49 protein-coding genes (1 of these 49 running past the window's edge) are annotated in these 57,671 nt (G+C 36.0%); 20 read left to right on the forward strand and 29 right to left on the reverse strand.

Features of this window, described 5'->3' with window-relative positions:
* The 6 genes from ACFX4N_RS23525 to ACFX4N_RS23550 all read left to right on the forward strand — a co-directional run.
* Positions 1-234, forward strand: a 234-nt coding sequence (locus ACFX4N_RS23525) for a hypothetical protein (RefSeq protein WP_377262593.1), incomplete at its 5' end; no start/stop codon positions are given.
* Positions 235-468: 234 nt separating this feature from the next.
* On the forward strand, positions 469-1,266 hold the full coding sequence (locus tag ACFX4N_RS23530) for a hypothetical protein (protein WP_377262596.1): 798 nt from the start codon (positions 469-471) through the stop codon (positions 1,264-1,266).
* A gap of 51 nt (positions 1,267-1,317) precedes the next feature.
* Positions 1,318-1,491: a hypothetical protein gene (locus ACFX4N_RS23535; protein ID WP_377262599.1), complete on the forward strand. Its 174-nt coding sequence runs from the start codon at positions 1,318-1,320 to the stop codon at positions 1,489-1,491.
* A gap of 46 nt (positions 1,492-1,537) precedes the next feature.
* Positions 1,538-1,792 carry a hypothetical protein gene (locus ACFX4N_RS23540; RefSeq protein WP_377262602.1) on the forward strand — a complete coding sequence of 85 codons (255 nt, stop codon included), beginning with the start codon at positions 1,538-1,540 and terminating at the stop codon, positions 1,790-1,792.
* Positions 1,793-1,976: 184 nt separating this feature from the next.
* Positions 1,977-3,140 (forward strand): Ig-like domain-containing protein, encoded by a 1,164-nt coding sequence (locus ACFX4N_RS23545; protein ID WP_377262605.1) that lies wholly within the window; start codon positions 1,977-1,979, stop codon positions 3,138-3,140.
* A gap of 191 nt (positions 3,141-3,331) precedes the next feature.
* Positions 3,332-4,240 (forward strand): DUF6615 family protein, encoded by a 909-nt coding sequence (locus ACFX4N_RS23550; protein ID WP_377263203.1) that lies wholly within the window; start codon positions 3,332-3,334, stop codon positions 4,238-4,240.
* A 285-nt stretch (positions 4,241-4,525) separates the two neighbouring features.
* Here ACFX4N_RS23550 and ACFX4N_RS23555 read toward each other — a convergent pair whose 3' ends face one another.
* Entirely contained in the window at positions 4,526-5,266 is a 741-nt protein-coding gene (locus tag ACFX4N_RS23555; RefSeq protein WP_377262608.1) for a hypothetical protein, read from the reverse strand.
* 812 nt (positions 5,267-6,078) lie between these two features.
* Here ACFX4N_RS23555 and ACFX4N_RS23560 point away from each other — a divergent pair.
* The 3 genes from ACFX4N_RS23560 (at position 6,079) to ACFX4N_RS23570 (ending at position 7,293) form a co-directional block, all read left to right on the forward strand.
* A complete protein-coding gene (locus ACFX4N_RS23560) occupies positions 6,079-6,348 on the forward strand; it encodes a hypothetical protein (RefSeq protein WP_377262611.1) in 270 nt (89 codons plus the stop codon).
* 232 nt (positions 6,349-6,580) lie between these two features.
* On the forward strand, positions 6,581-6,877 hold the full coding sequence (locus ACFX4N_RS23565) for a hypothetical protein (protein ID WP_377262614.1): 297 nt from the start codon (positions 6,581-6,583) through the stop codon (positions 6,875-6,877).
* A gap of 143 nt (positions 6,878-7,020) precedes the next feature.
* Positions 7,021-7,293, forward strand: coding sequence for a hypothetical protein (locus ACFX4N_RS23570; protein ID WP_377262617.1), 273 nt, complete (start codon positions 7,021-7,023; stop codon positions 7,291-7,293).
* Between the two features lie 51 nt (positions 7,294-7,344).
* Here the strand turns inward: ACFX4N_RS23570 and ACFX4N_RS23575 are convergent, their stop codons facing one another.
* On the reverse strand, positions 7,345-7,563 hold the full coding sequence (locus tag ACFX4N_RS23575; protein ID WP_377262620.1) for a hypothetical protein: 219 nt from the start codon (positions 7,561-7,563) through the stop codon (positions 7,345-7,347).
* 62 nt (positions 7,564-7,625) lie between these two features.
* Complete coding sequence (locus tag ACFX4N_RS23580) at positions 7,626-8,045, reverse strand: hypothetical protein (RefSeq protein WP_377262623.1); 420 nt, start codon at positions 8,043-8,045, stop codon at positions 7,626-7,628.
* 319 nt (positions 8,046-8,364) lie between these two features.
* On the opposite strand from ACFX4N_RS23580, the gene ACFX4N_RS23585 reads away from it, so the two are divergent.
* From ACFX4N_RS23585 to ACFX4N_RS23595, 3 genes are all read left to right on the forward strand, one after another.
* Entirely contained in the window at positions 8,365-10,146 is a 1,782-nt protein-coding gene (locus ACFX4N_RS23585; RefSeq protein ID WP_377262626.1) for a zinc-ribbon domain-containing protein, read from the forward strand.
* A 162-nt stretch (positions 10,147-10,308) separates the two neighbouring features.
* Entirely contained in the window at positions 10,309-10,611 is a 303-nt protein-coding gene (locus ACFX4N_RS23590; protein ID WP_377262629.1) for a hypothetical protein, read from the forward strand.
* An 86-nt stretch (positions 10,612-10,697) separates the two neighbouring features.
* Positions 10,698-11,033 (forward strand): hypothetical protein, encoded by a 336-nt coding sequence (locus ACFX4N_RS23595; RefSeq protein ID WP_377262632.1) that lies wholly within the window; start codon positions 10,698-10,700, stop codon positions 11,031-11,033.
* A 470-nt stretch (positions 11,034-11,503) separates the two neighbouring features.
* Here ACFX4N_RS23595 and ACFX4N_RS23600 read toward each other — a convergent pair whose 3' ends face one another.
* Entirely contained in the window at positions 11,504-11,956 is a 453-nt protein-coding gene (locus ACFX4N_RS23600; RefSeq protein WP_377262635.1) for a hypothetical protein, read from the reverse strand.
* Positions 11,957-12,078: 122 nt separating this feature from the next.
* On the opposite strand from ACFX4N_RS23600, the gene ACFX4N_RS23605 reads away from it, so the two are divergent.
* The 3 genes from ACFX4N_RS23605 (at position 12,079) to ACFX4N_RS23615 (ending at position 13,438) form a co-directional block, all read left to right on the forward strand.
* Positions 12,079-12,285 (forward strand): hypothetical protein, encoded by a 207-nt coding sequence (locus ACFX4N_RS23605; RefSeq protein ID WP_377262638.1) that lies wholly within the window; start codon positions 12,079-12,081, stop codon positions 12,283-12,285.
* A gap of 63 nt (positions 12,286-12,348) precedes the next feature.
* Positions 12,349-13,110: a class I SAM-dependent methyltransferase gene (locus ACFX4N_RS23610; RefSeq protein ID WP_377262641.1), complete on the forward strand. Its 762-nt coding sequence runs from the start codon at positions 12,349-12,351 to the stop codon at positions 13,108-13,110.
* Positions 13,111-13,132: 22 nt separating this feature from the next.
* Complete coding sequence (locus tag ACFX4N_RS23615; protein WP_377262644.1) at positions 13,133-13,438, forward strand: hypothetical protein; 306 nt, start codon at positions 13,133-13,135, stop codon at positions 13,436-13,438.
* Positions 13,439-13,931: 493 nt separating this feature from the next.
* Here the strand turns inward: ACFX4N_RS23615 and ACFX4N_RS23620 are convergent, their stop codons facing one another.
* On the reverse strand, positions 13,932-14,231 hold the full coding sequence (locus tag ACFX4N_RS23620; RefSeq protein WP_377262647.1) for a hypothetical protein: 300 nt from the start codon (positions 14,229-14,231) through the stop codon (positions 13,932-13,934).
* A 72-nt stretch (positions 14,232-14,303) separates the two neighbouring features.
* Between ACFX4N_RS23620 and ACFX4N_RS23625 the strand changes: the two genes are divergently transcribed.
* The 5 genes from ACFX4N_RS23625 to ACFX4N_RS23645 all read left to right on the forward strand — a co-directional run bounded on the left by ACFX4N_RS23625 (position 14,304) and on the right by ACFX4N_RS23645 (position 18,437).
* Positions 14,304-15,443 carry a lipase family protein gene (locus ACFX4N_RS23625; protein WP_377262650.1) on the forward strand — a complete coding sequence of 380 codons (1,140 nt, stop codon included), beginning with the start codon at positions 14,304-14,306 and terminating at the stop codon, positions 15,441-15,443.
* Positions 15,443-15,754 (forward strand): WXG100 family type VII secretion target, encoded by a 312-nt coding sequence (locus tag ACFX4N_RS23630; protein ID WP_377262653.1) that lies wholly within the window; start codon positions 15,443-15,445, stop codon positions 15,752-15,754. Before ACFX4N_RS23625 ends, ACFX4N_RS23630 begins: the two co-directional genes overlap by 1 nt.
* An 800-nt stretch (positions 15,755-16,554) precedes the next feature.
* Positions 16,555-16,734, forward strand: coding sequence for a DUF8096 family protein (locus tag ACFX4N_RS23635; RefSeq protein ID WP_377262656.1), 180 nt, complete (start codon positions 16,555-16,557; stop codon positions 16,732-16,734).
* A gap of 127 nt (positions 16,735-16,861) precedes the next feature.
* A complete protein-coding gene (locus tag ACFX4N_RS23640) occupies positions 16,862-17,704 on the forward strand; it encodes a DUF5677 domain-containing protein (protein WP_377263205.1) in 843 nt (280 codons plus the stop codon).
* A 328-nt stretch (positions 17,705-18,032) separates the two neighbouring features.
* A complete protein-coding gene (locus tag ACFX4N_RS23645; RefSeq protein ID WP_377262659.1) occupies positions 18,033-18,437 on the forward strand; it encodes a hypothetical protein in 405 nt (134 codons plus the stop codon).
* Between the two features lie 272 nt (positions 18,438-18,709).
* Here ACFX4N_RS23645 and ACFX4N_RS23650 read toward each other — a convergent pair whose 3' ends face one another.
* The 24 genes from ACFX4N_RS23650 to ACFX4N_RS23765 all read right to left on the reverse strand — a co-directional run.
* Positions 18,710-19,954, reverse strand: coding sequence for a hypothetical protein (locus tag ACFX4N_RS23650; protein WP_377262662.1), 1,245 nt, complete (start codon positions 19,952-19,954; stop codon positions 18,710-18,712).
* Positions 19,955-19,965: 11 nt separating this feature from the next.
* Positions 19,966-20,739, reverse strand: coding sequence for a hypothetical protein (locus ACFX4N_RS23655; RefSeq protein ID WP_377262665.1), 774 nt, complete (start codon positions 20,737-20,739; stop codon positions 19,966-19,968).
* Positions 20,740-20,753: 14 nt separating this feature from the next.
* Positions 20,754-22,805 carry a hypothetical protein gene (locus ACFX4N_RS23660; protein WP_377262668.1) on the reverse strand — a complete coding sequence of 684 codons (2,052 nt, stop codon included), beginning with the start codon at positions 22,803-22,805 and terminating at the stop codon, positions 20,754-20,756.
* Positions 22,806-22,808: 3 nt separating this feature from the next.
* Positions 22,809-24,590 (reverse strand): hypothetical protein, encoded by a 1,782-nt coding sequence (locus tag ACFX4N_RS23665; protein WP_377262671.1) that lies wholly within the window; start codon positions 24,588-24,590, stop codon positions 22,809-22,811.
* Between the two features lie 13 nt (positions 24,591-24,603).
* On the reverse strand, positions 24,604-25,824 hold the full coding sequence (locus tag ACFX4N_RS23670; RefSeq protein WP_377262674.1) for a hypothetical protein: 1,221 nt from the start codon (positions 25,822-25,824) through the stop codon (positions 24,604-24,606).
* 15 nt (positions 25,825-25,839) lie between these two features.
* Positions 25,840-26,787, reverse strand: coding sequence for a hypothetical protein (locus ACFX4N_RS23675; protein WP_377262677.1), 948 nt, complete (start codon positions 26,785-26,787; stop codon positions 25,840-25,842).
* 15 nt (positions 26,788-26,802) lie between these two features.
* Entirely contained in the window at positions 26,803-27,552 is a 750-nt protein-coding gene (locus tag ACFX4N_RS23680) for a hypothetical protein (RefSeq protein ID WP_377262680.1), read from the reverse strand.
* 2 nt (positions 27,553-27,554) lie between these two features.
* The gene (locus ACFX4N_RS23685) at positions 27,555-27,938 is read right to left on the reverse strand and encodes a hypothetical protein (protein ID WP_377262683.1); all 384 of its coding nucleotides are present in this window, start codon (positions 27,936-27,938) and stop codon (positions 27,555-27,557) included.
* Positions 27,939-28,004: 66 nt separating this feature from the next.
* Positions 28,005-28,253 (reverse strand): hypothetical protein, encoded by a 249-nt coding sequence (locus tag ACFX4N_RS23690; RefSeq protein WP_377262686.1) that lies wholly within the window; start codon positions 28,251-28,253, stop codon positions 28,005-28,007.
* Complete coding sequence (locus ACFX4N_RS23695; protein ID WP_377262689.1) at positions 28,253-28,870, reverse strand: DUF4376 domain-containing protein; 618 nt, start codon at positions 28,868-28,870, stop codon at positions 28,253-28,255. The genes ACFX4N_RS23690 and ACFX4N_RS23695 overlap by 1 nt, the downstream gene beginning before the upstream one ends.
* Before the next feature lie 16 nt (positions 28,871-28,886).
* Positions 28,887-29,438 carry a DUF4376 domain-containing protein gene (locus ACFX4N_RS23700; RefSeq protein WP_377262692.1) on the reverse strand — a complete coding sequence of 184 codons (552 nt, stop codon included), beginning with the start codon at positions 29,436-29,438 and terminating at the stop codon, positions 28,887-28,889.
* Positions 29,416-29,901 (reverse strand): hypothetical protein, encoded by a 486-nt coding sequence (locus tag ACFX4N_RS23705; RefSeq protein ID WP_377262695.1) that lies wholly within the window; start codon positions 29,899-29,901, stop codon positions 29,416-29,418. The genes ACFX4N_RS23700 and ACFX4N_RS23705 overlap by 23 nt, the downstream gene beginning before the upstream one ends.
* 20 nt (positions 29,902-29,921) lie before the next feature.
* Positions 29,922-32,558: a hypothetical protein gene (locus tag ACFX4N_RS23710; protein WP_377262698.1), complete on the reverse strand. Its 2,637-nt coding sequence runs from the start codon at positions 32,556-32,558 to the stop codon at positions 29,922-29,924.
* A gap of 67 nt (positions 32,559-32,625) precedes the next feature.
* Positions 32,626-39,561 carry a galactose-binding domain-containing protein gene (locus ACFX4N_RS23715; RefSeq protein WP_377262701.1) on the reverse strand — a complete coding sequence of 2,312 codons (6,936 nt, stop codon included), beginning with the start codon at positions 39,559-39,561 and terminating at the stop codon, positions 32,626-32,628.
* 103 nt (positions 39,562-39,664) lie between these two features.
* Positions 39,665-42,091 (reverse strand): hypothetical protein, encoded by a 2,427-nt coding sequence (locus tag ACFX4N_RS23720; protein WP_377262703.1) that lies wholly within the window; start codon positions 42,089-42,091, stop codon positions 39,665-39,667.
* Positions 42,092-42,176: 85 nt separating this feature from the next.
* Entirely contained in the window at positions 42,177-45,695 is a 3,519-nt protein-coding gene (locus ACFX4N_RS23725) for a hypothetical protein (protein WP_377262706.1), read from the reverse strand.
* Between the two features lie 90 nt (positions 45,696-45,785).
* The gene (locus ACFX4N_RS23730) at positions 45,786-45,983 is read right to left on the reverse strand and encodes a hypothetical protein (protein WP_377262709.1); all 198 of its coding nucleotides are present in this window, start codon (positions 45,981-45,983) and stop codon (positions 45,786-45,788) included.
* Positions 45,984-45,992: 9 nt separating this feature from the next.
* On the reverse strand, positions 45,993-50,507 hold the full coding sequence (locus ACFX4N_RS23735) for a hypothetical protein (protein WP_377262712.1): 4,515 nt from the start codon (positions 50,505-50,507) through the stop codon (positions 45,993-45,995).
* Positions 50,488-52,983, reverse strand: a complete 2,496-nt coding sequence (locus ACFX4N_RS23740) for a hypothetical protein (RefSeq protein ID WP_377262715.1) — start codon at positions 52,981-52,983, stop codon at positions 50,488-50,490. The genes ACFX4N_RS23735 and ACFX4N_RS23740 overlap by 20 nt, the downstream gene beginning before the upstream one ends.
* Positions 52,984-53,085: 102 nt before the next feature.
* A complete protein-coding gene (locus ACFX4N_RS23745; protein WP_377262718.1) occupies positions 53,086-55,548 on the reverse strand; it encodes a LamG-like jellyroll fold domain-containing protein in 2,463 nt (820 codons plus the stop codon).
* 39 nt (positions 55,549-55,587) lie between these two features.
* Positions 55,588-55,977 (reverse strand): hypothetical protein, encoded by a 390-nt coding sequence (locus tag ACFX4N_RS23750; RefSeq protein WP_377262721.1) that lies wholly within the window; start codon positions 55,975-55,977, stop codon positions 55,588-55,590.
* Positions 55,978-55,992: 15 nt separating this feature from the next.
* Positions 55,993-56,421 carry a hypothetical protein gene (locus tag ACFX4N_RS23755; protein WP_377262723.1) on the reverse strand — a complete coding sequence of 143 codons (429 nt, stop codon included), beginning with the start codon at positions 56,419-56,421 and terminating at the stop codon, positions 55,993-55,995.
* Between the two features lie 17 nt (positions 56,422-56,438).
* Complete coding sequence (locus ACFX4N_RS23760) at positions 56,439-56,771, reverse strand: RHS repeat domain-containing protein (protein ID WP_377262725.1); 333 nt, start codon at positions 56,769-56,771, stop codon at positions 56,439-56,441.
* A gap of 144 nt (positions 56,772-56,915) precedes the next feature.
* Positions 56,916-57,671 carry the end of a hypothetical protein gene (locus ACFX4N_RS23765; RefSeq protein ID WP_377262728.1) on the reverse strand. Its footprint extends 1,608 nt past the window's final position, so only the last 756 of its 2,364 coding nucleotides appear in the window; the start codon falls outside the window, past its right edge — the gene reads right to left on this strand; the stop codon is at positions 56,916-56,918.

Consider the following 57,671-nt stretch of genomic DNA (forward strand, 5'->3'; position numbering starts at 1 on the left):
AAGCCTCGTACCTCAAATTTTGAAAGAGTTGCGACTCCTCGTGAGGGTTCTACTCGAATAGCAAGGATGGCAGAAGAGTATAGAGCTGAATATAAAAGAGTAGAAAGAAGAGAACAATTTTTGCAAGACACAATAGACCTATTAAGTGATTGTAGTAACAAGCAATCCGTTGAAGAGTTAAAGGAGTTAATTAATTTAGCAAAAGGGCGATTAATTATGTATAAAGGTAAATAGAAATTATTTCTTTTTTTATTACTAATGTAGTATAATACGAATACGTTCACATACATATTTGTGTGAGTGCATTTTTGCTATGAGAGAGCAGCCAGTATATGATGGTTGCTCTTTCTGTTTATATAGGGAAAGGTTATTTAAAACAAGTCAATTTTTTCTCTTAAAAGGTTATTTTAATAGTCCTGTTGAATTATAATTAGGTAAATAAATGAAGAAATAGGGGAAAAATAACTTATGAAAAAAACCTATATGTTGATACCTGCTTTGACATTAGCTGTTTCCTTAACTGGTTGTAAACCTAATTTAGATGAAATAAAATCAAATACAGATCATTACATTGAGGAAACAGGATTAAATGATTACATAGGCAATATAGATAAAGATGTCCTTTATTTAGTAGAAGATCAGCCCGATGATAATGATTCGTACAATGTTGATGTAAGTATTGAAGCTAACTCAACCTTTGATGATTTAGATCGTTTAGAGCAATTAAAATATTTATCAGCTACTACTGAAAATCTTAGTGAAAATGCACTAGTCCCTTCGTGTGGTAAAGCGGATTGTCATTTTGGAGACTTAACCGTCGTTGTATCAAACAAAAATATGTACACCATGGCTATAGAAACTCACGACTTTGATGAAACGATGGTTGTTAACAATGATGTATATGAAAGAGAAGATCTAGAAGCAGAGAAAGCGGAAGTAGATGCAGGAAACATATATGACGATATAGCTGCTGATGACTCAACTGAGCCATCTGTTATTATGGCTGATTGGCCCAAACTTTCTCCAGGAGAAAAAATGGAGCTAATAAAAGCATGTATCAAATATGAAATACATGAGCAAAGTGCAAAAAATACTCCTGTCAAAATTATTGGTACAGAAGAAGATTTTGTGAAGTTAATTGATGATCGTTACGCTGAAATTGAAGGGCTTTCCCAATCTGAGCAACAAAGGATGTTTGGCAGTACTGTAGCGGGTCAACTAGGCGTAATGGGGCATACAAAGCACCTTATTGATTTTGACTTCTAATACGGGGATATTACAATAGAAGGAGCTCATTAAATTAAGGGAGTTAATATGATGGCATGGTTTCATGAATACACGTTAAGAGACGGAAGGAAGAAATCCATTAAGATTGAAGAATGGCGTACTTTCCGGAATGAAATGAAGGAATTAGGTATTACTGAACGAGATATTTTTCAAGTACAAATGATTGAGAAAGATATACCAAATAAAAATAAACGATATAGATGACGGCTGCTATTATAGTGGCTGTCTTTTTATGTAGGAGGAATATGGGATGAAGTATTTAGTCGAATTAAAACATATTAGCAATGAAAATTATGAGCTACCTTCTAACTTGAAAAAATTTGAAGTTAACTCAAATGGTATGGATGAAGCTATTAAAATCTTTAGGAACAGATTAGATACACATATGTCAGACAAGGATGACTACTTCGTCGAGGCAGGGCAGGATTATGAGAATTATTTAGACATTTCATTTGGGGATGCACTTACTGGTCAGGATGTTCGTTACACTATTACAAAGTATTAAAATTATAATACATAACGGCAAGTCTTATGAAGGCTTGTTTTTTTATTATAGACTTTTATTTATATCGTGGCTTTGGAGATTCATGTCGAAATTTGAATATGAGAATAGATGGTTATGTTGGAAAATTAATAGTATCATAGTCATAGCAAGTGGATAGTCACATATAACTAAGGGGAGAGATTCGATGAAGAAAAAAGGTATTATCTCATTATTGTCTGTAGGTTTACTAGCTTCCTCATTATCAGTAGGTACAGCTCAAGCAGAAGGCAACAATTACGAGGCTTCAAAGAAAGCGATTGAAAGTCAATTAAAAAATGATAAACCGCTCAATCATAACGTTATTAGTCCTAGTGTGCTGAATGACTTTAAAGAGAAAACTTTAAACTCATTAAAAACTCCTAAGTCGTATTCAGCGAAAAAATTCAATTCAGCAAGTATTAACGGTAGTAGTGGCGATCCAATGTATGAAAGTGAGCCCAATGATGATTTCAAAATAGCAGATACACTACTAAATGATAGAATGACATTTGGAATGTTTAATGATACTTTCGATATGGATTTTTATAAGGTATATGTATCTGGAAAAGGTACTCTATTAGTAGGTGGGGTAACAGATACTCCTACCGATATTGATTTATTATTTATGGCAACTGAATATGATTACTCAGATCATGGATATATAGAGTACTTAGGTTCTGAATATGATGATGGAGTAGAAGTCCAAGAGTATAAAGTTAATAAAGCGGGTACATATTACATACCTGTTATGGATTTAAATAGTAGTGAAACTGATGAGGCATATGGAATCTCAACTTTATTTCAAGCTGAGGCTAAAGATACAGTTGCACCAAATAAACCTACTGTTAACAAAGTAGACAATAATGATAAAGTTGTAACAGGTAAGGCAGAAGCAGGTTCAACTGTCACTGTTAATGTAGGGAAAAGTCGAATTGGATATGCGAAGGCAAGTTCAAATGGTTCATTCTCGGTTAGTATTCCTGTTCAAAAGGCAGGAACTACACTAAATGTAACCGCTAAAGACAGTTCGGGTAATGTGAGTAAACTTACGTATGTAACTGTTGTAAAGTCAGATGTTACGCCACCTAACAAACCAACAGTTAATAAAGTAGATGATAATGATAAGGTTGTAACTGGTAAAGCTGAGGCTAACTCTACTGTAACTGTTAATGTAGGTAAAAACAGAATTGGATACGCTAAAGCAAATTCAAAAGGATCATTTTCTGTTAGCATCCCTGTGCAGAAAAAAGGGACTACCCTTAATGTAACAGCTAAGGATAGTTCGAATAATGTCAGCAAACTTACGTATGTGACTGTTGTGAAACATTAAAACAGTACATCGAATAGCTGAGGATGACAGCGATTATTCTAATTGCTGTCTTTTTTGTAAATATAATTAGCACATACTACATTCTAAAGTATATTATGCTAAAATAACTAAATTTTAAAACTATAGATTTCTATGTAGACAAGACACAATACACGGATGGGGTGTTAGTTTAATTGAATTTATGTAAGTTAATGTCGAGTACTACACAGAAGCTTTATGACACAATGGATACAGCAAAAAAACTAGAGATTGATATTCAGGAAGAGACGTTAACAGAGCTTATGCTTATAGATATGAAATTGCAAATTGAAAAATTCGGTATGAATACAACAGTAATACACGTTAACAAAAATGTAGAACCTAAAACTGGAGCTGATTTTTTATGGTATATTGGTTCAAAAAAAACAGGTAAATTTACTGCTTTCTATATCCAAGCCAAGAGGTATGATGGGAAACATTATAAGTTAAGACACAAATATAGTAAGCCAAAACATGGCTGGATTTATGAACAGTCCGATAATTTAATTTATACCGCAGAAAATGCTGTTGGATTTAAAGCGATTCCAATCTATTGCTTCTATAATTTCATAGAAGAAGATGAAACTCTGAAACGTTCAACCTATTTAGAAAAGTTTCCTAAACTCAATATCAAAAAAGAAAGATTTAGCTTTACATATACATCTGCATATCATGTCAAGTCACTTTTAAAAATTGTTCATCAGAAGAGGAAGAACGGTGATGAAATTTTAAGAAGTAGCTTTACTTTTGAGGAAGTTAGGGGATTACCTATACATACACTTTTTTGCCCTTCAATAAGAAAAATAGATTTCTTTCCTCATTTGCCCGGCGTATACAGTAGTTTTCTTACTTCTCATTTGTCGCTCTTTAAAACCTTTAATATTAGACACCATTATCTTGCTAGATTTAACGAATATTTAGGAGACGAACTTCCACCCCATATTAGAACACTTATGGATAAAGATTCCTCAGAACAAGTGGATGTTGATGATGATAAGATTAATGCACGGTATGTAATGGTTTCTTACCATGACGACCTTGACAACGATAATTTTGATGATGATGAGGACTTCATCAATTAGACAAAAGTGAAGTAATACAACTATAAAAGTAACCCACTCAATACTGAGTGGGTTACTTTTAATTTTTTCTAGTTTACATAAGATATATTCTCGGAACCAATTTATTTTAAGAAAAAAGGGCACTATGATACAATAAAATAGTAAGTGCATAAAGTTTATAGGTAGAGTAAAATCGCTTGGGCGGCTTAGGCCGCTCTTTTTTGTGTCTCATTTAGTTAAGTATACTTAAAATAGTGAGATGTAAAAAACAGACAGATATAAAATCCTGTCTGCAGTATAGTTAACTTACTTCAATTGAAGTTCTTTGAATGCTGTATATGGTATTAAATCCTCTAGATTAAATAGCTCTTTAAAATACGGAAAGTTTGCATCATTATCTGAATACACATACCAGCTTTCTGATTTGTATCGATCAGTCGTATCATTAACTTTATACAAATATTTATCTTTTGTTGGTGTCTCATACACCCCATGAGTCATCATGTTTTGGAATTTAATTGTCAATTCTTCTGAAATTGTACTAACTTCTAGATCATCCTCTACTACGAAATAAACGGGTTCACCTTGTTCTTCATACACGTAGCAGTCAACAATGGTTATTGGACGGGTAGTATCTTTCTGATTAAGACCAATGATATTTTTAACAATCGGCAAAAGCTTTTCTGGTATTTCATCCAATTGGCTTAAGAAATTTTCACCTTTATTACTATCGTCCGTGGCATATCCTAACTCTTCAAGCTCCTTTTTGAGTTCGTCACGCAAACCGAAATCTGGCATAAAGACGTACTCATAGTCATCTTTGTTATATTCTTCAACAGGCACTATTTGTCCTTTCGCAGGTTTAATACTGAAGTATCTTAACCACTTTTTAGGGTAAGGTAAATCTCCAGGCTTTATTGCAATAACGTAATCAAAATAGATGCATTTTCGAATCTTATCGGCGTCTAAGGCCAAGTACTTGTAATCTCCATCTGTTTCTTGTTTAAAGACTCGCTTGCCTCTTACTAATTCATTAATGCTTAACATAATAGTGCCACTCTCCCGTATTCAATTTTTCTATTTATATCTAACCTGATTTTACCATGAGTTGGACTATTCTGTAAAAAAAAGATGAATATATATCCAGTTAAGTAGCCATAATAAAAGTACGGTGAAGGCTTATCACCTTAAGAACCGTCTAGCCCACGGATCTTTCACCGTACTTCTGGTATATCCATAAAGGTACATCATCAGTAGCAACGGATAGCTGACTTGAAATTTACCTGTCCCCTAATAGCAGTAAGCTTGTTCTTCTGTTACGCAGCTAAATGATTTTGAAGCTATCCCTTGCACCTAATTATTACCATTGAATCACGTACATATGTTTGATAAGATACATATACTCTATATCAGACTATCTTGTGCTTTCGACATTTTATATGTTGAGAGCTTTTTTTTATACAATTATTGAAGAAATATGGTATAATTTACTTGCGTACTTTCTTTGTTTCGTTTAAAAACTACCTTAACTTTTTAACTTAACCTATCGTATATCGTACGCTAACTTAACTTAGCTTAACACTATCATAACTTTACCTTACAAAAGTTATGGGACGGCTACCAATTTGGTGGCCGTTTTTCATTTGCGTAGAGGAAAAACAATATTCAGACTAACTTACGCCTTAAACATTTTATATGTTGAGAGCTATTTTTTTGTCTAATTTTCTGAAAATATATGGTATAATATGAATCGTAAGAAAAATATTTAAACAACTTTTAAGGTTAGGTGATTTTAAAAAAAGCTTATGGTAAGTTAACTTAAGTTAAAGTGCCTGAGACTTAAAAGGAGTTTTATGTTTATGAAAACTATTACTAATGTTACTGTTATCAGTAACGAAGAAATTAATGAGAAAATTGAGGCAACACTTATTGCTTTGCAAAAAAATTTACTTGCAGAGTATAAAGGTATTTCCAGCAATGCCGTTTTCCTTTTAGGTGAGCTGAGTACTCTCATACAATTAAAAGGAGAGAATCCAGATGATGATGGTAGATATATCATCATGACAAGGTTATTGAAGTTTAGGTACGGTATAGATCAAATACCCGCTGGAAAACGAATTAAATTTTAAAAGACACGGCTACCATTTCGGTAGTCGTTTTTTAATGGAGTTAAAGGAGAATGTATTATGTGGAAAAAAGTCTTATGGATCTTATTTGTTACAATATGCGGAATGATTTTAGGAATGTTAAGCCCTACTAAGTAATAAGTTGATCCCCTACCCTTTCTTACGTTACGTGCTATACATGTCATAAGAGTACTTACATATACTATTACTATCTTCATTGAGGAGGTTTTAAATAGTGAATAAAAGAAGGCCCGGATCTATACTCAATATTAAAGAATCAGTTTTAATTGAAGAAAAAGCTCTACATAGTAGAAGGCATAACTATTACAAGATTATAGAAGAAAATATAGATGAACCTGATCTAGATGATTTAATGGTAATAACGCTTACTAAAATTGCATTTTGTGAATATCTGTTAGGAATGAATACCACTGAAGAAGGATGCAGTGTGAATCTTCAATTTGCGATCAATAACATTAATAAGAAATACAACACAAATTATACAGCTTCGGATTTTTTTGTATCGATTTAAATGTTTCTGTCTCTTTTTGTCTGAATTAAAAGATGAAAAGTAATTCTATTCTTCATACTTCGCACATAATACATGCTATGCTTATCATAACCATCTAGTACAAGTCCAAGTGAATGTATTCTTATCTGGGGGGCTAGAACATTATGGCACTGGCAGTAAACGTTAAAGAGTCGGTAGTGATTGACCATTACGCTATTCAAGAATTAAGAAAAGGTTTATGTAATCTTGCAAGTAGAATCATGGAATATAGTTATGATGAGGTATTATTAATTACTTTTGCTCAAATTGCATTTTGTGATGGATTATTAGGTATAGATTTTTATGAAGATACAGAGCTTAGGACGCTATTTAATGTGGCAAATCAACAACTGGGTGCTACTTGGGACTTTTCGGATTTTGAAATAATTGGAGTTTAAGCTTATTCAAAAAAAGAGCAACTACTATAAAAAGGTAGTTGCTCCTTTTTATTATTCTGGAGATGCATCCTTGATCCGCTTTATATGTCCAAGCTCACTTCTACGTAAATCATCCTGTGTTTCATGAGTATAGTAGCGTTTCCAACGATCCTCTACCTCACCGAATATTTCTCGGATACCGTATAGTGTTGGATATTTTTTAATGGATTCCTGAAAACATGCATTGATATCAGTTCCTTCTACAAAGATATCCTTATTGTAAATACCCAATTCGTTATCTTCTACGAAGGAAATTAAAAATGTTTTTATCTTAATCTCTCCCCTACCTGTTTTTAGAATAATAATATCCTATGTACAAGGCATAAAGTATTCGCGACAATTCCAAGAAAAAATAATAACCCTAATTCATTTCTAGCTTTTTTAAAGTCATGCATTTTCGTGAATTCTTCCTTGGGCATACCTGTCATTTTAGCTAACGTTCTAGCATGTTTTTCACGTTCTTGTGGTGTAAAGCTATACTTTTGCTCTTCTTCCTTGGACTCTATATTGTTTCTTCTCCACTCTTTACACAGATAAAAGACTAATCCAAGGTTAATGACTGGTAGAACTATATTACTAATAATCCTTGTTAAAAAATCCATGCCTAATGTACCAGCGAAAAAATCAATGGCGCCTAGCAAACAGTAGATGATGCTTAGTCCTACAAGGTTTGCGATGGCTTTATTATGTAAATGGAATAGTCTCGATAACATATCTTCACTCCTATATGACTTTCATAATTATTACCATTATACTATTTTTTATAAACAGTTGAAAATAAAAAAAATAAAAGTTTGACGTTTTCGATTCAAAAGGTTTTATTAAACTTGTAAGTTACCTCACAAGTTTTATCTTTCACACCTCCCGTGAATACGAACTTGAATTAGCCTATCCTAATAATAAGATTAATTTTCCTCCCTCACATAAAAAAGGCAGCCATCCTCGGCTGCCTTTTTTATGTGAGGGAGAACTCCCCTGCATTCTAAAATGTAATATATAATATTGGTACAACACCAGAGAGGAAAATGAAATATGGCAAAAAAAATTACACTAGCTGAAGCTAGACCTGATTTAGCAAAAGAATGGCACCCTACTAAGAATGGTGATTTAAAACCTACGGACGTTACAAAAAGTGCACCTAAAAAGGTTTGGTGGAAGTGTTCTGAAGAACACGAGTGGCCAGCCTATATAAATAACCGTAATAAAAAAGATAGAAATGATGGTTGCCCTTTTTGCAGTGGGCGTTATGCTACACCTGAAACATCATTAGCTTATTTAGAGCCGGAGGTTGCAAAAGAATGGGATTATGAAAAAAACACTCTTACTCCAGAATTAGTGAAACCAGGTACGAATAAAAAAGTATGGTGGATTTGTTCAATTGATAATAGACATAAATGGGATGCTGTTATAAATTCTAGAACAGGAGAAAATGGGAACGGTTGCCCTTATTGTGGTGGGAGAAAAGCATGGGAGGAAAACAATTTGTTAGTTCATAATCCATTACTAGCAAGTGAGTGGAATTATGAATTGAACAAAGTAAATCCTGAAGAAGTACTTCCCTATTCGAATAAAAAATATTGGTGGACATGCAGCGAGTGTGGAGAAGTATGGGATCAAGCTCTGAACAATCGTCAAAGGTATGGTGCAAGAGGCTGTAAGAAATGTACTTCTGGTCAGCAAACATCTTTCCCTGAGCAGGCAATTTTTTATTATGCAAAAAAACTGTTCCCTACTTTAACGATTAAGAATAATACTCCAATTCATTTTGATGAATACGAGATGACGGGCGATGTCTATTTTCCAGAAAAAAACGTGCTGATTGAGTATGACGGGGAATATGCACATAAAATGAATCCGGAAAGGGATAAACGAAAAAATAGATTATGTATTGAAAAAGGAATACAACTAATTCGTATCGTTGAACCAAATGTATCTGTATTTGAGGATAATTTAACTATTTATATTAAACGGGAAGAATCCAGCGGATTTAAATCATTAAAGAAGGCAATGATACAACTTTTTCAATTGCTCATTCAGCGCTTTAGCTTCAACGCTTCTGCACGAGAATTAGAAGACCTTTTAGATTTAGAGAATGACTTCATTGATATCGAGGAAACCATCAAAAGAATACGAAAAGAGAATTCAATTGTATCTACACACCCAGAGATCTGTAAGGATTGGGATTATGAAAAAAATAAAGGATTAAAACCTGATTTTTTTAGTCATGGTAGCTCTACAACAGTGTGGTGGATTTGCGAAAAAAATCACTCCTATTCAATGAAAATACATTATAGAACCAGGGGTAGTAAATGTTCATATTGTGCTAAAAGAAAATTATCACCAGAAGACTCTCTTATGTCTAAATTTCCATTAGTAGCAAAAGAATGGCATCCAACTATGAATGGTGATCTTACACCAGATAAAATTTTTGCGGGCTCAACACAAAAAGTTTGGTGGCAATGCTCTAAAAACCAAGAACATGTTTGGGACACTACGCCAAATCATAGAACCTCTGGACCAAGACCTACAGGATGCCCCGGATGCTCTGGAAAAAAAGTGTTCCTTTCTAACTCATTAGCAGTTGTGAACCCTGAATTAGCAAAAGAATGGCACCCTACTAAAAATGATGAACTTACACCATATGAAGTTACTGCAGGTTCTGATAAGAAAGTTTGGTGGCTTTGCAATTTATGTCAAAATGAATGGGAGGCACATATATACCATCGTAATAACGGTACAGGTTGCCCTTCTGAATGTAAAAACAAACTTATAAGTAAAGGGCTAAAAGCTTTCTACTCTAAAGGAGATAGTTAACAATTTTATTATTTGATGACATCATTATCCCCTCTTTATACATCAAAAAAGATATAGGATTGAGATACATTCACTGCAAAATTACAAGCTTATTACTTAATCAATGATGTAAAATAACAACGGTAAGGCTTGATACCTTACCTTTTTCTATAGGAGGATCTTATGAGTAAAGAAAAGTCGAGTAAAACGTTAATGGTTTTTGGTGCTTTAATAGCAATTGGGGTAATAGCAACTATAGTATTCTTGTGCTTAACCAAGTTCAACCCTCATTATTGGGATGATGTATTATTAAGCTTTGGTGCTGTTAATCTAATCGGAGTATGTTTTCTAATTTACCTTAAAGAAATACGCGTTAAAGAAAACTGGTCAGAATTGCCTTTGGTTTTCAGATTTATATGGTGGTTTATATTTGTTTCAAATGGTTATGGTTTCATAGATATATATATGACAGCGTTTATCTTTTGATAGGCGTTTTTTTATTATTTTAAGAATAAAAAGATAAAGTCTGCTAATATGTAGAATGTAAATACTAACTAAGGTGTGTGAAGAAAATGCTAAATATTAATGAATATCTATGTCCTATCTGCAACCAAGGACACATAACAATCATAACAGAAAGAACTGGACCACCAGGGTTTAGAGACACAGATTATGATATAACAAAACAAACTTGCGAATGTATAACGTTTCATGGTGAAGTAATCTCTATGGCAATAATGAGTTATACAGATGAAAAAAACATACCAAAGGGAATATGTGAAAGTTGTGATGAAATGGAAGCTACTATAAAATACCCTACAAAATCTTGGGTAGGAGAATATAAAAATATTTGCTCTAGCTGTTTTGAAATAAAAATGAAAGAACTGAAAGAAAAACAACCTAAGTAATTAACATTTTAATTTTTATTTTAAGGGTTTTCAGTTGAATACCTTGCTTATTAAACAATATATAAAGTTAGTTGTTTTTAAGGTGTGTTATATATTCAATAAACTCCTAATAGTATTTTTTGCAGTAACCAAAATAGCGGTTACTGCTTTATTTTTTTCGTTCACATGATGTAAATGCATAACCAAACTTCTAAAATGAAAGTTTTATCATTTACACAAACTGTAGACAAATAGAGTATTTTTCTACAAATAGATAAAAGGTATAAATATTAATATAAAAGTAATGTATTAATTACATATATGACATACTCACTTTTATAAATAGCACAGCATATAATGCATTGTAATGAAAATGCTAATTTCATTATTCCCTTGGTTACGTTACTTTACATTTTAGACGGTGAGGTTTTATTTACCGTCCTTTTTCATTTTTAAAAATTAAAGAGGTATACAAAAAAAGAGATCGGGTATTATCCGGTCTCTTCCTCTTCAGTAAATGATTTTATATAATCAAGTCGGTCTTCAATTCCATACATAATGTCATCACTGGCTTCAAGTTTTTCCTGCATGGATGAACTTTGTTGCTGGATGGATAAATCCTCAATGAGTTCGATAAAACCCTGGGGCGAATTCTCTTCCCACATTTCGAACACATTCTTAATGATTCCATGTATTTGTATCGGTGTGAGATAGCTAGCGTTGTGCAAAGTATAGACTTTAGTATCAACAATCATATCAGCAAGTTTGTTCACATGTAACACATTGATCCATGTATCAGTAAAAGGACCATCTTCTTCAACACCCGAACGGTTGAACTCTTCAATCGCAATGTTATTTTCAAGCATGTTTTTTGTAAAATGATACTCAGAGTTATTTTCTTCATTATAGACACTTTGAGCATATTTGTAGAAACTCTTTTTCATAATAACACTCCCTATTAAATAGATTCATTATTGACTACGTGTTCGACGTTTATACCAAAATTCCTTTAACAATTGGGGTTTTTAAATTTTATAAAACATTAAACGAAAGAAGGAAAATAAAAATGACTAAATCAATTTTATGGTGCACAGGACATTACACAAATGAGTTTTGTAAGTTGAAAGCGGAAGAGATCAGACAAAAGATAAAAGATGACGATGAAGAGTTCCAGGACTACTCAGGTGTTAGGATCGTGGATAAAGTTATGGATTATGATACTAATAATAATGTAGAAAGACAATTTAATCGTATTCGTTTGATTTTAAAGTAAGATAGTTCCATTTATGATTCGGGCTGTATTATAATAGAAGAAACTAGTTTTTCGGAGGACATAATGGATTATTTTAAGGATGCAAAAACGACCATGGAAGTATATGAGACAGAGGTTAAAATCCCTCTTGAAATCTTAGATAAGATGCCTAAGTATACTGTAGATTTATTTAAAGAAATGGCTTTAGGAAAGTTCGAGGTCAATTCCTATATTAAAAATATGGATGCTCGTATGTTGGATTCTACTAAAGAACGACACTTAAAAGATTCGTATAATTTAGCGGGCATGTATGCTTTTGTTTCTTGGAAATGGATCAACCCCTTCGTGGACTGGCTTGATGGAAGAAAAGTACTTGAAGTCATGGCTGGACGTGGTTGGTGGACATATGCCCTGCGACAAAAAGGTGTGGATGCTATTGCAACTGATGATTTTTCATGGGAAAGGCGTAATTGGACGGAAACCCTTACTGAGGTTGAAACTATGGATGCAGTTGAAGCAATTGAGCGTTATGCAAATGAAGTAGATGTTGTTTTAATGGGATGGCCTTTTATGGACCCTACTGCTTACCGTGTATTAAAAAGATTACATGAAGTTAATCCTAACATTCCTCTTGTATACATAGGTGAGATGGGTGGATGCACAGCAGATTCTAATTTTTTTGAACACTATGGTGTTATTTATCATGATAAAAAGTTCAATAAAGTCTCAGAAGAATACGAAAGTTGGGAACATATAAAGGACTCTATTTACTTAGGGAAATATAGAGAAGAGAATGACAATCCAGATTGGTTCCTTAAAATGTATTTAGAAAAACAAAAAGAATAGTGCCCATCAAAGGAGGATACATATGAAAGCTGAAGAAGTAATGGAGATAATTCAAAACCTTGATAGTGAAGAACGATGGAAATTGCTTGAATTAATGTACGTTGTTCCTTCACAAGAGTCTTTAGAAGATAATAAATATGCAGGAGCAGGATTTGGACTTCTACTCCAAGAATTTAAAAAGACGTTGGGCGATGTTCAAGAACTTAAAAAGGAAATTAATAACTTGAATTCTGATAATGAATTCTTTACTAAGAAACTTGCTACAATGGAAATGAAAGTTAACCGACTAGAGAAAGAGCAAGAAAAGAAAGAAATTGAAGAAGTATAAAATTTTAATCTTTGTCCATACTAGTATCAGCAAAATATAAATCATTAGATTCTTCTGATAAACGTGGTAACTCCTTCTAATGTAGTTCGTAACAGTTGTATTTTGCTGAAAAACCCTAGCCTATCCGTCTCCCAAAACGTAGCTAGGGTTTTTACATATAATAAGCTCCTTGAGGTTATACTATAAAAGACAAATTATTGTGGTTGGTAATTTGTTGCGGATATGGTTCAAACTTTTAACTCCAAAAAAGCAAAAAATCCTTGGTATGCTTGAGTACTAAGGCTTTTTTGTTTTTTACATAATTAATTTTTAAATTTTAGTATATTCTTTAACAATGTGGATACAATGTTTTATGGAAGACAATACAAATCTTTTGAATATTGTCCAACTCTAACCTGCACAGTTAGATTTACAACCTAAACGACTTTTGATGGTGTGTTCTCACAAGCAAGGCCCCTAGTATACGTAGCTACTGGGGGTTTTGCTTTTTTATTTAATTCTCTGCTGTTCCCTGCACTCTATAATCATCACCATAATCAATGATAACTGCTAGTTCTTTCTTCTTCCCCTTTTCATGTCCATTAACAGCTACAGTTGTTACTCCTTGACCATCGAAAAAGTCTACGCCAGTAACCACAAAATCCATATCCTCTTCCACTTTCATATATTCTGATGCTACATGTGAAGCGGTTTTCTCTATCTCTTTTTTATCCATGTCGTCCTCCTTGCCGCACCCTGCTAATAATAACGTTCCTATAATAAAAATAATGCCAAACAATTTCTTTTTAATCATCCATATCTCTCCAAATTCTTGGAAATTCTTATATAATAGAATTATACACTAATAAGGAGAGAGGCTTCAATTATGATTACAGATATAAGGGATAGAACGTTTCGTGAGCTAAGTGGCTTTGCCTACGATATCAAACCAAGGAAATCCTATACTATCCACTATGAAGATGGTAATGAAAAATGGACAACTATCAAAAGTAAAAAGTTTAAAGTTCATGATGCGGAGACCGGTTTTGATGCCCTAGTTTTAAAGAATAAAAAGAATATAGTTATTGCGTATCGTGGTACTGAAGCCAACTCAGTAGAGAATGTTAAACAAGGACGGGCGTGGCCGGATGTAAAAACAGATTTTACTTATATTGTGAAAGGTAAGACAGTTGATCGTCTTGGGTTAAATATTGAATATGACAATGGCGAATTGTCAGTTGATTTCCATGAGAAGAACCAATTCCGCCAAGGAGATAAACTTGTTCAAGATGTAAAGAAAGAATATCCTGATCACAATATTAAATTAACAGGACACTCTCTAGCTGGCTCCATTGCATCTTATGCAGCTGCTAAAAATAATGTAGAAGCTGTTACGTTTAACGGACCAAGTGTTATCAACTTGCTTCCTAAAGACCTAAAAGAGAAAGCAGTTAAGGGTGAGTTTGATAAACAAATCGTAAATTACATTCACCCTAAAGATTCTATAAGTTCTGGAGCTGTTAATCCTTATAAAAGATATATTGGTTCCGCATATTACATCGGTTCTTCCTTTGATCTTGAGAACTCAAAGAATAGATACAACCCTGTTTCAAGAGCTTGGGGTTCACTAGCTGGAGAAAGTTATCATAATATGAAACACTTCAAATTTGATGGTGTGGGTAATTTAAATAACCCAATTCTTACAAACATTCTAACTGGTCAGTCTTTAGCACAGTCCCCTAGATATGCTTCTGGAGAAATGGCAACAATCAATGTTATGCCAGAACATCTAATTAATTTAGCGAGTGAACTGGAAGGCTATGTGTCACGGGTGGAAGAGCTTTGTTCTTCATTTAAACGGGATGCAACCATGTTGGATGGTATTCAAATATCTGAAGGTGTCGTAAACGATGTAATTGGACAAGCGCATAATCTTAGTAGTTGGTTTGCTGAGGACACCTCTCGAATGGCAAATAACTTGAATGCTGCAGCGGCATCGTTTGTGGAGGCTGATGTTTTAAAATGATGGACGAAAAGAACTTAGAGAAATATAAAAGAGAATTAGATGACCTTGACCGTTTGAGTAGCAAGTTAGACTCCCTCATTTCCGATTTGCGAGCCGAACAGTTACTTGTTAAAAACAAAGTTGAAGAATTAACTACGTGGAAATCAGGTAACGCGAAGGATGCTTTCCAACAGGAGATGGAGTCCTATTTTGATACATTTACTAAAAAGATTGACAATCTGGAAAAGGCTGAAAAAGAAGTTAAACATGCTAAGACTAAAGTAAAACACTTGATGATGCTTGAAGAAATGCCAACGGGACCAAAATGGTAACTGTGAGAATATAAAATAAAAAAGCGGGTATAATAAATTCAACGAGGCTATCTATTCCTCGTTATCACTACTTCATTTAATTCAATACTCATCTGGGAAAGCCCTTGGCAATGAAGGCATTGTCGGGGGCTTTCCCTTTTAATAGAATTAATAGAAGGAAAATTTAAAGAACTCTTTTATATTTTTATATCTTTTTTATTTTTGGTATATTTATGATATAATGTGTCTATACATTAATAAAGACGAGATGCTAGCACATCTCGCCTATGCAACTATCACCCAAGTGGTAGGTTGCTCCTTAGATATTATTTTTTCTTAGAAGACCTCCTAGTCTGGGCAGACTTTTTTCGGGAGGTCTTCTTTTTGTTCTTCTTCGTAGGAATTAGACTTAGTAAGTAAGTAACTAGTATACCAGTAGTTACTCTTGCTATTTCTACTAAAAGAGTTTTAAGAAGATCCATAGCGGTCACCTCCTTTCCCTGTAAAATCGAGAAAGGAAAAAAGGGCAACCGCCCACCCGAAAATCATAGTCACATAAGGTAATTATACCACATTTATGTAGAAATTTGTTCTTTTATGGTTATTTAACTTTGAACTTGTCTATACTTGTAGATGTAAAGCTTAACTCACTTTGCAGCTCTTTGTTTTTGTACAATCCTGTTGTGATATCTGCATTGAAAACCCCTAGGCTCCTGCGGAGAATGTCGAGGGGTTTTTGTCTTTTTATTTTTTTATATTTAGAACAGCTTTCTTTTTTCCATGTGTACTGCTATGATATCAAAGAATGTGAGGGATAAAGAATGGAACAAGAAGATAAATACGCAAATATTGATTTAACAAAAGTTTATGAATATAGTGAGCTACCCGACAAAAAAAGTGGTCGGTGCGATAATTGTGATGGAGTTAGATTTAAAAGTAGCGTAAGTAAAGGTAAGTTTCTACGTGAATGTACGAATTGTGGGATGAAGAAGAATATATAAATTATTACAGAGTCTATAAAATTTATAGGCTCTTTTTTCATTTATACGTTTTGAAATAATAAGTAGTGGCAAAGATAACAATAGTAACAATAATAACTAACTTATGGAGGGAATTTCCTTGAGTCAAATGACATTTTCAGAAGAATTAGAAGAGTATTGTATTAACCTAGAAAAAGAGAATACTGCTTTACGAGAACAAAGAATGAAGTTTTATGAACAGATTTTACAGAATTTGAATAAGCAATATGCGTTTGCTCACTTTCTTATGCATAAGGAAAAAGTCTTTGATACACTACCCCAAGGATATAAAACGTTGTTATCTAAAGCTTTATCGGATGTAATGGTGATACAAAATACGGCAACTTTAGGATGTGTAGCTCAAGGGTATAATATATTACGATCCTTATTTGAAGCATATGCTAATTTAATGTTCATCAATAAGGACTTTGAGGTTAGAATGAAACATTATGAAGGTTATACGATTTTTACCCAGTACCACCAATTACAGAAGGATAAACATCATAGAGTATACAAAAACAACCCTAACTTTATAAGATATCTGAAACAAATGGAAGGTCCTCTACTAGAAAAATACAATTCTATAAAAGATAATTATAAAGAAAATAAAGACTGGTATTTCTTTCTTTTATCTCAAGATATCAATGATATTCCTACTTTGACCGAAAAAGAAAAAAAGCAAAAAAGGAAAAACTTCAAAACCCTTTGTGAAATTATAGGTAATGAAGAAATTTATAAGATACTGTATCCTTCTACATCAAATGCAGCTCATGCTACTTCTTTAGTCCAAAATCTTGAAAGCCCTAATGTTGATTCCCATGCAAGTACAGTTGTTACCCTACTTACCCTTTCTGCCCAATTCTTAAACCAAATGATATTAGTTGGTCTCGAAAGACAGGCGGAATCAGGTCATGAAGAATGTAAAAAATATTGTGATATGTTTACGAAATAAAAAGAAAGAGCAAACCTTTTTGGTTTACTCTTCTCTCCTACTCTCGCGATAGTACAGGAGTAGTAGCCAATATATGTTACAGTGTTACATTTTAGAATCATAATGTCAAATAAAAAAGACAGACCTTAGTTATGAGGTCCGTCTTTTTTTGTCTAACTATGATTTAAAAAATGAATTGACCGATTATAGCCAGATCCAGTGTAACATGAATTACTATTAAATTGTAAAGAGAAATAAAATATAGATTAATTTACCTATAACACTTACAAATTATTAGATAATTTGGTATATTTTTAGAGTTAGGATTTTTTCACTAGGAGGAAGTTATATGCCAAGAGACCCATTCAGATCCAAAATTTCCAGAGCGGTAGGAGCTATACTACCAAAAAGAGCATTTGGTAGACCTGTCTACTATCAAACATTAGTTTTGAAAGCTGTACATAATCAAATGAAAGTGGACAAATTGAAATTATTAGATATTAAGTCTTTAAAAGATGTATTTAAAAATATTGAGAATAATATGGAGATTGAATATAGAAAAAGAATAGCTGATGTTCCTCAACTAAGACAGCAATCCCAACAAAAATGTGTAGATCTAGCTAATGATTTAGCTGTTGCTTTTTATTCAAGCAGACATTTTAGGGTTGGATGGGTTGTTGATGAATACTGGAAGATTTACGACCAATTAGATGTTTTATATCAAACACAGCTAGATGGTTTAACCGGATTTTAATAACAAAAAAAGAGAGCAAACCTCGGAAGTTGCTCTTTCTTTTTATTACTAGCATGAGCTAATAACGTGAAACCATTATATTATAACATAAAAAAGAACAAACCACTAAGGCTTGCTCTCTTCGGTCTCTAGCATTGGCCAACGTTAAAGACAAATCAAATTATAACATAATTATTCCATACAAAAAAACAGACCTCTTGGCCTGTTTTTTCGCTGTTCTATAAGGTTAGGTTAGGTTACTTCACTCTATATATTAACCAATTTATAGGAATTTATACGTCTATTTCTTCATGACGATAAGGTAATTCAATTTCTCGTAAAATCGGAACCTGATCCCCTGCTGTCTTCATGATTGTTTTAATATATACATTTTGAACTGTCTGGAAGATATCCGTTGAGAAATCAAACTGCTCCGTTAACCCTTCATCAAAGTACAATTCATGTTTAACTGTGTAATCATTGAAAGGTGGACAACCTACTGGAGTTGTTACTAGCGGATTACCCACTTGTGTAAAGCGACGATCTGTACCATCTAATGAGAACTTCGTTACAAATTCCGCTGTATCTTGAGAGTACTCACGATATTCAACCACAATGTCTTGGAATCCATACATAAAGATTCGTTTGTTATCATGCTTGAACCAATACGGCTGCTTCACAAAGATTTGAAGTTCTGTAATTTCACGCTTAGGAAATGAGAAAACAAGCTTACCAGTATCCGCAATCTCCCCTGGAACCTCAGCATTACCTACAATTTTAGTTGGATAGGTTTCAATGCGGCGCCATTCACCATTCTGATTCTTGTACTGAATGTCTAATACGCTCATTGAATACTCTGGAGAAGGATGAAGAAGTAACGTGTTTGTGTAGATGTTGTTGGAGATTTCTTGTGGGATTTTTACGTGGATTAATCCGTACACTTCTGTAACACATTGGTTCTCATTTGTTTCAGATTGACGTACCCAAAACGAGTTTTTATCACCATCAAATGCTTTTGTGATATTTGTTGAATCTACTGCATAGTAGTTACGCTGTTTCGTTTCTTCATTTAACGGTTCAACATCTGTTGTTTCATAAACAGATATTTCTAAGTTACTTGGCAAGATGTATTCGCCAAGGTCATTTTTGTACGCAATTTTATCGTGTGAACGAACTACAACTGGTGAAACAATACCATGCAGCGTGTCGATATTAATAGGGTTGTTTACATTAGGAGATGTAATATTGCTTGCATGATAGAAAGAACGAGTAAGGATACTCTCCCCTTCTATACTGTTGGCTTGATAGTCGTTCTCTAATTCTTTAACTCTACCCTCTAATTTTAATAAACGGTTTTGCAAGAAGTAATTTTCACGTAAGACGTGATCCATGTTTCCTGCAATAGTACCTTCATGTTCATTTACGATATCAAACAAGCTAGTAATATCCGTTTGAATATCATTACGTAACTTATTGAATTCTTCAGATGAACTTGGGCCCTTTTGCAAATTAGGGTTTCTTAATGTGATGGGGCGCATATACTCACTCCTTATCGTATTGAATTGATTTTTTCTTCTAGTTCATCTACAGCGGGTTTAATCACTGAATGAAAAGAAGATACCTGAGTTGACGCTTCTTGGAAGTAATAGATTTCTAAATCCTTTATTTCAACAGAAGTCGCTTTTAAGGTATTTGGATTCTGATGCACATTGATGTTTAACGAAACTGCTTCTGCATATTGGAAGCGGAGTACATAATCTAATGTGATAAAATTGGTGCTTGCTTGAAGCGGAACCTTTCTTGTGTCGCCATTTGTATCTGGTCCCATACGCATGTTGTTTGAACCGAATGTGAAATCAGTTGCTCCAGCAGTACTTCTTGCTTTTAAGCGGATGTAAATTTTGTCGCCAGGTTCTACATAAAGAGTGGTATACATGCCAACAGGATCTTTCAATCCGTTTGAAGTAAGCTTCTGTGCGTCCCCTGCAGTTGTCATCGTACATCCATTCATTGCACTCCAGCTAGTTAGCTTAGGAACAGGAACGGTACGTGTATGATCAATTTTTTGAAGCGTGGAAGCCGTAAATAAATTCGACTTCCCTACTTCTTCATCACCAGTCATGATAGAAACAAAATTATCATACAGTTCTTTTTCATGACCTTTCTTATCAATGAATTCACTACCTGTTGTGACTTGTCCTAATAGTAAAAGATCATGAGCGGATTCAAGAACAAAGTTTGTATATTGGGAAAGCTCAGTTACACCACGGTAACGAGCATTGGCTTTATGAAAGGAAGGTTTATATTTCTTTTCAATAATCATGCAGCTGTGCCTCCCTAGCTAAATTGTAATGTGTAGCGGCGCAATACCGGCGTTGTATATTGCCCTACCGAAAATTGTTTTAAAGTAATTTTTAATTGAATGTTTCGATGTTCGATTTCATCTACATAGTCATAATACAAATCATAGGTCACGCCTGGGAGCGAATGATTAACCACAATATAGACTTTTCCATCTTTCTCGTAAAGCGCATACTTGCTCCAATCATTATTCTTCGTATTATAGCGAAGGTCAAAGACAGATACCTTCTCCATAAACTGACTAGATGCATAGCAATGTGTACTTACAGTGATTGGGTCGAAGCCTAAATCAATGGTTACTTCTCGGTTTAAGCTCTGTACATAAACAAGTACAGTGATGTCATTCCATCCTTGCTTAAATCGATAGTTCACATTTGTTTGAGAAGAAGGAATACCTTCATATAGCTTCTCACCATTTAAGAAAATAGCGATAGGATCTGTAGAAGATGGGATGGTTGCTAATACCTGCTCTTTTCCTTCATAGTAAATACCCATTCCATAATATAGTTGAGTATGTTCAGTGAAGTTTTTCCCTTGTAGCAGTACACCACGGTTTCCTTCTTGGATAGGAACAACAGATTTTGTAATATCATTAGATGGCTGCTTCCAGTCATCCATAGTTGGAATATGTGTGGAGCCGAAGTCTTCTACTACAGATTGAACACTCCATGCATCTTTACCGATGTATAAGCGTTCTGTACGGGGAACAATTTTACGGTTTTCAATAGAACCTAGTGAGTAAAAAGAAATACCATTGGCTTGTAATTCAATGATTTCTGCTTCTTGGCCACTTGTTTCCGCTGGAATACCTAAGCTAGTTGGGCTTCCTTGAATCACGTACTTAAAGTCAATAAGACTAGGAGCTTGTGCGTTGTCACGTCCTACTGGTGAAATAGGTTTCCAGCTTTCGCTTTCCTCCGCTCGTATCGCATATTCAATGTTTGTACCATCAGGAATTTCTTCCTCTGTTACTAACGATACTTTACCAATAGAGAAGTTTTCATCTGTATTAGGGGTAAGCATTGTAGTAATGATTTCACCATTTGCAGGATAACTTAGTTGGAAGAACTGGATCTTCTTCACTCCAAAAAGATACTGATAAGAATATCCTTGTGGGTGAACAGCTTCTTTATCAGACTCCTGCTTACGAATCCAAATACGCATACTCTTCATTTCAGTTGTAGGGAAATAAAATGAAACGTTATTAGTGGTCATTTTTCCTTCTGGATAATAAGGTAGGTGGTAATAGTTCACTTGATCTAATGTGAATTCTACATATGCTTCTACTTCCTTTAAAGTGAAAATAGATAAATCAATACGGTTTAAGGTTTGTTTCTCATTGAATACAATCTCTATATAACCATCAGCAGGGCCTTCCGTTTTAGATAACCACACTTCTTGAAAGGCTTCATTTGTATTTGTGTTAAGAGCATACTCAACCTTTCCGGAAATGAGGATTCTCTTAAACGTAGAAGCAGCATTCGTTGGCATATTGAAGGAGATAGCACATGCAGGATTAATAAGAAATGACGTATTCTCTTGCTGTTTAAGAGTGACTTGATGGTTCTTAATATCAATAGCAACATTATCTTCTGAATCGATTTTTGAGAGATCGTCGAAGGTGTCAAACACACTAGCTAGATAACCAGTCTTTCCGTAAAGGAGAATCTTCTCTTCAAGCTCCGTTTCTAACTTCTTAGCTTCATATTCCAAGCGGTTCTTTTCTACTTCGAACCAGTTGAACTTGCCGCTTAATTCATTATGAACAGCAATGGTGTTCTCGTATAAAATCATGAGGTCTTTTTGAATCTTGCTTACGACTTCATTATAAAAAGCGGATTCAGCTAATTCACTATTACGAACACGCTTAAAATTATATTCGGGAGCACCTAAGTCTTGATCTCTAAGTAATTTGTTTAAGCGGGTAGCAAACTCTTTGGATGTAGGAAGATTCCCTTTCTGTAGCTCTTCTTGAAGGATTTGATTAACCGCTACGCTAAAACGTTTTTGACGAATGTTAATGGACATGTCCTACACCCCTTTCTGCTCAGTAATAATTTTTAACGCATAGTCTTCAACAAACGGTGTAGTGTTAAGAAGAGGAAGTTCGCCTTCTACACTTTTTTCTGGACGCTTCATTGTAATCTTTAAGCGTACCTGTTTAGGTGCTTCGTCTAATTTAATATTTTGCTTATATAAAGCAAATGCATTTTCGATATCTGATTCATTGTCGTTAATAGAAAGAAGCTTAGCGGGGAATGAATCATTTACTGGTTGCTGGTGCTGTGGAGAAATACGATACCATGTAACATCATCAAAGCTAACAGCATACTGAACCCAATTGTTGGATTCACCTACTTTATCTTTATAGATAGCGGGTACCTTTTCATTTACATACAACATTAGTTTTTGAATACCATCTTCTACAGAAAAAGGTTTACTGATGTATTCACTAGCTGTATCGAATTCAAAGCTCATTAACTGAATATCACGAATGCCAATTGCGTATCGCCAGCCTTCAGCCACTTCTAATACCTTCTTAATTTCATAATCCGTATCAACAGAGTGAATTCCGTACTTTTCATCAACGATATTACTAGGTACTTCTTGTTGAGGAATTAGAGTCCATGTATTAGAATCTGTTTTTCTTCTGTAGTAAGTATCTTTGCCTAGCAGTTCTTTATAAGAGTTAGGCTGCTCTAAAACGAATTCAGCGTATTTAGCTTCGCGAGATGGGAAACTCCATACGCCTTGGTCAGTGAATTTTGTATCCGAAAAATCTTCACTTCCATCGAATAGATCCTCGGCACGGTAACTTTGAGGTGTACCGTTTACTTGCTGCCCTAACACGTATTCATCATCTTGGAACAATCCTTTATAGTTGATGCCATCAGCGGAAGTTCGGATAGAATAAACGTTAACTGTTCCTGGGCTACCTGCAGCATGATAAGGATTTAAGTTAATCCAGTTAATTGTTTCTGCTTTAGGAAGTTGCACAACAACTTTTACACGTAATAAATCATTATGTTCTTTCCCTTTTGCCCATTGAACATCATAGCGGAAAGCTTGGGATTTAACGAGTTCCGGTACATTTACCATTTCATATTCATACACTGTATCTACATTTCCGTCGATTAGAGAAGGTTCTGCATCATTTGTAATTTGAGTAGAAATGAATTCATAGTTTTCATAATCGGTTTCTGCTGAAATTTTTCGAGCTAAGTAGTACGTTCCCGGCATTCCGTTTCCTTGAACAGAACGAACCTTACTTTCAAGACTTCGATTTGTCGCACCAGTACGACGCAGGGTTAACACACCTTCTTGTGTATGGACCATACAGCGGTTTTCAATATCCGTTAAATCAACATCTACATTGTCATAGTTTGTAAAGGATTCTTTTAAGTAGACTGTATTAGGCGTTGTTTCCTCTGTTAGCATTTGAAGATCGGATACGACTCCATTAATGCTACGAACCATTGTCATGATGCGCTCTTTTTCAGATTGAGAATAGTTGAAGTACTCCACTAAGTAAGTAGCAATCGTGTTAAGTTCAGAAAAAAGAATACTTAAATCCTTCTCCATTTCCTTATTGTTCTCATAATAATCTTCTAAAAAAGGAAGCTCACCATATACAACTTGTCGTGCCTGGAACAATGGCTTACCTATAACCGATTGGTAACGGTAAAAGATTTCATCTGCTAATTGAGATACTTCTTCTTTCGTAGCAGCATCACCTAAACGTAGTTGAGCTTGCTCTAGTAAGTATGCTTTTTGTTGGTCTAAAATTTTTGACTCAATAACAGGAGCATTCATGTTTGCACCTCCCTTATTTCATAACTTTAAATTTTAATTGATAGCTGTTAACTAGTGGAGTAACCACTAATTCATCACCTGTGTTTTTACGAACAATGATTTTCAAACGGAAGTCTGTTACTAGATAGTCATATTGAACAACCACTGCAGCGTTTCCGTGGTTACTTGCTTCATTGTAATATAGATTAGCGCGGTTAAAGCTTTCCGTAAAAACAAGCTTGTTCTTCTCTTGCTTATATTCCATTACTTTATAAGCAGATTCAGGAACGATACTATATTTGTTCAAAGGAATATCTTTATTGTTTTTATAATCCGTACAGTTCTTTGTTACGTAGTCAGCTTGGCTTGTATATGACATAGGATAAAACTCTTTTTGAGTTGCTCCATTTCCAGAAGCAATTGTTCCATCTACTAGGAACACGTCTAGAGGTCTGTAGTCACCTGTATTAGCATCGTAATTAGAAGTTTGATTAATGGCTGCATAATCAACAAAAGGATACTTGGATAACTTAAAGGAGTTATTAGAATCCGTTCCATTTGGGAAACGTTCAGTTTGTCGTACACGCTTAGAGAAGCGGTCTCCTACTTGAACAGTCCAAGGGTTTAACAAGTCTGCATCAGGTACATAATCAATTGTATAAATAGCACTTTGATCACGGGTAACCGCTAACTGAATAGAAGCACCACGTTCTGTAAAATACCAATCGTCATTATCAATTAAGATGTTGTTCTTGTACACCTTTGTATTATCAACGTCATTAATATCTGCTAGAAAACGAAGCTTCGCACTAGATCCTTTGAAGAAAAGTTTTTCGCACTTAATAGTTGTTGTTTCTTCTGGAAGAATGGATATCCAATCATTCGGTGAAGGATTCTCTTCTAGGGAAATGTAGTATTCAATTGAAGTTACACGGTCTGTAGCCATACCATCGAGTTCATTAAACAATGGATGGTCCTCAGATGATGATAAAGACACCTCAACAATATTCCCTTCTACCTCAATTGGTTTAGTAACAAATACGCCGGACTGATTATATAAAGAATGAGTAAGGCCGATATTCTTAATCCCGTATTGATAAACGTATTGTGTAGAGCTGTTTGTTTTGCTAGTTGCAGTAGAACCGCTTGTTACCGATGGTAAAGGCCCTGGAGTTGTACTACTAGTTTGAGTTTGAGTAAGTTGAGCGGTTGTAGTCTTTGGTTTACTCGCTCTTGTGAAAGTATCTGTACTCACCTAAAATCCTCCTTTCTATCTCTGTTGGCTATCTAATATTTCTTTTGCTTCATTAAAGTCACTACGATATGCATTCATAGGATCAATTGAAATATCTGAATATGTTTTATTCACGGTCTGGTAACTATCTAAAATGGTTTGGTGTAACTCGATAGCGGATTTAGTCGCAAACAATTGGTCGATATAATCACCTACAGATGCTTCATAAATAGAGCGGCTTTGTTCAGAAGCTTGTTCCCATAATTCTGCTTTGCTTACATCGTCTTCTGATGTTGAAGAATCAAGTAGGGTATATGATTCTTGTTTCAAAATAAGGTAGAAAGTCTTTGCGAAAACAGGAGAGAAATGAAGATAGATAGAGCTGTTTGTTTGAATCACTTTAGAAAGAGGGATTTCATACGTAGCTGTATTCGTGCTTTCATCTGCTCGATACATTAGAGAAACTATTTCAATTGGATATTCGGTGAAGAAATCAATGTTTAAATGATTTACTTGCTTAGGTTTATCTAATGTAATGCTCAGTCTAGCCATTACGCCTTTTCCGCTTACTCTTTCCTCTGCATCTACAACATCTGTTTCTAAAGGAGAGAAGAAATTATAAAACTCATTCAGTTCTTTTAAGGCGATCTCAGTAAGGTCAATGGTTGTAATCGAGCTGCCATTATAATCAGATTCAAAGTCATATCCATATGACACAATCTTTTTGCCTGTAAAGTCCCATGTGTATGGGTAATACTCAATCTTATAAAGCAAATGATTTAAGAAGTCCGTTAATCGTGGTCCTGCTTCAACAACATCTTGATCTTTCGGTAAAGTACTTTCATCGTAGTCACTATTTGGAGCAACTACATAGATACTTACATGCTCTTCTTTATTGAATGGGTGCATAAATGTCATTTCCCATAAGCCTTCAAATTCTGATACAGAAAATGAATATTGTTGTTCAATATAAGTAATAGTCATATGTTATCCCCCTTTCTATAATTTCTTAATATCTGTATAGGCTGGCGCACTTAATCTAACTGCTTGAGCCCAGTATGTGTTCAAAGATTCATCAATTGCATTCTTAACAAGATGGTTACTGTCTTTGATAACGTTTAGTTCTGAATACTCTACGCTAATTTTTGCAGTTGATTTTCCATTTGAATCCTGTAAGGCATTTTCTACTACACGAATTGGTAACGATAAATAATGCTGTTGGTAGCTTCGATTCAGTTCTGCACTTTGTAGAGGTTTGTTATCGCGGTCTAAGAATAAATGAGCATACTTGTCACGATCTGTTTCCATGTAGAGGTTTTTATCTTTTTCATCAAAACCGTATGTCTTAACAATTAAGCCGTCTTCACCTTTTGCTTTTAGATTTAGCTCTTCGACTCTTGTAGTAAGTGCATCTACTTCTCGTTTGATATCATCTAAGGTTCCTCGTAAGATTCGGTCATAGTTAGCCATTACTTTTTCTACAACAAGATGGGAATTGTATAATCGCTTCAAATCAAGAGCTACACTTGAATGCATGTTATTGAAATGCTCTGCATCTACCTTTTCATCTGTCGGCTCTAGTACTGTAACCTTTTCGGTTTGATTTGCAAGCTGTTGAAGTAATGCTTCGAATTCTTCTTTTGTAATGGCCTTTACATCGAGTAGATCCATATTACTTTGAATCAATTGCTCTACTTGCTGTCGGTCATAATCCGGAAGAACAGATAAATAATTTTGTAAATATTCCATATCTACACCTCCTTCTTTTGAATATAAACCCAAGGGTTAGCTTGGCTACCATTTTTACTTCGAATACGAATAGCGGGACAAGCTCCATCAATGGTTGCTTGCTGAAAGTACATCCAGTCTCCATTCTGGTTTCTTATTCGTACAGGTACTTTACTAACTTGAATGGATAGAAGACTTGATACTCGTTCAATCATTTCTCCATATTGCATTTCACTATAACGAAAACGTCCATATTGGTTAATTCGCGCTTCTATTGGTAGAACAGGAGCAGCGGCTTTTACTTGAAATACTGTCGGTTTTGGAGTTTCCTGCTTGGTTGTTTCTTGAATATAAATCCAGGGAGAAGCTTCGCCATTCTTAATAGAACGAATACGTACCTGTTTCATACAGAAAAACACCTCCAAAATAAAATAAGAGGGAGCTCTTTGCTCCCCCATGAACGTAACCATTCATTAAAAGTCAGTCAACACTTCATCTTCTAATTTTTCAACAGGCACTTCAGGTGCTGCCGGTGGAGCAGGATGTTGTGTAGCTTGCTGTGAATCTTGTTGTGCTTTCTGTGCTAATTGTATGTTAATTTGTTTGAACAACGTTTTATAACGAAGATTTTCACTAGTTAACTTAGCAATCAGTTGCTCATATTCTTGCATTAAAATATTAATGTCGATTTGTTGGTTTAGTAAATTCTCTTGTTGAGCCATTATTTTTTACCTCTATTGAAGATTTGGAACAACGTTTTGTTAGAACTTTGTTGAGTTACTGGAGTTGTTTCTTCAGTAGGAGGTTGCTCTTGTGGCGTTTCTGGAGCAGTTGGTGGAGTTACTTCATCAGCATCCCATGTAATAGCTACGATTTCGTCATGTTGTGTAGCAGCCGCTACGCGTTGCTTTAAGGTGTTGTATTTAAATAATTGTGTTTTCTTAAAACCAAAAGCTTCTTTATAAACTTCTAGCCACTCTTCTTTCGTGTGAACAATGTAGCCTGCATCTTCTGTTTTCCAAGGAACAGCCGTAATTGTTGGGTCTGCATTTAGTTCGTCTTTTTGACCAATCATGTTGACTTGATCATCACGATTCGTTCTGTAGAAATGACCATTAGATGCAGTGAAGCCTTCTAGAATTGTTGCTTCACAAGTTTCGGCAAGCAGTTGCTCTTTTAATGATTTGTGATATGTAAGGATATAGTCCTCATCAATATCAGAGTAAACTAAATCTTCTCTGTTAGCTAAAATAGCAATTAGAGAGTTCTTCTCCTGTAGACTAAAAGTGTGATAGCCTTGTTCTACTAGTTTTTCTTCTAGTGGTGTATTGATATTCATTGTTGTTTTCCCTTCTTTACGTCCATTTAATTGTTGAAAGTGCTACGTGATCTGTAGCCGCCATAACTTGTTTTTTAAGATTGTCGTATTTGAATAACTGAGCTTGCTTATGACTGAAAGCTTCATTGTAGATTTGCAGCCATTCATCCCTTGTGTGAACAATATAACCAACGTCTTCTGTTTTCCAAGGGACAGTAGTTAGTGATTCATTAGCTACAAGTAAATCCTTTTGACCAATGAAGTTAATTTGATCGTCCCTGTTTGTTCGATAAAAATGCCCGTTACTTGCTGTAAATCCCTCAAGGATTTTTTCTTCACAAGTAGTCTTAAAGAAATCGTTTTTTAGAATTTTACAATACTCTAAAATATCTTCATCGCTTAGTTCAGACAGTTCCTCATCTTTTGAATCAGCAGTTAGTTGCTTAATTAAATCGACTTGATAGCTAGCTAGAGCGGGATACCCCTGATTAATAACAACCATGTTAACAAATTCAGCAGTTAGTTCTCCTCTAAGCTCTGCTTTTCTTTTATCAGTAATAACCTTGTTATTCGGCTGAATCTGAATCATTGTTTCTCACAACCTCTTTAATGTTGATTTGCACATCATCTAAAGTGTTTGTGTTTGGTGGCACCATAAATGACATCAGTAAAAATTTAATTGTATCTTCACCTTCATAAAAAGGAACATTGTTTCCGTCCATTTCTGTTCGGTCTATGTGAACTTCATAACCACTTGTAGATGGAAGATCCAATAAGTACACATCATAAATGACATTCACTAAATTATCTGATTCGATGTCAAATGTGAAAGCAGAGTATTCGTCGGTTTCCATTTCCTCTACCTGTATTAATTGTTCAACTTCTTTTGTTGTGCCATCTTCAAGTTCTTTGATAGTAGTTTCCTGTTTTTCTACATTATGAATGGTGAAAAACTTGCCTAAAGAAACTTCAATAGTTAAGGGCTGTGGTGTACTCACCACAAAACCCTCTATATAATAATTGTCGGCATTGATAATTTCAGTATTAATCATTCAATATTGCCTCTCTTACATTAAGTTTTCTTTCCACATGCTACAACTTGTACGTTAATGGTATTCGTTGCAGTTGTACTAGTGATATGTTTCATATAGATTCGACATCCTGTTGTTGTGGGGTTGTAAACTGATGAAGTGTAATCAAGAGATAAACTGTCTTTTGGTGTCGCAAGAATCCAAAGTGGAGCAGCTGAGAACGTGGCGCCAAATGTAACATCCACATAACCTTGTCCGCCACTCATTGTCACTGAAGTTGCAACGTTTTGAATCAGTATCGTATCTTCATGAACGCCTGAACCATCACGAACAGAAGCCATATTATAGCCCGTGGTGAATTTGTTACGAGGGAATTTTAAAATACCATCGTCTTGAAAAATCCATTCATATCTACTTGCGAAACCATTTTGTATATTTGTTAAGGCTTTTATACCGTTATCTGATGCCAGAATAATTTGCTCCATCTGATTAGCAGCATTAGCCGTGTAGGTGGTGTTTCCTTCTCCTCCGCCAATAACTGTTTCCCATCCAGCACCTATTGATAAACCATATCCATTAGCATCATTTTTGTAGTTAGATATAAATAGTCTGTCTGAGTTTACATCATCTTTTAAATAGTAATTATTAGCGGTAACTTTGTTTTTCGCACGGAAGTCTCCAGCAGTTGATATGATTTCTTGTGTAGCATTTCGATCCCATAGTCCGGTGTACTGTCTTACTTTCGTTGTGTTTGTATAGCCTAGATACAAATCGCTACCAACAGCGCTAAGCGTTACATTTCCATTAAGATGGTCCCACAAAATGGAGTTATCATTATATGCTCCATAAATGCCCCTTGTTTTTAAAGTACCGTTATTTGAAAGAGTAACATTCCCACCAACATTCAATTTTTCATTATCGGTAGCAAAGGCATTAATACCAATACCTTTTTCCCGCACCGAGAATGTTGGATTAAATGACGGGATTGTAACTGACAATGAAACATCATTAGTTCCATCCCCTTTTAAAATAAAACCAATTGAATCACGAATTACAAGAGTAATTTTTGCAGTGTAAGAATCTGCTAAACCATCATCACTAACTGTGTATGTTTCAGTAGTTCCGGAGATGGTTGAAGTACCTTTTGTCCATCCACTTGGAACAGTTGTTGTATTAGTTGAACCACTTAAAGAAGTGTTCGCTGTGATTTTCGTTGTAAAAGAAGCTGAGCCTGATATACGAGATAATCCAGTAGAAGTAACACTAGGTTTCTTATAGTAATGAAGATCGACAGATGCAGTGTCAGCAGAAGACCTAGTTACACCGTTGTAAGTTTTAGCCTTCACATAAAAGGAGACATTTTTTTTAGCAGTCAATAAACCTGCTTCTGTATGATTAACTGTAGAGGTTGTGCCAGAAGTCGAAGAAATAATGCCTGTATTTTTAATTGTTTTACTATCTAAACCTGTTTGTTTCATTACAATATCGAAACTACAATTTCGACCTAATGCATCTTGAACATTAGATGCAATCGCTAAAGAAACTGATTTAAATTCCGGGAAAAGATAATTAGTTGAATTAATAGAGTAATATGAACTAGAAGCAATTGATACACTTGGTTGTGTTGAAACAGGAGCATCTTTACCTAAATCAATTGAGACAGAAACATTTGAGGATTTTGTGCTGTATCCATTACTAGCTGTCACTGTAAACTCTAATACACCTTTGTAGGGGTTTGTATCTGAATGAGTGGTTGAGCCTAAAGCAGCGGTTTTTAACTGTGCAAGAGATAAGTTAAATCCTGATGTACCGTTATTAGCATTAACTGTAATGTTCCCTGGACTAACCGCCCCGCCTGAACCTCCTAATACAGTTTTTGACCCACTTTTATGTGTTAATGTGTAAGTAATCGTTGTGTTGAGGTTATCGGAAGAACCTCCTAAAGTCAGTGTAAATGTACGTGTATTATACGTAACGCTCGCACTCGAAGTTAAACTAGGAGATGATAAGACATTTATCTTTAGAACATTGGAGTATATCCAATCTGAATACATAACGTCAGAGCCAACAGTATTTTTAGCACGCGCACGATAACGAATAGAATCCGTTCCACTACCTGGAGCATGAGTTGTGCTTGAACTTGTTAATGAATTATTGATATCAATATAGTCTCCACCTTCTATTGACCGCTCTAATTCATAGTTAAGTGTTCCATTATAGCCAGTTGCATTGGGCCAAGATAAAGTAAGGGAACTGCTTCCTAAGTTTTCTCTGTATGTGTAACCAAGTGTGGTACTTCCATCTTTAACTGTTATACTACCGCTCAATGATGGAGCAGTAGCATAAATAGATACAGAAGTTGTTCCCGATTTACCTGATACATCCCCCGTTGAACCACTTAGTTCAGAGGTTGCTGAGAATGTATAAGATATAGAACTTGTAGATGATGATAATCCTGTTACAGTGATTGATTTTGTACTTGATTTTGTTCCAGCACCTTTTGGGAATGTACCAAGAGTATCAAATGAAACTGTCACGCTTCCCATCTTTATTTTTGGGTAAACATGACCATTGTAATAACTGTAGGTTTGGTCACTTAATGACGCTTTGACCGTAACACTAAAGGTTGCTGATGTAGCTGTACGAGCTGTTTCTGAAGCCGTGACAGTATAAAGCATCGCCGGGCTTGAACCCGACGACAAATTACTAAACAATGTTGCCATAATTTCTTCCTCTCTCTATCTATTAAATGAATACATAGTCGATACCTTTGTTTCCGCTGTCTGTAGATTTTCTCATTACTAAGACACCAGGAATTTCAATATCGTCTCGAACACTCATTGTTCCTTCAATATGCACTCTTGTATCACCATTTGTATTTTGGAATACAAAGTCATCGCTACCAGATGAAGTAGTTGAAGTGAAGTCTAAGCTTTCGCTTCCTTGGATAGAATAGTCTTTCATCTGAATGAGGTTGTTAGCATAGTCAATTTGGAAAGTAGAATCTCCAAAAGAAAGTTTTTCATTATCGATATCAACTGTTAAGAAGTTTCCGAACGTTGTAATGGTATCAATCATTACTTGTTTTTCTGATAGGACAACTTTTTCAATTAATGAATCATCTGTAATCGTAATAGAAGCATCACCGACTACATCTGGACTATCTTCAATAATAATGTTTCCTACTTGAACAACACCTGAGAAGGTACCTGTGAAAGTACCTTGAGTAGCGTAGAGACTACCATCTGAATACACTTTAAATGGCGCATCCTCCATACTACTACCAGCCCAGAAACGAATATCTCTTCCTAAACCGTTTGTTCCACTTTGAACTCCACCAGTAGAAACAAATTGATCTAAAGTTGAATCGTAATAACCTAACTCGATATCACCACGGAATGTTGCAGAGTTAAACTCGGCAGAACCGTTAGCATCAATCTTCCAACCGTATTTACCCGGTTCATAGCCCGCTGATTTTGAAGTACCGACTGTAGAAAGATTGCCGTTTGAGTCAATGGAGAAAGATACTTCACCATCACTATTGAATACTTCTACATCCATAAAGTCTGCATTCTTCGCTTGGATTGTTCCTGTTTTAATATAGTTACCATTGATAAGGGTTTTGCCTGTTTCATCATCTCTTGTAAAGAGATTTGCAATGAAGTCGTTTCCTTCTTCTATTGCTCTATAGTAACCGCTAGTATCCATGTAAAGCGGATTAGCAGGATCATAGTCCGGCTGATCAAAGTTGGTGATCATATTACCAGTATCGTCATATGCCCAATCAACAGCAAAGTCGCTGAATGTTACTTTACCTTTTAAGTCGATTTCTTCACTAATGAATTTAATCGCTTCTGGTGTAACAGCTATTGATGAAGCAATATCCCTTGCTTTGATTTGACCATTAGGCGCAACTACCGCATTTAGTAGTCCGTCAACATCTTCGGGAGCGGCAGACCAACCAGTCGTTTTTTCACCCTCCTCGATTTGAACTCCCGTAAACCAGTAAGTTCCGTTACTACCTCCGCCACCTCGTCCAATTTGAACATTAACGGTTGCAGCATTTGCAGTAAACACCTTAGATAATTTCACCCATTTGTTTGTTCCAGCATCGGTAGGCGACATCACAACAGATGGATAACCAGAACCGTCATAGACTTGAAGAACAGCTTGTCCACCCGCTGATTTTACATAAGTAGAGATTGTGTATTTCTTACCTTGAATAACGCTAACGTTTTGAGTAACACCTTGGTTAGTTGATGTTGTTGTTATCTTAAGTGCTTTATCAAAACCAGGCAAGTCTGTAATATCTTCTACAAATCTTTCGGAAGGAGAGTTCCAATTTGCCCAGTTTGCGTAATCAGCGGTAGAAAATCTAGAGTTTAAAAGAAGATTTCGTCCACCAGATACATCAGATGGATTATATCCTTCTGCAAACATCGTGCTACTATTGATATAAACAACACCGTTTACTGTTACTTTACCGTTATCATCGACTAAAAGCGTTTGTGTTCCGTTTGTATCTTTCACACTTAAACGTCTTGCATCAATTGATTCAGCCTTAACAGAGTTTGCTGTTAATCTTCCACCATCTACCTCAACCCTACCGTTTACGATTTGCGTAACTTCGTAAGCTGCAACTTCTTCAGCTGTCGGCTCTCTGAAGACTAGTCGATCAAAGATAATGTTTTTGATTTTATTTGTCGTTGAACCGCTGTAGTTAGCAAGAAGATAACCGGACATTCCTGTGTAACCAGTTAAAGTATCCGTAGGTCGTTTCATAACTGCACGGATCGTATACCATTTATTCAATTCAGGACTTGGTACGATATCTGAAAGAGCAACGCTAGCTCTATAAGGACTCATGCCATTCCAGTCTAATAAGACAGATGCTCCTGTAATTGCACCACTCGTAAGCATGAAATCTAGTTCAACCGCATAGTACTTACTGTTTGGTAGGTTTGGAATAAAGAAGCCTGTAGTGATTTGAGCACCGACCTGCTGTGTATCAGAGGTAACACTAAATCGCATTGCAGAACCAGTTCTTGTTGTGACGGTTTCTTTTGTTACTGTAGAACTAGACCAAGCACCAAAGTAGTTCGGAAAAGTACCTTGCCAATCAGAGAAGGTAGGATTTTTCACGACTGACCCTTGAACCAATGCATTGTTTGCAGTGCTTTGAGCGTTTGAAACAGCACGACCTTGGTTAACAAGTACAGTTAGTCCAGAAGCTGTTTCTGGATATGTCCCACTAATTGCTGAATCAAATAACGTCTTCCAAGTTGCTCCGTCTTCTGAAACTTCTACTTTTGTTCCGTTATATGTTCTTCCATCTTGGTAATAATGCCAAATTTGAAGATAATCAATGTCTGAATAAACGGCACCTAAATCGATCTGGACATATTCATTTCTACCCGCAACTCCACTATAATAGGTATTTGTGTCAAGGTTTCCATCTGTAATGCGGGAGATATTTGTAGTGGTTCCACCTGCCATGACCGTTGGTGTTTTTCCAGAGGCGCGATTAACTATTCCACTCACAGCTTGAATCTCTATCCAATGGTTATTGGTATTAGCTGTTGAACCATTTGACCAATCACGAATATAACGTACTTTGATCGGATTATTTAGATACGATGCTTGGTTAGCAGTAGATTGTGCGTTATTAGCGGCAGTTTGTGCATTTGTGATAAGACCATCTGTATCTGATTGATTAGGCGTCCAGCCAGTAGCCTTATCCCCTTCCTCTAATTTAAGGGAGTGGAAAGTAATATTTCCGCCTGTCTGACCAGTGATTCGATAGAAGGTGAATTGATAGTAGTTACTTGTAGAGGCTGTAAAAGTGTACGTATACTTTGTCCAAGTATCGGTAAGAACGAGGTTTTGTTGACCTCCTCTTTCTGGTCCAACACTCCATGTTCCGCTTCCTTTTGCCCAAACAGACCAAGTATATTTCTTACCAATAATTACGTCTGTACTAGCCACTGTCCAATATCGTCCACCACTATTTGTTACTGTGTCAGTACGAGTAATAGTAAGAGCCTTACCAGTAGGTGCAGTAGTTTCATCAACTAGAGCTACGCTTGTTGTAGCACCTGTTCCAACATTTCCACTTACATTATAAGTTCCGTTGTAATAACCTGTTTGTTTTAAAATATTGGTTCCACCGACTTGAAGATTGTTAACTGTATCGTTAACATAACCGCTAACCTCTAAAGGAGATGGTGACCAAGACGTAGGCTTTCCACCTAGTTCTACTTGAACCTCTCGTAATACAAATCCTTGATCGGCTATGTTCGTTCCCATAAAACCAATAAGAAGATTAGCATCCGCTAAATCTGCCGTGTGAGAAAATTGGAAGTAAACTCTCCGACTGATATTATCTGATGAATCATAAACTGGAAAGCTATTCTTAACGAAGCTGTCAAGTTTCTTAATAGTAGTCGTTTGGCCTTGTCGTAAATAAATATAATCAAGATCTGTCGGGAAATTTAAAGCGCTTCGAATGAGGAAAGAAGCTGTATAAATTTTATCAGCTTGAATTGCAAACGTTGGTGTTTCTAAACCAATAGCCGCCGTTGTACCCACTGAACTATATGCTCTAATTCCCAACTGTTTACTTATACCAATCACTGAATAAGTACCGATTGATGTATCGTTCCAAGCTTTCCATCCCGTTAAACCTTTAACGAATGTTGTGTTATCAAGTAAGTTTGTTCCACCGATTTCAAGGTTGTTGATTTTATCAGAAGCAGTTGATGCTGTATCGTTAACCTTGTCGGCAATTGCTTTACGCAATTTTTCGGCTTCTGAAAAATAAGTTGTTAACTTTGTTTTAAACGCATCACGAGTTGTAGTCGAAGAGAACGTATATGTTGTAGTCATATTCAATAAAATTTCACTAGCAATTTTCGGTGTCACAGCATCCATACTATTGTATGTAGTTGTATAAGCAGTTGAGGAAATACCTAGTGCAGTAGCCTGAGTAGATAACTGGTCATATTCTGCTTTAATTGCTTCCCAATCACGACTCAATTGATTCTTTTCTAAAGGAGTAACCTTTAAATCTGACATCATATCTGAGATTGAACTTTCAGTATTAAGAATCTTTCCTTCATCACTTGATAAAGCTGCACTCATTCTTTCTACTAATGTATTAAGAGGTGCTGAAATACTGTAAATACCGTCTCCACCAGATTGTTCAGCCCATAGATATTCAACTGTATTCCACCCTGCTTTTAATGACAGTGTAGCTAATACGTTTTGTGTGTAATTACTTCCTGAATAAACTGAAATCCCATTAACATAAATTCTAGCACCATCATCATGATAGAAGTTAAATGTTATATTTTTAGCAGAAGACACATAAACAGCGGTTTTAAGATGACCAACATAGTTATCTCCAAGGCCACTAACAAGGGTAGATGCATCACTAATTAAGTAACGATCATAAGGAGTTAAGTTTCTGATTGTATCATATGTTGGGCTTGTACCATTTGAGGTCGTGATATTGTAACGTTTAAATAACCATTTGTTTTCACCTAAGTCTGATTGCAACTGTGTTTTAGTGTTGTTAGCTGTTTGACTAGCTCCACTAGCAACAGTGTTAATTGTATCTGAGATTGCTTTTCGTAACTTTTCAGCCTCATTGTAATAGGTTGTAATCTTTGTTTTGAAAGCATCACGATTGGTTGTGGAAGAAAAAACGTATGTCGTAGACATAGAATTCAAGATTTCATTTTGAATTTTAGGAGCTACACCATCGAGGTTATTGTACGCGGTTATATAATCTGTAGAGGTAACTGATAATGCTGAAGCTTGAGCAGATAATTGAGTATATTCAGCTTTAATCGCTTCCCAATCGCGACTCAATTGATTCTTTTCAAGAATACTAATCTTCATATCAGAGAGCATATCATCAATATTTATTTTGACATTTGCTACACTATTTTCAATATCTTCGGGAGCTGGAGTATAGTCTGTTACAACTCGTCCGGTTTCAAGCTTTAATTTTGAAGCCCATAATGAACCGTTTCGTTGAACCCATACACGCGCATTCATTTTCACAGAATTAGCAGGTGCAGTGTAGGCTTGAAGATACAGTCGTTGCCATACATCTAATTTGGTTAAATCTGAATATCCTGTTACCGAGTTAGAGTAAGCAGCAAGCCTTGCTCCTGAAGCATCAAAGAATTGAACTTCTAAAGTGGGTCTACCTACATCAATCCCATGTCCTGTTGGGATATACACCTCTGCACTTGCTGAAACAATATCTCCTCCATTAACAGGAACAGTGGATGGATTCGCTGATCTCCAACCATCACCCGTCAAACCAGTAATAACATACTTTTGTGTGTTCACACCATTGTTTTTAAATGTATCATCACGCGTTACGCCTGCATACATATTGAAATCAGAAGTATCAGTTATCATCCCAGTATTTTTTAGTAGGTTTCGCCCACCGACTTGTAAGGTGTCAATCTTATTGTTTACTTTGTCACTAATGGCTTTTCGCAACTTTTCAGCTTCTGCATAGTACGTATTTGTTTTTGTTTTAAATGCGTCTCTTGTAGTAGATGAAGTATACGTGTACGTAGTAACCATACTCGTTAAGATTTCAGAAGCAATCTTAGGTGTTACACCATCTAAGTTATTATAGGCAGTAACATATGTTGTTGAAGAAACACCATATGAAGTAGCTTGAGCAGATAATTGAGTATATTCAGCTTTAATGGATTCCCACTCACGACTTAATGCAACCTTTTCCGAAGGAGTAATTTTTAAGTCGCTTGATAAATCATCAATACCGGCTTTACCAGCGGCTGCATTACTTACCACTACGCTTGCAGAGGTACCAGAAAGTGTTGATGTTGAATCAATTACTAAGCTAGTAGCATACATTTTTCCGTCAGTATTCGTATAAAATACTTTCGCCCAAGTACCAGAGTTATTCTTTTCAATAGCTAAACCTTGTGTTGCATTAAGAGTAGTTTTAAAAAGATTATCCCCTCTTGTAACAACTACACCATTATCCTCGCTTAACTTTACACCATTGTAGTCTTTACCTGGTTTCACGCTATTAGCAAGATATTGTGAAGTCGTAACTTGAAGCTTTGTAAGTGTTCCATAGTACTCATCCCAAGCACTTGCCCAAGAAGCTGGGTTGATTGTTGTATCTCCACCTTCCCAAGGTTTAGGGGAAAGTGATTCTAAATATGTTTTTAAGTCTGTATAAGCGGTTTCAAAGTTTGTAAAATCCGAATCGTCTGATGGTATTCCAGAGGCTAACGCTTCTGCTCTTGCCATATAGACTTGACCGCCTTTAATAGTTGAATCTATTTCAGTTAGTGTTGGTAAAGTTGAGCCTGACATTGTACTTCCTGTCATTTCAACAAGTAACAACTTAATGTTTAGCTTCTCACCTGCAGACAACTTCCCATCATCTACAGCGTTCTTAGCAAAGTCTTTTAAGTCTTGTACAGCTTGATCAAACTCCGGGTCTAACGCCGCGATAGAAAGTGTTTGTTCTATCCAGTTAAATCCGTTCCAGCTATAGAGTTTGTTAGGGTCTATGCTAGTATCTATCCATAGTGTGCCTACAACGGGATGTTCGGGAGCTGTTCCTGAAAGAATAGCATCGTTTAAATCCACAATCGTTATTTGTGCATTTCCTAAAGGCATTACTTTTTCACCTCTTTAATCGTAAACAAAACTCCACTAAAAAATTAGTGGAGTTATTCTTTGCATATATCGAAACCATTTGATTTTGAAATTACAAGTATTATTATGAGATTTCTACTTTGAACACAGCTTTTTGATAGATATCTGCATCTGTGATGGTAATAGATTTTCCTGTTTTAAATCCATTAGCTCCGCCAAATGTTAAATCTTGATTTCCATCTAAGCCGAATTTTGTCCAAGTGTACGTGTACTTGTATGCACTTGCATCTTCCGGAGCTTTTTTCGGATCGATTTCTGAACCATTTTGATAGAGTCGGCATACCAATTCAGACGAAATGTTTCCATTTTTGAAGATAACACCGTTACTACTATCTACCACAACCATGATTGGATCTGTTTGGTCATAGAATATAATCGTATCGAAATAAGATTTAGAGCTGTAAGTTGCTTTTACTTTAAAAGCAGCTAAGTTCGTTACGCCTGATGAAGCAACAGTTAGTGTAGATGCAGTTACAGAACCAGTTACACCAAATGAAGCTTGGTTTGTTGTTGTGATTTTTGTCCAACCTGCACCGCCGCCGCCATCTGCCGCTCCTGGATCTTGCACATACCATTCAAATGTAACACCAGATGTTAATACACTAGCGCCTTTATAAACATCAGCTTGGGCAGTTAATGAAGTAGATAAATCATTTTTAAATAAGTTACCTGAAGGAGCCCAAGTTGATACAAGTACTGCATCAGCACCGGTTGCACCTGTCGCACCATCTGAAACAACTGTAACTAGCTGTTCATCTAATAAAGCAGTTGTTCCACCTGCAGCATATAAGCGGGTACGGACAGCTTTGATTCCTGCTGTAGGAGTATAAGTTTTAGAAGCTTCGTTCGCACTAGACGTATATTTATCAGTAAATGTTGTACCGTCGGTTGTCTCTGCAATAATGAAGCGTCCTGCATAATCAGCGGCAGATCCTTGACCTACTTGTGATTTACCTGTAACGGTAATTGTTCCCGGTGTATAAACACCAGAAATATTTTTACTTAATGCAGGTGTTGAACTCACTAACCAGTAAGCGGTAGCAGATTGACCTTGTTTGTTTTTAGATAATGTAAATCGTTTCGTTACCGAAGTGTAACCAGATTTAGCAGCTGTCAAATCAACATAGCCATTATCTACAGTCATTGCTGTAACAGTATATGTTTTACCTGATAATGTACCTGTTACGCCACTTGCTGGAGCCGCTGTAATTGTCCAGTTAGAACTATCATCTGTAGCACCTACATAGACAGCCATTGTAGAAACAGCTCCAGTAAAGATACCATTATTACCTGCACTATCAGTTGGAATTGTATGAGCATCATTTGATAAGACCGCTGTTACGGCAGATGCACCTGTTTGTCCATCAGAAACAACTGAAATAGCTTGCTCATCGATTAGAGTAGTCGTTCCACCAGCTAGATATAATCTTGCTCGTACTGCTTTAACACCTGCAGAAGGAGTATACGTTTTTGTTGCTTCATTCGCACTAGACGTATATTTGTCAGTAAATGTTGTCCCATCTGTTGTTTCCGCAATGATGAATCGTCCTGCATAATCAGCAGGAGTCCCTGAACCAGTTTGTGATTTACCTGTAAAAGTAAGGGTTGCTGGAGTATAAGCGCCTGCAAGAGTTTTACTAAGAGCTGGAGCACTTGATACTAACCAGTAAGAAGTTGAACTAACCCCGATAACCCCTTGTTTATTTTTAACAATTGTAAAACGTTTTGTAATACTTGGTTGACCCGATTTAGCAGCAGTTAGGTCAACATAACCGTTATCAGTTGATAAAGCTGTAACCGTGTAAGTTTTACCCGATAAACTTCCTGTTACGCCTGTTCCTGCAGCAGCAGTTACAGTCCAGTTTGCACTATCATCTGTAGAGCCAATAAAAATTGACATTGTAGTGGAGGCTCCACCAAAACTTCCATTATTACCAGCACTATCAGTTGGTACTGTATGTGTATCATTAGATAGTACAGCCGTAACTGCATTTGCACCGGCAGCACCAGTAGCACCGTTGTTCGCGCGGTTAAATGTGAATTCAGTTTTTACATGTAAAGTAGCACCCGTTGCAGGATCTACCCATGCAATATCAGCAATATATGTTTTCGAATAAACAGAACCAGTCATAATATTAGAACTGATTTTTAGTGTATTACCCGTAATTGTATATGGCGCTGTTGAAGTAAGTGCTGTATCTGGCGCTGTAGCATCATACCATGTTACTGTAGCTTCATCAATTTGATCTGTATTTCCTTGAGTTGAAACGAATAAGGAAGGTACTAAAGTAGGTGATGAGGTTGTCCAGCTTGGTGTGTACTGAGTTGTAGCTGGATCATAAATTTGCGTCTTTGGTGACGTTGTAGAAATAAATGCGGATAGCGAGGGCGCATCGTTAAAGTCAACGATGGATATCTGGCCCGTAGCAATTGTCATGTCGTTACCTCCATTTGTAGTAAGTATGCTTGGGAGAAAGTCTCCTACTTTCATCTATACTCCACCCCTTTTTTTATGTTTGTTTATTTTTTTGGTGGCATAAAGAGAAACTAAGCACTACTTTGAAGGATTGCAACACTTAACTTTCAGAAATCTCACACAAGAATGTGGCTCTTTGATAGACATCATCTTTGGTGATATTTACTTGCTTCATTCCTTTATGAGCATCATTCCAGACAAGATCATCCGCACCATCTGCCCCTACTCGTTTCCAAGTAAAACGAGTCGCATCAATTTCATCTGTAATATTATCGGCTCCTCTATAGACAGTCGCTTTTAACGTAGTAGCAATGTTTCCATGTCTAAATACAATTCCATTCGTGCTGATTACTTCAACACGATAAGGAATACGATCTTCCATTTCAGAGCGTAATTCACTTGGGCTGTATCCCGGAGCAAATGATGTATCGTCACCTATTTGAATAAATTCTGCTTTGATCTTACCAGCAGTAATTTGATCAGCAGTTAACTCTCCTGTGTAAACTCCATCTTCTGTCATGTACGAACCGTCACCAGTCCACTCCGTTACGATGTTCCCTCTTTGAAGCATAGGTCTACAGAAGAATGTATCTCCATTTTGAGGATGATAAAGACGAAGACGTACTTGTGTTGTTCCTGCGGGAGCTGTTGCAGTTACAGTTGTACGTACCCATGTATCTGTTATTGTTAAAGTAACTCCAGCAGTTTTCCATGAGAGTCTTGCTGTGTCATTATAAAATTCAATTTCCACTTTCCCTTGACCCCCATCATAAGAAGCAAGGTTTTTGGAAAGAATATATACAGAAGCAGCATAGTTTTCACCTGGGCTTGCTGGCACAAACTTCGAGTAAGCACTTAGGTAGGATAAGGTTGTTTGACCTGTAGAAAACAAGTGAATACTGTTTGTTTGGTTTAATCGGACTGTTTGACTAACTTCTGCTATATTGAGTCGAGAGTCTGTCGTCCAATCAATAAGACCTTTCTTAAATGACGAATTCGCAACAAGATTTCGACTTGTCATTTGAATAGAACCGGCAGAAATACTATCAGCACTTAATTTCTTGATGTGAGCATCAGTGATACTAGCTTCAGCAATTTCCGCTTCACCAATTGCACCTTTCGCAATGACTCCGCTACCTGCAGTAATCGCATTCGCCATGATCTCATTTGCAGTTATACTCTTTGCAGCTATCTCTCTAGCGGTTATCGCATCGACTACTAGGCGATCTCCGGTAATTGTATTCGCTGTGATGTGGCGATTTTCGACAGCACCGCTCGAAATTTTCGGATTCGTAATTGCACCGTCGGTGATACCTTCTGAGTAGACCCCTTTCTCGTCATAGAGAACCGTTTGTCCATCTTCTCCACGTACTCGAAGACCATAAAGAGAGCCATCACCATCTACATCACCAATCGATACACGCTCAACAGGAGTGGCTTGATCATCGAAAACTTGTAGCTTATTCCCGGTAATTCGAAGATGACCATTCTCACCTTGAATATCTACTTGTCCAGTATCAATTGTTCCAGCTACGATTTTATTTGCAGTTAATTCAACAATTTTTGCATCGGTAATACTACCATCTGCTACTTGAACTGTTCCGATAGAACCATGCTCAATTAGGGCACCAGAGATAAATGCATTCTCAACACTAGCATTAATAGCGTCGATTACCGCTGCTTGTAAGCTATCAAACTCACCTTTTGTTGCAGACACTTCGAATGCTTCAATTAAACCAGCTTGGATATTTTCAGCTTCTAGCGCTCCGATTTGAGCGGCTTGAATTTTCGCTGAACCAGCATAAAGGTTGATTGCATCTACTACCATGCCTTTAATGTGGTTAGCAGTTAATGCACCAATTTTTGCATTATCAATTGTTGCGTCTCCAATGTAGGCATTAATCGCTTTAATTACATTTGTAGTAATTTTGTCAGCTTCTAATACACCAATCTTCGCTGAATCAATTGTAGCATTGCCGACATAAGCGTTAATTGCTTCGATAACAGAAGCTTGAATGTGACTAGCAGATAATTCACCGATAACAGCTTGGTCAATCTTTGCTCGTTCAATGCTTGCATTTGAAGCATAGATATTGATTGCATCTACTACATTAGCAGCGATATGATCCGCTGATAATTCACCAATAAAAGCTGTATCTATTTTAGCAGTTCCAATGTAAGCATTAATTGCTTCAATAATGTTCGCTTTAATGCGATCAATGTTTAATGTACCGGATTTGATTGCACTGGCATCGAGGTAGTCAATGACGCCACCATGAAGGTAATTGTTGCCGGCCACTTTGTCGTAGCCATCAGGAGGATTTTTTGCTAGAGCTGCAGGAGAACTATTGATTGCTCGAATTACGATTTCTTTAATAACGTCAGGACTGCTTCCATCTCCGTTCAAGCCATCGATTTTCGAATAGTGAATCAGACTGTTATTTTCATTAATGGCTCCCACAATGGCATTCACTACACCATCGTTGTAATCAGCATCTACTAGATCAACTGCAGCTCCGGGAATCTGTTTGTCTTGCCACGTATAAATCGTCGGGGCGAGACCTACGCCTTCTATAAAGGCTTCATTTGTCTCGCGATTAAAGACTATGACTCCTTTAGAGAACGAACGAGATATGCGCTCAGGCTCTTCTACATAAATAGGATTTGCCACTTGCCATTGTCCTAGTTCAAATCCATGAATGTATCTCTCAACCTTCTCGTTCAAGGCGTATCGACTTTTAGGAGCAAGACTATAACCGTCTAGATTATAGAGAGTAGACAGTAGTTTCCCATACAAATAGTATTCGCCATTTTCAGGGCTAATATCCGCTGTATCCTCAACAAATATTTTAATTCCTTTTTCTTTTTGTGCTTTGTTTAAATTAAGGACTTTACTTGTAATAAGGTCAGGATTATTCTTAACACCATTTACAACAAAAATATCTTGAGCTAAATAAATGTCTCCTTTTGCGACTTGAAGGTCTTGTTGGAGAGGATTATTTACATGAGGTTTGTTAAATAACATCGTTTCAATGTCACCAGTTACGATGGCTACCATGTTATTTAAGTGGATAAATTCGAGGATTGAGTTTTGAAGACTTCTTGTTAATCCATTTTCAAAACCAAAATTAGTTAGGATAACACCATTAAAGCCTTTTGATTTAAACCAATTGATATCGGCTTCAATAAAATTCGCTAAAGCTCCTGTACAATTTACAATACCATATAACTGTGTACCGCTTTTACTTACTTCTTGAACAAGAAAATCAAAAGAAGATGATTCCTCTTTCGATAACATAACATGAGGAATGTAACTAAAAGCATTAATTCGTTTTTCGATAGAATCATACGTATTGATTGAGGAGCCATTATAGTTAATAAAAAGCGGGCTACCAAAATCACTAACCGCTTGTTTATTCGCTTTATCGTTTAATAGGTTAGAAACACTATTCTCTAACTCTTGAATGCCAATCGCTTGCTCTAACCGTTCTAAGGTTTCCTGCAATTCATTGACATCTTCAGCCATGACGTAATCTCCATTAGGATCTCCATCATAGGCCGCATCTCTTTTACGTATAAAAGCGGAATAAGACAAAGGAAATTCTAATTCCTTTTCCATATACTCACCTACTTTACTTTAATATGAATCATATATAACCACTTGCTGATTTCTTTGCCATAATAAAAAGGACGGAATTAATCCGCCCTTTTAATAGTTGCTTCCTCTTTTAGGTTGTTTTTCTACGATTCCATTTCTACCATCTGCTTTAACCCACTTACGTAGATTTTCATCATAGACTTCTATTTCAAAATGAGTAAGAGATGGATCATCAACATAACTCCATTGCACATGAGTTTTGTTTGTTTCAGGATCGAAGTACTGGAATGCTCCCAATGGATAATTCATGGATATCACCTACTCCCATTCAATGATGTAATACGTACCGTAAGCTACATGTTTATCAATTGATTCACGAATGTATTCTTCTGATAATGTACCACCATATTCAGTTAAGATAGTTTTTGGTAAGGAGATAATTAAGACACCATTTCGATAAAAGGCTTTTCCATCCCAATTTCCAATATCCCAATATCTTTGTTTTCCTTTAATACGGTTATCAATTGTTTTAGTAGATATCTTTTCAGAGATACCTCCACCTCTTACACGCGCATCCATAACAACTACTTCATCCACATTTGTATGTTCTCGAACTTGAACTTTAGCAAGTAGTAAGTACATTGGATTTGATTGTTGGATATTGCGCCATTCTTCTGAGCTAAAGCAATGTCGAATCGAATTTCCAATTTCAGAATCAGGAACGATATAGATATGAATTAATTTGTTGAGGAGTTTAGCGGAAGGAACCTTCTTATACTCTACTTTCTGTTCTCCATTCACATAAGTAGTCATTGGTAATGTTGAATAATGGCCAACAGATGGATTGAGGTCTAGATGGAAGTAAGTATTTAGCCGCTCATTAAAATATCCTTTGTATTCATAGAAATCTTCATAATAAGAATATCGAGCATATAAATCATCTTTAAACGTTACGTTCTCGTTTAATAAGAAGATTCCATTTTGAATATCGGAATCATTTACAGATAACTCTTGATTCTCGAAGTATCCGTAATCTGCATAAACGGGACTAGTAGGTTCATATCTAAACATTACCTTACCTTTGTCATAATCAATTCGGTAATTCGTCGCTGGAATGATATTTTCTGGTGTTGCTTTCCCCTTACTTGTTTTCAAAACTGGTACAGGTTGTGTAAGCCAGTTTGTTTTAGAACCATAGAAAACAACTTCTTTCGTAACAGGGTCATGCATTTTGTTTTCAAACAGATCGTCCGTTACTTTTGAATTCTTATAAATTCGTTTATATAAGTGGAAATTGCAGTAATCATACGACGCATACACCTTACCAGTTACGTTCTGACCTGGGAAAAGAACTGTTCCTTCTTCAAAATCAACTTCAAAAGGATATTCTTCAAATATCTCTACAATATTTCCATTGTTATTAGCATCGATATAAATGTGAGCATTCTCATTTCGCAACCAATCTTTTTGTGCAGCTCGGAATAGTGTTCCATCTGATTCAGAAAAACCTTCTGCAATTAGCTGCTCTTTATCTACAGAACCCTGTAATACATAAAGATTGTTATGAGGAACTTTAACTGTAGAAGGCGTTAGGTATTCCATTTCATTTTCTACAGACATAATACCGATAGATGGATTAAAGATTTGAGACTCATACTCATTGATTTGATACTTCTCTTTTCTCATTACACGTTCTTTATATTGATTAATAGTTGATTGATTGTTCGTTGCATATAATTGCTGCCACTCTTGGTAGCCAAGGTCATCTTTCGTAAATTGACCATTGTGGATACGTAGATACCAGTTTTCTTTTGCATCTTTTGTTTGTGGCAACTCTGAGTACATACGGCGGTCATCAATCAGTTTTAATCCAAAGTTACGCTTAGAAGCACGAATGGTTTCAAAACCTGTTTCTACATGTAGGACAAAACTTGGCTTAGTTGTCGCCCAGAAAATATCCTTATAGCCGATAACTAGTTGGTCACTGTAGAACCACTCATTACCTGTTTTACGATCAAATAGTTTTAGATTTACTAGATTGTTTTCAGCAATGTTTTCAGAACCAAGACCAATTAGGTAATAAATATTGTTTGTATCGTACCATTCCTTACCACCTGGAGTTGGTGGTAGTAAAGTGTGTAAGTATCCTAGATTCACTAAACCATCTGATTTTCGAATGCTGCCCTCATACGCAACAGGTGCTCCATACATACGTTCATATCGTCCATATTCTGAACCTGTAGTTGTATCTATGCCGAACGAAACCCATTCGTAGATAAACGGAACAATAGTATATGTGAAAGGAATCTCTGGTGTTGCTCTTGTGATATTAGCATTCTCAAAGCCTTCTGCTTCAATGTCGATAGTTGTAGCATTTGGTTTTGTACTAAAAACGTAAAGGGATTTTTCACCCTCATTTTGAGGAACTCCCCTAACCGCCCCGACTGTATCTAAAGTAAGATTGTCGAAACTAATTTTACCGAAGCCATTTCCATCTACAAATCCTAAGCGGATCTCAACGTTTTGAGGTTTATCAATATGGAAAGTTGCTTCGAGCTTCACTACATCTTTCTTACCTGTAATAGCAAGGGAAGAAGCAATTTGTTTTCCATCTAAATCATAGATACCGATTTTAGCACCATCTGTTGTAATACCCCTTACCTGATCCACACTAGCCCATGCTGTTACTTTGTAATCATCGATAGCTAAATAGATATCTTCACTTTCCCAAAAAGCATGTGCGCCTACTGTTCCATCTGTAGAGTTAATAGAGATTTGTCGAACACCAAACATACTTGATGCAGAATCATGAGTAAATGTTACCGTTTGTCCGGCTAGCTTTTTTGTATTCCATGAAGGAATAGCATTAACAGCACTAGCAGTCCATGAAGTGACCGGCTGCCCTTGTGCATCTACATTTCCGCTTTCAAATCCGCTATTGTTTACTGCAATTTCTTTGTCTCCGTTAATAGCATGATTATAAGTACCAGTAGCATTATAAAACCAAGGTTTGCAATACACCTTCACATAGTCTTTAACGCTTGGAGAAAGGATTTTCTTAGCTACAATTTGATTTGGGTTGTAGTCATTTCTATCATTGATGTAAATATCAGTGTTATTCACTTTGTATTCCTGTGCAAACAAGTTGTCACGATGGTAAACAAAGTCATTTCGCCACGGAGAAAACATCCATTGTTCTTCTGCATGGTACATGATTGTGTTTAAAACAAAGTTCACATTTTCTCTTTGGTTGTGATAGAAGCCACGTAAGATACCGCTATTGGAGAAAATAACTGTTCCTTTTTCAAAGAATGATTTTCGAATAACAGATGGTCCACCATTTAAGTGAGTAATAATTTCTTCCCATTGTGAGCTTTCTTCATCTTGTCCGAATAGGATAACTGGAGATACATTTGAGTACCCTAGTGCTGCCATATCGGTTAGAGGGAATAAACGACTTGTGTAAGGAGTATTTTCATTTACTTTTTTAATACCAAACTCATTACTGCTTGTTGAAAAGCTGATATCTGCAATAAATGAATTTCCTTTAGCTGTCTTAAAGTCCAATACCTTCGTTTGACTACCAGCATTATCTACCCATATAGTTCCACCATTTTGTAAGTAGTGCTCAAATTTATCTTTGTACATGGATAAATCTACTTTTCCATAACCAGTAATCACTAACAAATCATAGTCTTCAAAGTGATGTTCTGGCATTTCTAAATCAACTGACCAGTAGCGGATATCACGTTTTAGAAGATCTAGTTCAGGAGGATGCGGATTGATAAGTTCAATATAGCTAGGTAGTAAAGAACTTTCATTAATCGCTTTGCCGACAGAAGTAAGGTTTTCTACCCCAACCGCTTCTTGAATAAAATAAAATCCGACATTTATTTTTCCGGGGTTTGTTTCACTCAATTTTGTTTTTAACTTCGCCTCTACACGGTGTTTGAACAATTGTGGTGTACGTGTTTGATAGTTTGCAATCATCACATCAGATGTAGCATAAAAAGAAAAATCATTTCCTTTTTCCTCAATTGTATAAACTTTTAAATGCTTATAGTTGTCTGGATTACTTGCCATATCAAGTGTGATGTCTTCAAACTCATCTTTCGTTACTTGTTCAAAAAAAGGATAAGCGTTTAGCACTTCTTCTTTTAGTTCCGACTGCTTAGTATCAGTTCTATAGTTTGGATAAATAACTTTGTATGTTACATCTTCCTCACTACGGAAATTTGTAAAAACAATGATTCGATAAATAAAGTTGTCTTCACGGACTAATTGAATCTTATACACATTATCACTAGTAAGCGGTCCACCATTCGCTTCAATTCGAATACTGTTACCCACATAAAGCAATTCGTTTCTTCTGTTGATTACAATATCTTCAAAGGCTACAGCATCTTGTATTGAATCTGTTGAATATCCACCTAAGTAAGGAAGAACTTGAGCGGAACGAGCATCGAAGCGGCCTCGTAATTCCATCTTATAAAACACTGGTTGTGGTGTATCTTGGCGGTTTTTACGTAAAGTAAATTCATCAGTAATACTAACTGCATCTGTTGGAAAGGTGATTTGTCCATCTTCAGTTTCTAATAAGAAGTCTTGGTTAGGGTAAACCATATAATCCTTTTCAATGAAACTAGATAGGCCGTTTTCTTTTATTTGAGAAGAAACATCTTCTAACAAGATGTTCTCCTCTGGTGATACAGGTTTTGATTGTACGTATGCAAGGTTAGCACTATTTGTAGGAACCTTTTGTCCAATACGAATAGCGTAACCGCGATTTCTCAGACCATCACGAACGAGGTCTTTATGCGGTTGTAGTTCCATTTTGCGTATCCTCCCATTCTCTTAACTGATTTAAAATAACAGTTAGATCCTGGTCTTTCTGATTTGTTTCCAGGACTAATATTTCATCCATTGTAATTCGACCATCTTGGTTAAGGTCTAAGATAGAGAATAACGTTTCATCCTCATATTTCTCTATCCCTTCATACATAAGGAGATAATTAATAATTGTTGTTTTAGCTGTTAAGATGTTTTTCTCTGCCGTCTTAATTTGGAGATTGTTTGGCTGCATCACTGGACGCAATAGAATCTTATAGCAGATACCAATTTGATTATCTTTATCCGTAATCCAAATGTAATCCTCAATAATTTCCCCATCCCTTTTTGCTTGAATATAAGGGGCATAGTATTGATATAAATACTGTCCTGAACGTTTTTGTGCTTCAACAGCATCTTTAGAAATGTGTCGTGCTATAAAACCTTTATCAGCAGTTATTTCTAAATTAGAGTGGGATAAGAAATTCCCTTGATAATCGAGAGGTTCAATGATTAGCGTAGAGTAACTAGCGCCATCTGCATGGAGTCGATCCGGAGTAACAGTTATGCGGAAACTATCTGTCTTATTTACAGTGTTTGTAACATACAAGAAGCCTTCATGATTTTGGTTTTGGATTGGATTCATATCAATCATTGTGGCAAGTTTCTGTGACTCACCGTAACGATTTCCTTCTTGATATACAATTCTTTTCCCACCGTCATGCTTTGCGAAATTAATACGGTACCCATCAACCGCTTTTATGTTGTAATCAATGGTATAGGTATCATTCACTTGATATGTCGCATATAAGGTTTTATTTTTTAGCGTTGGTTTTAAGCTTGAGTAAAGAGAGAAATAAAATCTCTTACCTTCAATTCGATAAGGTTCACCAATCTTCTCTCCATCTTCTGTACGAATAGCAATGTCTCTAAACTGTTCATTAAGGTTGTTGTATGCTACTTCAACAAAGTCACTTCTACCATCATATACAAAAGGTTCTTGATTCCATGTTTGGTATTGACCTGTTTCGTAATCGAAGAAAGAAACTTTTTGAAGAGTATCACCGTCCTCTTTCTGAACAAGAATCGGAGAGTGATCAAATGGAGCTACAGGAATTTCAGACCATGTTACATTTTGGCCGCTAATTCCTCCATCGAATAAAGACTGCATGATTGCTTGTGGTAATTGTGCTTGAATATTTGCATCTGGTTCTAACTTATTAGTGAACAACGCCCATTCTTCTAGAATGATTGGGTCCTTAATCGAACCTTCTTCTGCAAAAATTAAGCTAGTCACCTTTTCAGTTAGAAGCGGAGCATCTCCACGAGAAACTGTTTCACCATTAACAGTTAGCTCCATCTCTACTTCATTCCAACCAATTAACACTTCTGCTGTGCCTACTTCGGACAAACTAACGGGAATAGAAAGCTGTTGAGCCCCTATAAAGAAAAGCAACATACTATTTTTATAATCAATACGCAGTGATCCGTTATCTGTTCTAACAATCATTTGTTTATTTGTTGCCATAGCAGACTCTTCAAATCCTTCAGGAGCTGTTACCTTTACGTATAGGCTACCTGCTTGGTTAGGGAACGTATCCTTAATCGGATAACTTAATTGAGAGTTTTCTCGAAGTGCTGTTGCAGTCGTACTTGTATTAGGAATATAACCCGTTTCATTCACATGGTCTTCAATTTGAACTTCACCAATGATTAATTCTTGATCCGTTTCAAAATATAATGTGACTTGACCAGTTGCAGTCACTTGAAAACTTACACTAGATCTCGTTACTTCTTGGTTATCAATTGCGTAATCACTAATGATTGTTCCTGTTGAACTCTTTACGTAACAGCGGCCAACACCTTCGCTTGAAAATGAAAGTGTGTACGTATTAGGGGTTAAACTCATCGCTTGATAAATTTCAGCTTTTTGGTCTGTTAATCCCTTAAGCTTCATAAAGTTTTTATCCTCTATGCTAACAACCTTAAATTCGACACCTGTTGCTGAACTATTTGTTGTCCATCCAATAGACTGAGGTTCTTCAATCTCACATGAGTAAAAAGCTTCTCCAGTCTCACCATAGATACGAACTTCGCCTTTAACGAATAAGGCCGATTCGAATTTAAAAACAACAGTATTGTTTAGAGATACAACAAATTGAGTTCCATTTGAGTAAGCAACAAGGTTATTCGTCTCAGCTATTAAATTAGCTACAGGTACTTCCCCATATACTTTTTCAGCACCTTTAACGATACCGCCAATATGCAATGCCTTTTCTTTATCTAATGAAATAAATAAGAAATTTTCATCACTTAAGTATTTCGGAATTAATGCTATTTTTTCAGCAGGAGCAGGAAATGAAAATGTAACTCTACTATCTTTATATTGCTCTTCTGAAATAGAGGCATATCCACCACTTTCAAAAAGGATTGCTCCCGCTAAAGTGTCATGCCTCTTCACTATTCCTGGTTGCGTAAACATTGTCGCACCACCTTTTAACTGATTTCTGTTAAAAACCTAACCTTTAACTCTTTGCAGTGTAAACAAAAAAATAAGAAAAACGCTACAGCGTCAGCCATAGCGTTAAAGTTGAAATATAACTTTTTTGTTTCTGTCTGTAATGGTTATGTCTTTGTAAATCCCAGGCATCGGAAGAACTTCTGTATTGTTTGTTCCAATATACAGAGGTTGTGTAGTTACTACCGAGTTGTAGCCTCCGCCGCTAGAAATGTTCTTATAAATTACCTTCTCACCGTTTACAAATAGATTTATCCATGCAGAATCCCAAGTGATTTTAAATGTTACTGGAACATCCTTTTTAAGAAAATCTGTGCTAGGTATATAGTCAAAGTACTGTCTTGTCCCTGTAGCAGAAGTCATGTCAAAGTTAACAACATGAGTATCTCCATTCCCCCAGTTCCAAACACGGAAATTCTGACCTTGCCCCACACTAAAATACGTTCTTCCATTTCCTTTTAGTGCTGCCTGATTAGCAGAAGGAATATAGGTGAATTCTATTGTACCTTCAACATTATCAATGACTCCTAATATTTTACTAACACCAGTGTCCGCTTTACGTTCAGCACTAGTATAAGAAGTTGGATACGACTTATTTTCAACTTGAATTTCTTTTATCCAAATCGTGTTTCCATTACCTTGTGGCGCAATATCATAAAAACGATATGTAGCATCATAGGCACTTCTCGAAGCTGTTACAGAAATCATTTTCGTTTCTTTAGGCTGAATTGTTGTTGTATATAAATTTGATTGTCCTACATCACACCAATCTTGAAGAACATCAACCGCATAATCGTGGGGATTGTACACCGTTGCACTACAACTATAGGTTTGACCGTTTGTTATCTTTGATAAATCAACTCGATTACGCAAACCCATAGAAGCGGTAGCTCCAACTCCTGCTGCAACGTTTGTAACCTTTTTCCAACCATCTTGATTTATATAAGAAAAATTCGTGCCAATAACAGAATCACCTGTATATAGATTAATTGTACCTTCTTCAATCAAAATTCCATTACCTTTGATACGTGGATTATTCAAACCGTATTGAACACCATCAAACATTTCTACGCTTTCACGCTGAAACCTAAATGGTAAGTTACGATAAGGAGCTTTCTGAATGGGTGAACTAGGACTTTTCTTACCAGCCCAGTTATAGGCAAGAACAGGCTCGTCTGAAGAGATACTATTATACATCTTTAAATTACGAATCTCACCATTAAACCAGTATCCAGTGGTATGACCTGAACGCCCAATATAAAGAGGATTACTAGTAGTTGTCCAACTTAAGTTAGGCGCCCCATAAGTGTAACCAGTCTTAACATCATTGACGAAAAACTGTATATCTGTTCCATTAGCTATTACTTTAACTTTATAAAATTTGTTTAGTTCTAATTTAACATTACTGTATGAATTAGCGCCCCCACCTTCATAAAAACCTAGACAGCCATTAGCTCCATCTTGTGTTCCGCCGACTGTGAAACTCCACCCCAAAGATCCGTTACGATTACTAGCAATAGCAAATCGATAATCTTTTGGATATGAATATAATTTAATTTCAGCTTCAATAATCACTTGAGTAGTAATAGTTGGTTTATCAGTTACCACGATACAGTCATTTATTCCATTGAAAAATTCACCAGAAGATTTTTTAAGAACCTCTTCATAAGGATTAAACGAAGTATTGGCATAACCTTCTTCAAGTTGTAGGTTTTCAAACGTATATGTTCCTGCACTTCCGTTTGTTAGGCGTAACGTGACATACCCTCCATAACTTGAATCCACCACAAAAGAAAATTTAACAGGTGATGCATCCTGAACTAATGTAGCTAGTAAATCGTGATGCAATACTCTTCCTTTGTATAACCGATAAAGCCCTACTATATTTGCAAATGAGAATGTATAAGCTTTTCCGTTCTGCACAGGGATATGAATGATTCTAGATTGTGCTGAAGCAGTTAGCACAATCTTCATTTTATGAGGATTGTTTTGGTCAACCTCCATTGTCCCTCCAGGAGCAGTATCGTCTTGAAACCATCGCGGATCGTTAAAGTTTGGAATTAAATTTTTAGATACAGATACTTTATTTGCCGATTTATTAATTTCCTGATAAGGTTCAAAAGGTACTTTTGCATTCCCTTCAATCAGCATCGGATTTTTGATTGTAAATACACCTCTACTTGTTTGTGCATGGGTTTCCATCCACATACTAGTAACAGTTGGTGATAGTGTAAATGTAGCTGACTTTCTTGTATCAGCGAGTGTTGTATATTTTGTAGTTCCACTTTCTACAGTTGCAATAAAAATAACAGCACCAGTTGTAATTTCATCTACACTGAAAGTATAAGTACCACCGGGCCTTATCTGAAAACTATTATCCCTGAACCCGTTGTAGTTAGCAGCAGGATTAAGAGTTACTTCATGAGGTCCATTAATAATTGCATTCGGATCTGTTTTTAACCACTGATCAAACGGCTTAACTAAGTTTGTTTTAGGAAATTTCTTAGCTGATTTATAAGGTATAGTCATCTTTTAACCTCCTTTCATATAAAAAAAGAAGAGGTGAAATTACACCTCTCCTTGTGGAATTTCCTCTTGCGGAGTTTGTTCTTGTGGGACTACTTCTTCTGGAGTTTGTTCTTGTGGAGTTTCCTCTACAGGAGGATTAAGAACTAATTCTTCTTCAGGGATTACTTCATCTTGAGTAATTCCCTCTACTTCAAACACACTATTTTTTCTCCAATTAACTGTATTGATAAACCAAAATTTATCAATCTCTTTCATATCTTCATATAAAGCTTCTGCCAAAGGAAGTTCAGCATCTGCAAATTGCGGGAATACATTTTCGAACCAAGCAACCCCGACTGAGCCAGGATAGTACGTTCCGTTCATTTCAGCCGCTGGATCAAAGATAATTCGGTTTTGCTCATTTTTTGGTAGAGCCTCAATTAACTTCATTCTCTAGTTCCTCCTTTAGTTAGTACGTCTTACCCAAACATCGTAAGTACGTGCAGAAGCATCATTGTTCGTGATTTGAATTACTAAATAATCAGTTGGGCTTTTGATAGGTAAAATATATTTATTTGTACCTGCTCCAGTAGGTGTAGCTTGTGCAATAGCATTATCAATAACTGCTACTCCATCTGGTGAAGCCAATAATTTCAAATCAAAGTTATGTGAAGTACCTGTAGTTACAACCAATGAAGCCTGTGTGAAGCCTTCCATTTGAACAGCACTAGCAGTGATGTTAACTGATGCACCAGCACTAACACTATAAGCTGTTAGCCTTTTGTCTTGAATTGATAAGACACCTTGTACTTCCATAGGTTGTTGAATATTACTTTCGCTTAACTGAACGTTTAATTTGTCATTTGTGATATAACTTGCTGTAAAACCACCCATAGTTAAAACCTCCTTTTTTAGCTAGTAGCGCGACTAATAGAAGTTAATACGCCATTTTCATAATTGAATGTTGAAACGGTAGTGATCCCGTTTACTAATTCGGTTACTGTTGTAAGAGAACCATTTGAATCATAAGCTAAAGTTGATGAACTCAATGTAATAGTTCCATCTGTTTCCTCAACTTTAGTAAGGCGACCATCTGCATCATAAGTAGTGACAATCTGATTATTGTTTGTTCCCAAAATAGCTTGAATATTGCTATCTAAGTTGGCAAGACCAGTTTCCCATTTGTTAACTTGATCAGCACTTACTATGTCGCCATTAGCCCACGTTTTCTTTACGTATGACAATACTTCCACCGTCCTTTCATTTCTAAGAAGCAAGATTGTTTCTCACGTAGATATTAGTAACCTTTACAAAGAAATAGAGTCCAGTTTTTACTTAGCACATTTCTGTTCTGGCACCATAAAGAAAACACACCCTAAAGGTGTGTTTTAGATTTGGAATGTAACGTTACCATTACGATCTTTTATTACAAAAGATTTTAACGTGTCATTTAGAGGCACTACATCTAACGAATAACGAACCCCAAAAGATAACTGTCCAATAATGTTGTTTATATTAGCAGTGCCTGTTCTTTGGAGTGTTACACCATTGAATGTGGCTTTTAGTGTCGTACCATCCCACTCAACTAGAAGAGTGTTATCATTTTGAATGAGACTGCTATTAAATGTTAATAAGCCTAATTTATTAACACTAACTTGAAACTTATCATATGCCATATCATAGTTCGTGAAGAAACGATCAGCATTTGAATCGAATAAGAAGAAACTTCTCTGTTTACCTATCGTCAAATCTTCTAGATGAAATTTAACCTCTAAAGAGCCTTTTACAGTATCAATCAAGGTATTTGAAATAGCACTAGGAACATAAGCAATATCCGCTTTACGTTCCCGCTCAGTATAGGAAGTAGGAAATGCTTTTTCTTCTATCTGCCAATCCTTATAAAGTTCAAAGTAATCACCAATTTTTCCACCACTTAAATAGAAACAAACATTTACTTTCGTCACAGAAGCATCTGTAGTAAATGTCATATAGTATCGATCACCCATCTTAAAAGGCTTTCTTCTTATAGTGCTCGAACCTGATTGTTCAGCGAGAAAATTTAACTTATCTTTTGCACTTTCACTCTCTACAAACCTTGCAGAAATAGTGTAAGCGGTATTTGCTTTTACTGGAATACTAGTGAT

This window comes from Priestia sp. YIM B13551 (assembly GCF_042787905.1).
Lineage (GTDB): Bacteria > Bacillota > Bacilli > Bacillales > Bacillaceae_H > Priestia.

Coding starts and splice junctions, on each gene's coding strand:
- ACFX4N_RS23705 (WP_377262695.1), bottom strand. CDS start 29,901: ATGATTAATACTGAAATTATCAATGCCGACAATTATTATATAGAGGGT.
- ACFX4N_RS23735 (WP_377262712.1), bottom strand. CDS start 50,507: ATGGAACTACAACCGCATAAAGACCTCGTTCGTGATGGTCTGAGAAAT.
- ACFX4N_RS23595 (WP_377262632.1), top strand. CDS start 10,698: ATGCTAAATATTAATGAATATCTATGTCCTATCTGCAACCAAGGACAC.
- ACFX4N_RS23695 (WP_377262689.1), bottom strand. CDS start 28,870: ATGAATATCAATACACCACTAGAAGAAAAACTAGTAGAACAAGGCTAT.
- ACFX4N_RS23720 (WP_377262703.1), bottom strand. CDS start 42,091: ATGAAAGTAGGAGACTTTCTCCCAAGCATACTTACTACAAATGGAGGT.
- ACFX4N_RS23645 (WP_377262659.1), top strand. CDS start 18,033: ATGCCAAGAGACCCATTCAGATCCAAAATTTCCAGAGCGGTAGGAGCT.
- ACFX4N_RS23660 (WP_377262668.1), bottom strand. CDS start 22,805: ATGTCCATTAACATTCGTCAAAAACGTTTTAGCGTAGCGGTTAATCAA.
- ACFX4N_RS23755 (WP_377262723.1), bottom strand. CDS start 56,421: ATGGGTGGTTTTACAGCAAGTTATATCACAAATGACAAATTAAACGTT.
- ACFX4N_RS23560 (WP_377262611.1), top strand. CDS start 6,079: ATGAAAACTATTACTAATGTTACTGTTATCAGTAACGAAGAAATTAAT.
- ACFX4N_RS23530 (WP_377262596.1), top strand. CDS start 469: ATGAAAAAAACCTATATGTTGATACCTGCTTTGACATTAGCTGTTTCC.
- ACFX4N_RS23635 (WP_377262656.1), top strand. CDS start 16,555: ATGGAACAAGAAGATAAATACGCAAATATTGATTTAACAAAAGTTTAT.
- ACFX4N_RS23700 (WP_377262692.1), bottom strand. CDS start 29,438: ATGATTCAGATTCAGCCGAATAACAAGGTTATTACTGATAAAAGAAAA.
- ACFX4N_RS23540 (WP_377262602.1), top strand. CDS start 1,538: ATGAAGTATTTAGTCGAATTAAAACATATTAGCAATGAAAATTATGAG.
- ACFX4N_RS23650 (WP_377262662.1), bottom strand. CDS start 19,954: ATGCGCCCCATCACATTAAGAAACCCTAATTTGCAAAAGGGCCCAAGT.
- ACFX4N_RS23545 (WP_377262605.1), top strand. CDS start 1,977: ATGAAGAAAAAAGGTATTATCTCATTATTGTCTGTAGGTTTACTAGCT.
- ACFX4N_RS23585 (WP_377262626.1), top strand. CDS start 8,365: ATGGCAAAAAAAATTACACTAGCTGAAGCTAGACCTGATTTAGCAAAA.
- ACFX4N_RS23600 (WP_377262635.1), bottom strand. CDS start 11,956: ATGAAAAAGAGTTTCTACAAATATGCTCAAAGTGTCTATAATGAAGAA.
- ACFX4N_RS23750 (WP_377262721.1), bottom strand. CDS start 55,977: ATGAAGTTAATTGAGGCTCTACCAAAAAATGAGCAAAACCGAATTATC.
- ACFX4N_RS23745 (WP_377262718.1), bottom strand. CDS start 55,548: ATGACTATACCTTATAAATCAGCTAAGAAATTTCCTAAAACAAACTTA.
- ACFX4N_RS23615 (WP_377262644.1), top strand. CDS start 13,133: ATGAAAGCTGAAGAAGTAATGGAGATAATTCAAAACCTTGATAGTGAA.
- ACFX4N_RS23630 (WP_377262653.1), top strand. CDS start 15,443: ATGGACGAAAAGAACTTAGAGAAATATAAAAGAGAATTAGATGACCTT.
- ACFX4N_RS23555 (WP_377262608.1), bottom strand. CDS start 5,266: ATGTTAAGCATTAATGAATTAGTAAGAGGCAAGCGAGTCTTTAAACAA.
- ACFX4N_RS23640 (WP_377263205.1), top strand. CDS start 16,862: ATGACATTTTCAGAAGAATTAGAAGAGTATTGTATTAACCTAGAAAAA.
- ACFX4N_RS23675 (WP_377262677.1), bottom strand. CDS start 26,787: ATGACTATTACTTATATTGAACAACAATATTCATTTTCTGTATCAGAA.
- ACFX4N_RS23715 (WP_377262701.1), bottom strand. CDS start 39,561: ATGCCTTTAGGAAATGCACAAATAACGATTGTGGATTTAAACGATGCT.
- ACFX4N_RS23690 (WP_377262686.1), bottom strand. CDS start 28,253: ATGGCTCAACAAGAGAATTTACTAAACCAACAAATCGACATTAATATT.
- ACFX4N_RS23620 (WP_377262647.1), bottom strand. CDS start 14,231: ATGATTAAAAAGAAATTGTTTGGCATTATTTTTATTATAGGAACGTTA.
- ACFX4N_RS23550 (WP_377263203.1), top strand. CDS start 3,332: ATGTCGAGTACTACACAGAAGCTTTATGACACAATGGATACAGCAAAA.
- ACFX4N_RS23655 (WP_377262665.1), bottom strand. CDS start 20,739: ATGATTATTGAAAAGAAATATAAACCTTCCTTTCATAAAGCCAATGCT.
- ACFX4N_RS23680 (WP_377262680.1), bottom strand. CDS start 27,552: ATGGAATATTTACAAAATTATTTATCTGTTCTTCCGGATTATGACCGA.
- ACFX4N_RS23740 (WP_377262715.1), bottom strand. CDS start 52,983: ATGTTTACGCAACCAGGAATAGTGAAGAGGCATGACACTTTAGCGGGA.
- ACFX4N_RS23710 (WP_377262698.1), bottom strand. CDS start 32,558: ATGCTTTATACTGTCACGGCTTCAGAAACAGCTCGTACAGCTACATCA.
- ACFX4N_RS23665 (WP_377262671.1), bottom strand. CDS start 24,590: ATGAATGCTCCTGTTATTGAGTCAAAAATTTTAGACCAACAAAAAGCA.
- ACFX4N_RS23730 (WP_377262709.1), bottom strand. CDS start 45,983: ATGAATTATCCATTGGGAGCATTCCAGTACTTCGATCCTGAAACAAAC.
- ACFX4N_RS23725 (WP_377262706.1), bottom strand. CDS start 45,695: ATGGAAAAGGAATTAGAATTTCCTTTGTCTTATTCCGCTTTTATACGT.
- ACFX4N_RS23605 (WP_377262638.1), top strand. CDS start 12,079: ATGACTAAATCAATTTTATGGTGCACAGGACATTACACAAATGAGTTT.
- ACFX4N_RS23625 (WP_377262650.1), top strand. CDS start 14,304: ATGATTACAGATATAAGGGATAGAACGTTTCGTGAGCTAAGTGGCTTT.
- ACFX4N_RS23685 (WP_377262683.1), bottom strand. CDS start 27,938: ATGAAACAGGTACGTATTCGTTCTATTAAGAATGGCGAAGCTTCTCCC.
- ACFX4N_RS23590 (WP_377262629.1), top strand. CDS start 10,309: ATGAGTAAAGAAAAGTCGAGTAAAACGTTAATGGTTTTTGGTGCTTTA.
- ACFX4N_RS23535 (WP_377262599.1), top strand. CDS start 1,318: ATGGCATGGTTTCATGAATACACGTTAAGAGACGGAAGGAAGAAATCC.
- ACFX4N_RS23570 (WP_377262617.1), top strand. CDS start 7,021: ATGGCACTGGCAGTAAACGTTAAAGAGTCGGTAGTGATTGACCATTAC.
- ACFX4N_RS23610 (WP_377262641.1), top strand. CDS start 12,349: ATGGATTATTTTAAGGATGCAAAAACGACCATGGAAGTATATGAGACA.
- ACFX4N_RS23580 (WP_377262623.1), bottom strand. CDS start 8,045: ATGTTATCGAGACTATTCCATTTACATAATAAAGCCATCGCAAACCTT.